Below are 44,477 nucleotides of genomic sequence, written 5' to 3'. Positions count from 1 at the left end.
GTGACACCGACAGTGACACCGACAGTGACACCGACAGTGACACCGACAGTGACACCAACAGTGACACCAACAGTGACACCGACAGTGACACCGACAGTGACACCGACAGTGACACCGACAGTGACACCGACAGTGACACCAACAGTGACACCAACAGTGACGCCGACAGTGACGCCGACAGTGACGCCGACATGGACAGACGACTTTACAGTACCACCGATGTAAATACCACAGCCCCTCCGGGGACTGTACCGGCCTGCAGATATAAGGAGACAACATGTTACCAGCGGCAAGAATGGGTGATTTAGCCTGCCATTGCGGATGTGTGGAAGTGGGATCGTGCAACGTTTTTACTAACTGTATCCCGCAGACTTTTTTGGGGGCACCGGTATGTTGCTCTATCCATGTTAAAAGTTGTATATGCAGCGCATCCTGCACTGTTTTTGTCAATAATATCCCGGCTGCGCGTGCCGGTGATTGTGGCGGATGCGGTACAGTGGTATCAACCGGATCATGTAATGTGTTTATCGGCCACTGACCATGTTACTGCACTTTAACTGGCCGACCCGTAAAGGGTCGGTCAAACTGACAGAACAAAATAGCATTGATAATCCGGTTGCTGTTAATGCGTTTACTGCGGATGTGATATCTCATTCCGGTGCAGCGCGGGATACTGATGTTCTGTTTTATTACACCAATACCGGTCCTGTTTTACAGAACAGCTGCCGGGAATTGGTCTGTGTTGTTAATAAACAACAGGTTGCGTTTGGTTCGAAAGTCCGGCTGATATACGGTTCTGCTATTCAGATTGGTCATTTTTCACTGTCATTTGTCGCAGCTGAGAATAATCAGTCAGCCTCTGTTATTGAAGCGTTAACGGAGCTGGCACCGGCAAAAGTGGATTTCACGAACCTTGAAATTAATGAAATATTACCGCAGGGTGCGGGTTTTATTTCGATGGAATATGCAGCAGAAGAGAGCCGGAAAAACGGTGATGAATTAAAAAAACTGGAAGTTGAATATAAAAAATTTCTGTTATGGGGCGAAATTGATTCCCCTCAGGTGGAAAATTACGCGGTTGCTGAAGAGGCAAAATTATCTGCCGCAGACGACGACGGCAGTTTTGATTCACTCTGTGAGCAGATAAAAGATCTGAACCTGACAGAGTGTATTTTTGAAACGTCGGCATTTATGGATCGTGTCTGGCGTGAGTTGTCCACGATGGAAGAAGTTGATTTAACACAGGATGAGCATGAGAACTATGACATTCTGAGAATGCTGGCACCGGACGGAATTATTCCGTATGCGAAGGACTCTGTTTCCTCACTTGTTTCGAAGGAACTCTATAAATTAGGCTTAGACAGCCGTTTATAATCAATTAAGGATTTTGAAATGGCCACAACACAAAAACTCTCCGATATTCTTGCCAACTCATCGCTGGATGAATTTTTTGATGAGACTCTTAATAAGGTAAAACAAAAACCGAATGACTTAGTTATTCGTGAGACTTTATTTAAATTGTGTTGCCTGAAAGGTTACTGGGAAAAAGCGATGGTTCAGCTGGAAACCTGGTCATTAATTGATGGCCATGATGATGACCGGCAGCTTGAACTGTATAAAAACCTGGTATTCAGTGAAATTCTGCGCGAAGAAATCCTGAAAGGGAAACGCGAACCGATGACATTACAGCAGGAATTACCGGAGTGGATGAAATCGGTCTGGGAAGCCAATAAATTACTGCTTGAAAATAAGCCGGATAAATCAGAAGCACTGCGTTTACAGGCATTTGAAAATGCACCGGCCGCCGGCGGCAGTGGTGAGAAAATCGGTGATTTCACCTGGATGGCTGATAATGACAGCCGGCTGGGGCCTATCTGTGAATTTATTGTCGCCGGTGGTTACCGCTGGGTGCCGTTTGCGGATATTGAAACCATTAATATTGTTAAGCCGCGCGATTTACTGGATCTGATCTGGATCCACGCTCAGGTTAAAGTAAAAAATGATATTTTCTATGGTTATATTCCGGCCCGTTATCCAGTCCGTGATACCGACAGCGATAAAATTAAGCTGGGTTTTGAAACGCAGTGGGAACAGGTATCAGAGTATTTCCTGACAGGGAAAGGCGGAAAAATGGTCATTACTGACCAGGGAGAGTATCCGTTATCTGAACTGAATAAAGTTACCATGACAATGGCCGGTGCTGAAACTGAACATGCAGGATAATAAAAAGCAATATATGCCTGCATTGCTTGACCGGCTGATTGATGATCATCCGAAAGAGCGGCGTGAGCCCGTTGATAAATTTTACTTCGATTCACGTAAAATGCGTGAGGTGATATTGCGTGATCTCCTGACGATTTTCAGTACTGAAAATACGGAAGGCGAATTGCACCGTTACAGTAAATCACCGGTTGTTGACTCCGTGATTAATTATGGTATCGCGCCGTTAACCGGCGCGTATGCCAGGCAACTGGGCTGGGAACAGGTCGAGGAAAAATTACGCCGGGCTATTCTGCGTTTTGAAAGCCGGATTATTCCGGATTCTCTGGTTATTACGCCGCTGGCGGGAAAAGATCAGTATGCGCAATATGGCATTATTGTTTTTGAAATAAGAACACTGATTTACTGGGATCCTTATCCGCTGGATCTGCGTATCAAAGGTTCTTATGATATGGAAACCCAGCAGGTCAGTCTGAGTTACCGCTGAAATAAAAAGGAAGCTGATGCTTCCTTTTTATTCTTTAATGCATATCAGAAGCTTAAAAAATCCATACCAAACTGTGATGTCTCACGTTTTACAATATAACCGTTTGGCGTCATCACCAGTTTTCCGCCTTCATTGCTTTTATGCTGAGCAACAAAGAAATTATCTATCTGAAGCAACTCATATCCCATTTCATCCTGTAATAAAGAAAAAAGTTGTTTATTTTTCTCTATGGTGGATTTCATATAGTCGCCCCATGTGGTGAAAATAATATAAGGGTAACCGGATGCCTGTATCCATTTTCTGCCGCCTTTCAGAACTTCCAGTTCCATACCCTGAACATCTATTTTCAGCAGGCTGGCATGCGGCATATTCAGTGTGTCCAGCATATTGATTGTCCCTTTTTCTGAGGGAAATTCTGAGCCGCAGCGTTGCTCCAGAAAGATGGCTTTATCCAGGGAGACGGCCCCCAGATTATTATCGGTATACGGATCCGGCACCGGAACATCAGTTTCACCATCATAATCGCCGATGGCGCTGTTAAAGGTATAACAGTTTTTCAGTTTATTCAGATAAATATTGCCGCAGAGTTGATTATAGACCTGACGCTGCGGCTCAAAAGAATAAACAATACCATTACGGTGCTGAAAATAATTTCCCACCGGGATTGTCCAGGAGCCAAGGTTAGCACCAATATCATAAATAACCGGTGCTGCCACAAATTCCAGCAGCCGCTGACTGATATTGATTGAGGTGGCATTCCAGAGCTCTCCGCCGCGTAATACACCACTGATGTAATCAGGACCGGAAGTCAGCAAAAAGCGGTGATCACCACGGGTTATACAGATATCAAATTCAGGTAATGCTTTATTTTCCATAATGTTATCGCCCGGATATTCAGAGGGTAATGGGATTTATGTTCAGAAATTTATTATTCAGAATGCTATCACTATATCAGAGAGAATAAAAATCTCTTCCGGAAGGTAGCCGGATTATAAGATAAGTCCGGATGGTATTATTTTTTTCAAAGTACAAACTGTTTTTTATCAGTGGTATTATGTTCCGGAAATATCTGTTAATGGTATAAAGTATCACTCTCTATGCTTGTGAATGTTATTTTTTATTGACGGTGAAAATATTATTTTCATTGATGATAATGTTTGTTTTTATATTTAAGAATAATCGGAATGTTCAAAGGGTAAAACATTATTCAATTCACGTTATATTACCTGTAATATTAACGTTATTATTCCAGTGAACCGTCGTCAGGTATCCGGTATTTATATCATTCTGTGTTCATTTTTTATTTGCGGATGATGATGCAGGGTAATTTCTGAATCAGGGATTAAGCAGAATTTATTGTTCTGAAATAGATTCGGTGAGCACCTGCTTCATTTTATATACAGGAGTTATGTAATATGCCTATCGTTATCGGTGTTGTTGATAAAGCAACGCGCGTGACAAAAAAAGCCTCAACCTCAGTCAAGGATGGGGTTAATGTGCTGAAAGCCGTTCCGGGAGTGGATTATGTGCTGGTCGATAAACAAACCGGTGCTGCACCTCAGAAAGTGATCATGATCCGCGACGGTAATAACCTGAAATTATTCCTGATGGGGGAAGAAGATCCGTCTGTGGTGATTGAGGATTATTATCTGGTTCCCGGTCAGATTATTGGTGAATCCGCAGATAAACAGGTGCATGACTATACACCGCAATCTGCGGTGGAGCATGACAATATCGGCAGTATGGCGGATAAACAGGCTGCGGTTCAGCAGCCAGGTGAAAAACTGCTGGCACCGATTACCTGGGAATCATCCGGCCCGGGCTGGGAGTTGCTGACTTTTCTGGGGCTGGCCGTGGCCGGAGGGACTGCTGCGGTGATCGCCAAAAATAATAATTCAGATGATGATCATAAAAACAATGATTCATCCGCTGATAATAAAGATAACGGCAATACCAATGCCGGTGAGAAAGATAACGGAAATACCGCTGCTGATGATACCGGCAACGGCAATGCCGGTACGGATGATAAAGGTAACAGTAACGCCGGAACTGAAAACAGCGGTAACGGCAACACGGGTACAGACGATAAAGGTAACGGTAATACCGGAACAGAAAACACCGGGACAGAGACCGGCGGTAACAGTCACACCGGCGCGGATGATCAGGGCAACAACAATACCGGTACGAATGATAATGATAACGGTAACACCGCTCCGGATGATCAGGAGAATACGGATGTTCCGGCTGATATTACCGCGATTGCTGCTATTGATGATGTTGCGGATTCTGCTGAATTTGATCCTGAAAACCTGTCAGCGATGACACCGGTATTAAGCGGGCATCCTGACCATGCGCTGCCGGGGTCTGAAGATGCGGCGGCACTGGCTGCCACCGGGCTGCTCTCCGGTCATGAAGGTTCCGTGAATCTGGATAAACTGCTGAGTCAGTTACCGGAGCAGGATACCCCGGCGGAAAATTATAATGCAGCGGTCAGCACACCGGATTATCTGCAACCGTCTGCGGAATTTACCGCGCATGAGATGGTGCATCCGGAGCTGGCATCATTAACGGAAACTCAGACCTCACTGTTCTGATTTACTTAACCGTCTGAAACGGGCTGCCGGTCATAATGACCCGCGGCCCGTTTTATTTTTACGACCCGCAAAAACACGGTGATACACGCTATCAATGTGATAACCGGGATTATTAAATTGAGAAGGCAATCGATTGTCACGCCATGAGTCCTGAAAAATTACATTTCACAGGGGTAATAAAAATGCGGCGGGTATCTCGTTTTCAACGGCAAAATGCGTCAAAAAACCGGAATTTGGTCACGAAACGCAGCATTTATTCTGACAGAAAATCGCACTGGTCTGAATTTTGCTCAATCGTTTAAATGATGAACAGATACCCGGGGCGGGTTCGTCATCATAGTGAGACACCCTGACGCCAGGGGTCATTTTCCGAGATCTTCGAATCGAAGCCGGGGAGTCCCGGTTGTAAGGGAGTCTGTTTCATGAGCAATCATAGTGTGGATCAAGCACAGGAACCGGTTAAGCCCGTTATTGACGAAGTTGAAGAAATATTACCTGCGGGAAAACTGATGATGCTGGGATTACAGCATGTGCTGGTGATGTATGCCGGAGCAGTGGCGGTACCGCTGGTTATCGGTGACCGGCTGGGGCTGAGCAAGGAAGTGGTGACGCTGCTTATCAGTTCGGATCTGTTTTGCTGTGGTATCGTGACACTGTTGCAGTGTATCGGTATCGGGAAATTTGCCGGTATCCGTCTGCCGGTGATTATGTCTGTGACATTCGCGGCAGTGACGCCGATGCTGGCGATCGGTGCCAACCCGGATATCGGCCTGATGGGGATTTTCGGTGCCACTATTGCGGCGGGGGTACTGACAACACTGATTGTCCCGCTGATGGGAAAACTGATGCCGCTTTTCCCCAATATGGTCACCGGTATTGTGATCACCTCTATCGGACTGAGTATCATGCAGGTGGGGATTGACTGGGCAGCCGGCGGTAAAGGCAACCCGGAATATGGTCATCCGCTCTACCTTGGTATCTCATTTGCCGTTCTGCTGTCTATCCTGTTTATCACCAAATTCTGTAAGGGGTTTCTCTGTAATATCTCGGTATTACTGGGGATTATCTTTGGTTTTGTACTATCGCTGATGTGCAATGAGGTCAGTTTTGACGGTTATGCGGATGCGCCCTGGTTTAAACTGGTTACTCCGATGGCGCTGGGAACACCAACGTTTGAGCCGATCTCTATTATCACCCTCAGTGTGGTGCTGCTGATTGTCTTTATTGAATCGATGGGGATGTTCCTGGCGCTCGGGGAAATCGTCGGCCGCCCGGTCGGAAAAGATGACATTGTGCGCGGGCTGCGGGTGGACGGGATCGGGACGATTATCGGCGGTCTGTTCAACAGTTTCCCGCATACCTCATTTTCCCAGAACGTCGGGCTGGTGGGGGTGACAAAAGTCCACAGCCGCTGGGTATGTGTGGTCTCCGGATTTATCCTGATCATCTTTGGTCTGCTGCCGAAAATGGCGGTGGTGATTGCCTCTATTCCGCAGTTTGTGCTCGGCGGCGCGGGGCTGGTGATGTTCGGCATGGTGCTGGCGACGGGGATCCGCATTTTGTCCCGTGTTGATTACAGCGGCAATAATTACAATCTCTATATTGTGGCGATAAGCCTGGGGGTCGGGCTGACACCGACACTCTCCGGTAATTTCTTTGCCAAACTGCCGATGTTCTTACAGCCGCTGCTGCACAGCGGGATCCTGCTGGCGACGGTCAGCGCGGTGATCCTGAACCTGTTTTTTAACGGTTATCATCCGAAAAAGGAAAGTCCGGCAACGTGATATGAATCACTAAGCATAACCCGAAGTGATGATTGACACCGATGCAGAAAAGCATCGGTGTTTTTTTATGGACAGGCGTATACTGAATTATTAGCAAAGGCAACTATTGTAATCTAAATCATATCAGTAAGGCCGTACTATGAGTGGAATCATCACGGAGCATGAACCTTTCGGCACATTACTGGGCTATGCGCCCGGCGGTGTGGCTATCTATTCCTCTGACTACGATACCATCACGGAAGCAGAGAAAGAGGATGATATTTCCTTCCGCAGTTATATCGGAAATGAATATATGGGATACAAATGGCAGTGTGTGGAATTTGCCCGCCGCTTCCTGTATCTCAATTACGGTGTGGTGTTTACCGATGTCGGTATGGCGTATGAGATTTTTTCCCTGCGTTTTCTGCGTCATGTGGTGGATGACAGCATTCTGCCGCTGCGGGCGTTTAAAAACGGCTGCCAGCAGGCACCGGTAGCGGGGGCATTGCTTATCTGGCAGGAAGGGGGCGAGTTTAAGCGCACCGGACATGTGGCGGTGATAACCCAGGTGTGTGCGGATAAAGTCCGGATTGTGGAGCAGAACGTCATCCACCATAAACTGCCGCGCGGTCAGCAATGGACCCGTGAGCTGCCGATGCATGTCAAAGACGGTTATTACACATTGTCGGATACATTTCCGGACACACAGATCCTCGGCTGGATGATCCAGACAATTGATGATGAATATGCGTGGACAGAACCGGCGGTGGATCCTGCGCTGATGACACTTCATGCCGCCCGTCTGGATGAGAAAGCCGACTTCACCGGAAAATGGCTGGATGAGTCGGATCCGATGGAAAAAGCCTACGTTAAAGCTAATCACGGCCACAATCTGAATGCGGATCCGCATGAGTATTTCACCATTTCGGAAACCGCCGAAAATGCCCTGATGCAGGCGACCAACGAAGTCCATCTGATGTATCTGCACGCCACCGAAAAAGTGCTGAAAGATGACAATTTGCTGAAATTATTCAATATCCCTGAAATCCTCTGGCCGAGACTGCGGCTTTCCTGGCAGAACCGGCGCCATGATATGGTGACCGGCAGACTGGATTTCTGCATGGATGAGCGCGGGCTGAAAGTGTATGAATACAATGCTGATTCTGCTTCCTGCCATGCGGAAACCGGGCGGATTATTGAAAAATGGGCGAAACAGGGCGGGCTGACAGAAGGCTGGGATCCGGGGGAACGCCTGTCAGAAATGCTGGCGGATATCTGGAAACACACCTCGGCCAAGCCGTTTATCCACATTATGCAGGATAAAGACAGCGAAGAGGATTACCACGCCCTCAATATGGCTCAGGCCATTACGGCGGCAGGGTACGGATACCGGATCATTCACGGGCTGGATGAACTGAGCTGGAACGAAAGCGGACAGGTTATCGACGGCGAAGGGCGTGTGCTCAAATGTGTCTGGAAAACCTGGGCGTGGGAAACGGCGCTGGAACAGCTGCGTCAGGAAAGTGAAAGTGACCGGACATACTCCGCGCTGCCTATCCGTACCGGTCATCCGCGCCATGAAAATGATGTGCGGCTGATTGATGTGCTGCTGCGCCCGGAAATCCGGGTATTTGAGCCACTGTGGACGGTGATCCCGGGCAACAAAGCGATTCTGCCGATCCTGTGGTCGCTGTTCCCGCATCATCCTTATCTGCTGGATACGGAATTTGAACTCAGCGACGAACTGCGCCGGACCGGTTATGCGGTTAAACCGATCGCCGGACGCTGCGGCAGCAATATCGGGCTGGTGGATCACCGCGATGAAGTGCTGGATGAAACCTGCGGCCGTTTCGGTGAGCAGGAAAACGTCTATCAGCAGCTCTGGTGTTTACCGAAAGTGGCAGGCCGCTATATCCAGATGTGCACCTTTACCGTCGGCGGCCACTACGGTGGTGTCTGTCTGCGTTCGGATCCGTCTCTGGTTATCAAAAAAGAGAGTGATATTGAGCCGCTGCGGGTACTGGAGGATAAGGACTTTCTGGCAGAAGGCTGATTTCTGACCGTTGTGTTTATCCCGGGCAGCCACCGGATTCACCGGTGGCTGCCCGTTTTTATATCCTTTTGATCTGATTTATATTTCCTTTCTTTTCGCGAACGAACTCCTTTCCCGTATAAAAATCAGGGTTAAAAAACAGTGGTCAACCGCAATAAAAATCATTATTGTTATATTATAACATAACAAAATGAGGCGACCATGAAACCCGATATTCATCCGGATTACCGGACAGTCATCTTCCACGACACCGCAGCAGACGTGTATTTCAAAGTCGGATCCACTATCAGAACGGAAAGAACCATTGAGTTTGAAGGGCAGACTTATCCTTATGTCACTCTGGATGTCTCGTCCCACTCTCACCCGTTCTATACCGGCAAACAGAAAACACACTCTCAGGAAGGGAATGTGGCCCGTTTTACCAAGCGCTTCGGGCGTTTTGTCCATTAAAAGAAGAGGAAAAACCGATGCAGGTATTAAGTTCACTGAAAAGTGCGAAACAGCGTCATCCGGACTGTAAAATTGTCCGCCGTCGCGGCCGTATTTATGTGATTTGTAAGTCCAATCCGCGTTTTAAAGCCGTACAGGGGTGATTATGACAGCTAAATCAGTTCTCCCGTTACTGTTATTGGCGGGATTATTCAGCGGTGCGGCAGCGGCACACGGACACCATCACGATAAACCGCAGACAGAAGCACAGCGCAAGGCCGCAGAAGGGATTTTTGCGGATAAGGATGTCAAAGACCGGCAGCTGAGTGACTGGGACGGGGTCTGGCAGTCGGTTGAGCCTTATCTGGCCAGCGGCGAGCTGGATCCGGTGATGCAGGCGAAGGCCGCGAAGAATGGCGATAAAACTGCAGAAGAGTATCGTGCTTATTATACAAAGGGATATAAAACCGATGTGGATATGATTGGTATTGAAAATAATATCATCGAATTCCATCGCGGGGATAAGGTGGATCAGTGTGAGTATCAGTATGCCGGTTACCGGATCCTGAATTACACCTCCGGCAAGAAAGGGGCACGTTATCTGTTTGAGTGCAAAGATAAAAACAGTCATGCACCGAAATATATCCAGTTCAGCGACCATATCATTGCGCCGGAAAAAGCAGGTCATTTCCACCTGTATATGGGCAATGAGTCCCAGGAGGCACTCCTGACTCAGCTGGATAACTGGCCGACCTATTATCCTTATACGATGAGCGGAAAAGATATCGTTCACGAAATGCTGCACCACTGACAGTAAAGCTGCACAGCAATATAAAACCGGCAGCCCGGAAATAATCTCTGTTTCCGGGCTGTTTTGTTATTTCATTAACAAATGAATATAAAACTTGATTAATCGTGTCAGTTCAAAATAAAATAAGAATAAGCGATTCAGCAAGTCAGTTTAAACAGATTTACCGTAATAAATATCGGGTCTTTTCTGTTTTCATTCCGTGCTTGTTTATTTGATATCAGTCACATTATCTATGTAACGATAAAATGCACATTTCAGTATTATCATTCTAAGATCATGAAAACAAACAGATGTTTGCTTATATAACAACCAGCACATAACAGATTGATAGATATGAAAATTATTTTTAATTAAATCCTGTTTTTTTGAAGGTTATTATTTTGTGTTTTTTATTTTATTTTTGAAGATATAAAAAATATGATCTCTCTCCTGTTTTTCTGCTGAAAATCCACTTATCTCATTTTACGATCATCCCTTAAATTCCGGCGAAATCTTTATTTCAGCGCTTTACTTTGTAGCGGACAAAAAATAAAACAAGCACATGTTTAATAACCAACAAGTGTCCGCTTATGACCAGTCGAGAAAAACAAATCCTTCAGATCCTCCGGCGTGACCCGCTCATTCCGCAGCAGGAACTGGCCGGCGTATTAGGTATCAGCCGCTCTGCGGTGGCCGGACATATCATGAATCTGATGAATAAAGGCTATATCAAGGGTAAGGGATACATTCTCTCCGAGCACCGCTATGTGGTGACTGTCGGTTCAGCCAATATGGATGTTTGTGGTTATTCTGACCTGAATCTGGTGTATGAAGATTCTAATCCCGGTCACATTAAATGTTCACCCGGCGGGGTCGGGCGCAATATCGCCCAGAATATTGCCCTGCTGGGCTGTGAGTCTCATTTTATCTCCGTTATCGGTGATGATTTCTACGGTAATACTCTGTATGAGCAGGCAAAACTGGCTGGTGTGAATGTCAGTAATCTGCACCGTCTGCACGGGGAAACCACCTCCACCTATCTGTCACTGCTGGATCCGCAGGGTGAAATGATCACCGCGATCAATGACATGCGTATCCTGGAAAAACTGACCCCGGCGCTGCTGGCGACCTCCCGCGACCTGATCCGGCATGCCGGTGTGCTGGTGGCGGACTGTAATCTGTCAGAAGGCGCGCTGGAGTGGCTGTTTACCAATGCAGGCAATGTACCGGTCTTTGTCGATACCGTTTCCGCGTTCAAAGCAAACAAAATCAAGCCGTGGCTCAGCCATATCCACACCCTGAAACCGAACCGCTTTGAGGCGGAAATTCTCACCGGTATCAAAGTAGAAAATAAACAGGATGTGGTGCGTGCCGCCAATGCTCTGCATGAGCAGGGGGTGCAGCGCATTGCTCTGAGTATGGGCGGCGAAGGCGTTTATTACAGCGAGGCAGGCGGCGAAAACGGCTGGTCGAAGCCGTTCAGTGTCCACATTGTCAATGTGACCGGTGCCGGTGATGCCATGATGGCAGGCCTTGCCCGCTGCTGGCTCGAAGGCGAGCCGCTGTCACAGAGTATCCGTTTTTCCCAGGGCTGCTCCGCCCTGACGCTCGCCAGCGAGCTGACAAATAATCCCGGTCTGTCAAAAGACAGTGTTCACAAACTAATGGAATCACAAGCATGAAAACTCAACAACTGAACGCAGAATATCTGGATATTTCCCCTGAGGTTGCACAGGCGCTCGCGGAGAAAAAGCCGGTTGTGGCACTGGAATCCACCATTATTTCTCACGGCATGCCGTATCCGGACAACGTGAAAATGGCACTGGAAGTTGAACAGCGTATCCGCGACAACGGCGCGATCCCGGCAACGATTGCTGTCATTAACGGCCGCATGAAAGCGGGTCTGTCTCATGATGAGATTGAGATGCTCGGCAAAGAAGGCCACAAGGTGATGAAAGTGAGCCGCCGCGACCTGCCGTTTGTGATCGCTCAGGGCATTCACGGTGCGACGACCGTTGCCTCCACCATGATTATCGCGGAAATGGCCGGGATTGCTGTTTTTGCCACCGGCGGGATCGGCGGTGTGCATCGCGGCGCGGAACACACCTTTGATATCTCAGCAGATTTACAGGAACTGGCACAAACCAATGTCGCGGTTGTCTGCGCGGGAGCCAAATCTATCCTGGATCTGGGGCTGACCACAGAATATCTGGAAACCTATGGCGTACCGGTCGTCGGCTATCAGACGGATAAATTACCGGCATTCTTCTGCCGTGAAAGTGAATTCCCGGTCACCATCCGCATGGAAACCCCGGAAAACGTGGCAAAAGCACTGCACGCCAAGTGGGCGACCGGTCTGAACGGCGGCATGGTCATTGCCAACCCGATTCCGCATGAGTTCGCCATGCCGGAAGAAACCATCAACAGCGCGATCGCACAGGCGGTGCGCGAAGCGGATGAGCAGGGCATTAACGGCAAAGCAAGCACACCGTTCCTGCTGGCCCGTGTGGCAGAGCTGACCGGCGGTAACAGTGTGAACTCCAACATTGAACTGGTGTTCAATAACGCGAAACTGGCTGCCCGTATCGCCTCCGCTTATCAGCAACTGTAAGCGGCTGACCGGTAACCGGTCATAACAATGAATGAAATACCTGACCCGGTAAGGTGCTGATCTCACAATCAGCCTTTACCGGGCATTGCAGCATACAACTGATGAGTATAATAACCACGGGGCCGGATTATGGATTTATTACGGAGTTTGGCGGGGATCGGCGTCTTATTACTGATAGCATTTCTCTTTTCGGTGAATAAGCGGAAAATCAGTCTGCGCACTGTCGGCGCGGCACTGCTGTTACAGGTGGCACTCGGTGCCATCATGCTGTATATCCCGGCGGGGAAATGGTTTATTCAGACCATCGCGTCGGGCGTGAACAACGTTATTGCCTACAGTGACGCGGGCAGTTCCTTTATTTTCGGCAGCCTGGTCGGCCCGAAAATGGATGTGTTATTTGACGGCGCCGGGTTTATCTTTGCATTCCGCGTCTTACCGGCCATTATCTTTATTACTTCTCTGATCGCGATTTTGTATTACCTCGGCATTATGCGCTGGGTGATCAACGTTCTGGCGTATGTCTTCCAGAAGACCATGAAAATCAGCAAGATAGAATCTTTTGCGGCAGTAACCACTATTTTCCTCGGTCAGAATGAGTTACCGGCGGTACTGAAACCCTTTGTCAGCCGGATGAATAACAATGAATTATTCACCGTGATTTGCAGCGGCATGGCTTCTATCGCCGGGTCAATGCTGGTGGGTTACGCCGGACTGGGTGTACCGATTGAATATCTGCTGGCGGCATCTCTGATGGCGATTCCGGGCGGGATTCTGTTTGCGCGGATGTTAAGCCCGGCGACACAGGAATCCACCGTGGAATTCACCGAAATCTCCTTCAGTGAAAAACGCCCGGCCAGCATTATTGAGGCGGCGGCAGGCGGTGCGATGCTCGGGCTGAAAATTGCTGTCGGCGTGGCAACGGTGGTGCTGGCGTTTGTGGCACTGATTGCCCTGATTAACGGACTGATTGGTGGCCTCGGCGGCGTTATGGGTTTTGAGGGGGTCAGCCTGCAAAGCCTGTTCGGCTATATTTTCTCACCACTGGCGTATCTGATGGGGGTGAGCAGTGAGCACATTGCGCTGGCGGGCAGCTTGATCGGCGAAAAACTGGCGATCAACGAGTTTGTGGCCTATGTGGATTTCTCCCCGCATTTACACGACGGCACGCTGGATGCCAAAACGATTGCGGTGATCTCTTTTGCCTTATGCGGTTTTGCCAACTTCGGTTCGATTGCGGTGGTGGTCGGGGCGTTTAGTGCGGTTGCACCGGAGCGGGCATCGGATATCGCCCGTGTGGGCGTCCGCGCGCTGCTGGCAGCGACCTTATCCAACCTGATGAGCGCCACTATTGCCGGATTGTTTATCGGCCTGGCTGTGGCACCGGGTGTCTGACCGGTTCAGATGAATGTCCGGTATATACAGCCGCTTCCTTATACAGGAAGCGGCTGTTACCAGCTGATACGATTCAATTTTTTTTATTCCGCTTAAGACCGCGTCAGGTCAAAAAAACAAATCCCGCTCCCCGTTAAAGTAAAAAAAATCCGGTAGCCCTGTTGCGCGTGTGTTATTGCCTTCCTGCATCCGCAGAATTTGACCCGCCCCGCAAAATGACCATAAAACCGACAAAGAAGGGCCGAATGAGCCCGGTTATTGCATGGTTACCAATACCGAAAACCCGGAAAGCGATAGGTGAACATGAACAAATGTATAGTTGCGGACAGCCAGAAATGCATCGGGTGTCACGCCTGCGAAATTGCCTGCGTTGTCGCGCATAATGATCACCACTGGCCACATGACAGCCGTGATTACGCCCCCCGTATCCGTGTCATGTTCAAAGAGAGTGACAGCCTCGCTGTCACCTGCCGCCAGTGCGAAGATGCCCCCTGTGCCGCTGCCTGCCCGGTGGATGCCCTGTATGTGGCGGACAATATAGTCAAACTGGATCAGGAAAAATGTATCGGCTGTAAAAGCTGTGTGCTGGTCTGCCCGTTCGGGGCGATGGAAATGGTGATGACGTTCGATCACTCGCACGAACTGGCGCAGAAATGCGACTTATGTGATACCACCGGCGGGTCACCCGCGTGCGTGGCTAACTGCCCGACCAATGCACTCAGCATCCTGGATGAACATAAACTGGTGATCCTGCGCAATGACCGCCTGATGCGGGCAGCCACCGGCGCATACAACCAGGCGCGTCAGTCGGAAATCCGTTTTGAGATCCTCAAACGTCCGCCGCGTGAAGGAACAAAGAAACAGAGTGCGGCTCTGCGTAAAAATCATTTCGGCGAAATTTATATCGGGCTGAATGAACAGTGTGCCGGTTATGAAAGTGAGCGCTGCCTGTACTGCTCACAAAAGGCGATGTGTAACCTGTCATGCCCGCTGCATAACTCTATTCCGGATTTCGTCCGTCTGGTGCGCGAAGGAAAAATTATTGAGGCGGCGGAGCTGAGTAACTCTACCAGCTCGCTGCCGGAAATCTGCGGCCGTGTCTGCCCGCAGGACAGATTGTGCGAAAGCCGTTGTACGCTGCGTAACCACGGCGGCGCGGTCACTGTCGGGAACATCGAACGCTATATCACGGACACGGCCTTTGAGATGGGCTGGCGTCCGTCTGTGGCGGAGGATGTGGTTCCCCGCCCGGAACGTGTCGCGATTATCGGTGCCGGCCCTGCCGGACTGGGCTGTGCGGATGTGCTGACCCGTGCCGGGGTGAAAGCTGAAGTGTTTGAGCGCCATCCTGAAATCGGCGGGCTGCTGACCTTCGGGATCCCGCCGTTCAAGCTGGACAAACAGCTGATGGCACAGCGGCGGCAGATTTTTACGGATATGGGGATCTCCTTCCATCTGAACTGTGAAGTCGGCAAAGATATCCCGTTCAGCCGCCTGATGAGTGAGTATGACGCGGTACTGCTGGGTGTCGGCACCTACGGCATGATGAAAGCCGGGCTGGAGCACGAGGATTCCCCGGGCGTGGTGCAGGCACTGCCGTTCCTGATCGCCAGTACCCGCGAAGTGATGGGGCTGCCGGTGGCGGATGAATACCCGTGGATTGATGTGGAAGGGAAAAAAGTGGTGGTGCTCGGCGGCGGCGATACCGCGATGGACTGTGTCCGTACCGCTGTCCGCCGTGGGGCTGAGAGTGTTATCTGCGCCTACCGCCGTGATGAGGCCAGTATGCCGGGCTCGAAGAAAGAGGTGATCAACGCCCGCGAAGAGGGTGTGGAATTCCTCTATAACGTGCAGCCGCAGTTTATTGACCGCACAGAGCAGGGGGCTGTCAGCGGTATCGGGCTTATCCGCACACAACTCGGTGAACCGGGGCCGGATGGCCGCCGCCGTCCGAAACCGGTGGAAGGGTCTGAATTTATCCTTGATGCGGATGTGCTGATTATGGCATTCGGCTTCCAGTCGCATCCGATGCCGTGGCTCAGCGGTTATAATGTCCAGCTGGATAAATGGGGACAGATTAAAACCGGCGGTAATGGCCGCATGAGTAACCAGACCACCAACCCGAAAATCTTTGCTTCCGGTGATGCGGTGCACGGCGCGGATCTGGTGGTCACCGCTATGGCTGCCGGTCGTCAGGCCGCCCGCGAGATGCTGAGTATGTTCGATGAACAGGCACAGTCACCACAGGCGATGGTCAGTAACGCATAATAGTGAGCAGTAAAAACAAAACCGCGATAATGATTATCGCGGTTTTTTTACGGGCAGAAATCAGAGAGGTCAGATAACGCGTTTGTTCTCCGCATTCATGGCCATATCCGGCAGGTCACGCTCTGCATCCGGGATATCCAGCATGGCTTCCAGCTCGTCTGCCAGCATATCCGGCTCTTCCTCATTGGCCGCGCCGCGTGGTTGTCCGACCGGAATCAGCAGATTCAGGATAATCGCCGTCAGACCGCCGACACAAATCGGGTTCTCGGCAAGGATATATAAAGACGGCGGCAGGATACTGAAGATCTGCGGATCATAAGAAACACCCAGCCCGAGACCCAGGGATGTTGCCACAATCAGGGTTTCGCGGCGGCGCAGACCGTTGGAGATAATAATGCGCAGCCCGGCAATGGCAATCATGGAGAACATCAGTGTCATTGCCCCGCCCAGTACCGGTGCCGGAATGGTGGTAAAGAACCAGCCGATACTCGGGAACAGGCCCAGGAACACCAGAATCACAGCAATAAAGCGCCCGATATAACTGGAGGCCACACCGGTCATCTGGATCACACCGTTGTTCTGGGCAAAGGTGGTCAGCGGCAGCGAGCCGAGAGCTGACGCGATAACGGACACCACACCATCCGCCATCACACCGCCTTTCAGCCGGTTCTGGTACACCTCACCTTTAATCGGCTGATTGGACACCATGGCTGTCGCTGTCAGGTTGCCGACTGCTTCCAGCACGCTGAGAATATAAATAATGGCGACCACCAGGAAGTGGGTAAAATTAAATGAGAAGCCGAATTTAAACGGCACCGGGACCGTAATAAACGCTGTGTTCTGATAGGTGCTGAAATCCACCAGTCCGAGGAACAGCGAAGCAATGTAGCCTGCCACCAGGGCAATGGCGATCCCGCCCATCCGCAGCAGAGGGCTTTTGCAGCAGTTAAAGCCGATCACCACCAGCAGGACCAGTAATCCCACACCGATATTTTCATAGTTGCCGTATGTGCCGGCTGATTTGGCGGAGAAACCGCCGCCGAAGTCGATAATTCCGACCTTGATAAGGCTCAGGCCGATCATCAGCACCACCACGCCGCTGACAGTCGGGGTGATTATCCGGCGCAGATAAGGCAGCACAAAAGAGGAACCGACAACCAGGAAAGCACCGGCGAAAGAGACACCGAGCAGAGAGGACAAAATCAGTTCTTCATGGATCCCGTCACTGCGCATAGCGGTGCCGATGGCAATCATGGCAGTCACGAATGAGAAGTTGACGGACTGAATGGATAACAGGCCGGAGCCCATCGGCCCATAGCGGTTAACCTGTATCCAGGTGCCGATGCCGGAGGCAATCATGACCATAGAAACCAGATAAGCTGTGGTATCGGCGGATAAATCCAGGGCTTTGCCCACAATCAGGGCAGGCATCACCATCGGAACAAACAGGGCCAATAAATGGGTTACCGCACCAAGAAGGGCCTGGAAAAACGGGGGCTTGTCGTCCAGCTGATAGATTAGATCAGAGGTTGGATGATTGAGATCTGACATCCTTCTCTCCTTTATAATAAATGGAATGAGAGGTCATACGTCGGCCTCAGCGGATCGTTTGGTACAGGGAATAAAGCAATAACTGAACCAGCGGCGCGGCAAAGAAATAAAAATGTGAGAGATCTCTTAAATCATCTGCGATTTGTGAAACGTGTCACCGGGGATTTGCGAAGGGCTTTCCGTACCGGTCAGCCGGGCGGGAGAAAAGCAGAGTGAACAGGGTTTGTACAGTATGAGAATGATATCATCTCATTTTGATAATGAAACGGCAGTGATAATGGTATGCCTCCGGAAGCTTACGCCGGAAGGGGATGCCGGTGCTCTGCGGAGTGACTATCGCGGTAATTAAATTTTATTTAAATAAGGTATTTCCATTTTTTGTTAATGGAATTATATTAGAAAATGGTTTATTAAATAATAAATGCTAATTAAGAATGTACAATTATCTTAAATAAATTGGCAAAGGTAAAAGTGGATTACGTTATTTTACTGATATTCATTATATAAATTAACATTTTCATGTTGTTTTTTTGTTATATCATCAGCATGTTATTGTTCAGTGCAAATAATCACGGCTCAGCTAATTTATTAATATAGTATTTATAATCAATATATTATGTGTATTTTGATGGGGTCACGGGTTATGCATGAGATGAGTATTATCCTAAAAATACATCAGTGTCATATAAAATGATCTGGCCTTAAATTTTATCAAAATAATCATATGACATGCTCGTCCGGATTTTTTATCTGTTTGCATCAATAATGTGGTGTTTTATTGTGTATTTATATAACTCATCGCTTTTTTATGTCATAAACAAAAGAAGAAGAAATACTAATAAAAGGAGTGAAGATGAAAAGTTAAGCTATTTACGCATAAAGCTAATCCATTTCTTATTGACGATATATTTTATGATGATAATCTTTAATCTTAATAAGGGACTGAGTTATGTTTGTTTTCTTCCGGGTAAATACGTTCCTTTTTTTAAAATGAGCATTTTCTTATTGGCCTTTGTGTTTTTTAAATGTAAATTAAAATTGTGTTCACGTCATTATTCTCAGTTTTAATTAAGTGTAGTGATGTTGTTTTATCATTCACGCCGGGCGTGAACTGTAAATTAATCTTCAGATATACCACTGAAAATATTAAAAAATGCAGTTATTACAGATGTTTCTTATAACCGGAGTGTTATAAGTTAATATACCCGCAAGGATGCGAATATAACCTGACTGAGTCGTTATTATCTTAAAAAATAAAGGAATTATTTTTTAATGATTTAGCGGGATAACGGATATATCCCACAGGGACATAAACGGATGTTACCGGACAAGGTTGCCCGGTGTAAACGGACTTACCACACGGATGTATTATCAGGGAGCCTGTGTTTTATCATCACAGGTAATAAAAGGATTTACCCCGGGAAGGGGACGGTAAAAGGAATTTACCGTTACACGGAAGTAAGAGCTGACAGGTGTCATGCCCCGATGCTCTGATGAAAACGGACTTTCACTGCAGTGCGCATGACAAATCAGAGCAGTTAAGTGTTGTCAGTACAAGGTAAAACATCGGTAATTATGGCGACCCTGTTGACGGAATACAGCAAGGTCGCCAATTTTTTTCTGTTACCGGGCGTTTTTCAGACGGTTTACCGCTTCTGCCAGCAGTGCGCGCGGCGTACCGAAGTTAATCCGCAGATACTGTTCGCCATCCGCCACATAATGACTGCCGTCCTCAACCACCACGCCGGTCTGCCGGGCATAATCCAGTGTCAGTTCCGTCGCTGTGCGTCCGGTGGCGCTGATATTAACCCAGGCGAGGTAAGAGGATTCCGGCTGCATCATCTGCCAGTCCGGGAAATGCTCTGCAACGGCCTGTGCCAGATAATCCGCATTGCCTCTCAGGTAGCGGTTCAGCTCATCCAGCCAGTCCGTGCTGTTGTTGTAAGCCTCAATAATACCCCATACCCCGAACAGATTAGGTGAGGTAATGGAGTTTTTCTCCAGCTGACGGCGGAATTGTGCCCGCAGTGCCGGGTCGGGGATGATGCTGTAAGAGGTTTTCAGCCCGCCGAGGTTAAAGGCTTTGTTCGGTGAGGTCAGGAGGATCAGATTCTCCGGCGCTGCACATCCCGGGCGCAGACAGCCGGTGAAACTGCCGTACAGCACATGCTCCGCATGCACTTCATCAATCACCAGCAGCACATCGTATTGCAGACACAAATCCGAGACCTGTTTTATCTCTGCCGCTGTCCAGATACGGCCGGACGGATTGTGCGGCGAGCAGAACAGCCAGACTTTCGGCCGGTGTTCGCGCATCTGCGCCTCAATATGGTCAAAATCAAGGTGATAGCGGTTATCCCGCGCCACCAGCGGATTGGTCAGCACGGTAACATTCTGCCGGGTCACCGCATGAGCAAACGGATCATACACCGGTGTATTCATCATCACACAGTCGCCGGGCTGACAGAATGCCTGTACCAGATAGTGCAGGGTGGAAACCGTGCCGTAACTGAGTGTCACCCACTCCCGCTGAACCGTGACCTGATGGCGCTCTGCCTGGAAGCGGACCACTGCATCGTAAAATTCATCAAAGCACCAGGTGTAGCCGAAGGTACCGTGCTGCGCCACCTGAGTGAACCGCTCAATCACCGCGGGCGGGGACTTGAAATCCATATCCGCTATCCACAGCGGAATGAAATCCTGCGGGACATCCCCGAAGCGGGAACAGACATACTGATGATCCCATTTCCGGCAGCGGTCACTTTTGCGCTCAATTATTTCATCAAAATCGTACATGCTCAGTTCCTGTTAAATTAAAGCTTCAATGCCGGATTTCACACTCTGCACCTGCGGGCCGATAATCACCTGCACACTGTGGGCATCCAGTACCACCACAGAGAGGGCACCGGCTTCCTTCAGGGTTTTCTGATCTACCTTGTCCATATCTTTCACCACCAGACGCAGACGGGTGATACAGTTATCCAGCGAATCAATATTCTCTTTACCGCCGAGTGCGGTGAGGATCAGGTTGTGATCGTATTTGGCTTTGCCGCGTGCTTTTGTATTGGCTTTCACTGCCTGTTCAGCACCGTCAGCGGCATCTTCACGGCCCGGTGTTTTGACATCATGCTTCAGAATGTACCAGCGGAAGACAAAGAAGTAGATAGCGAACCAGATAATCCCGACCGGGAACACCAGATACCATTTGGTGGCCGTTCCCTGCATGATGCCGAAGATCAGCAGATCGAGAATCCCGCCGTCGGTGTTACCGATAGTCACGCCGAGCAGTGCCATCACCAGCAGGGCAAGACCGGACATAATAATGTGGAAGATATAGAGCACCGGCGCGATAAACAGGAACAGGAACTCAATCGGCTCGGAAATCCCGGTCACGACGGAAACCAGTACCCCGGACAGCAATAATCCTTTGATCACCGGACGGTTCTCCGGTTTTGCTGTGCGGTAGATAGCGTAGGCGACAGCCGGCAGACCAAAGATAAAGGTCGGCATAAAGCCCTGGGACAGGAAAGCGGTGACATGCGGGCTGAACGGCAGACCGGCTTTCAGTTCGGCGTAGAAAATATTCAGTGCCCCGGCGATTTCATAACCGTCAACAAATTCCGTGCCGCCGGCCGGGGTAAAGCGCACCATCGCCAGCAGAATATGATGCAGCCCGAACGGCTTGAGCAGCAACACACCAACGCCGTACAGGAACGGGCCGAAAACATCTGTGCTCTGGATAATATGGCCGATCCCGGCAATGCCCATGGCGACATATTTCCACAGGAACGGGATCGCAAGGCCGACCAGTGACAGCGTCAGCGCGGTGATAATCGGCACAAAACGGATGCCGCCGAAAAACGCGAAAGCATCATGCAGAACCGTATCCTGGAAACGCTGATGCAGAAAATAGGTGATAACGCCGACCACAATACCGCCCAGCACGCCCATTTCGAGAGTCTGAATACCGAGCACCACGGATTGCCCGACCTGCTTCATCATCGCCGGGTCGGCAAGCTGGTGGGTGACGGTCAGGTAATAATTGATGCTCATGTTCATCAGCATATAGCCGACAAACCCGGCAAAGGCACCGACCGCTTTGTTACGGTTTGCCAGCCCGAACGGAATGGCCATGGCAAACATCACCGGCAGATAGGTAAAAGCAAAGCCGCCGACCATCGCCATAAAACCAAAGGTCAGCTGGACAAATTCATTGCCGAGAAACGGAAAACTGCTGATAGCGGAAGGACTGGTGACCGAACTGCCTATCCCGAGTAATAACCCCATGAATGCCAGTAATGAGACGGGAAACATAAAGGTTTTCCCGAGACTTTGAAAAAATTCCCAGAGTTTGGATTTAAACGACTTTTCCTGCGACATCGTAGAGTACTCCAATGAAAAAGGCGGCACTGCGGGGGAACACAGTGCCGCCTGACGGGTTACAGAAGCTGACCTTCCGCACCACAGACCCTGATTTTATCGCGGACAACCGCTTTCATGGCATCCATACCGACCCGCATGTAATAGCGCGGATCGTTACCTTCCGGATTTTCCGCAAACCAGGCGCGGACTGCCCCGGCAAACGCGATTTTCAGCTCGGTGGCGACATTGACTTTGCACACCCCCAGCTCAATGGTACGGCGGACATCCGCATCCGGCACATCACTCGCGCCGTGCAGCACCAGCGGGATATCCGTAATACTGCGGATTTTTTCCAGCCGGGCGAAATCGATTTTCGGACGGCTGGTATACAGGCCGTGAGCGGTACCGATGGCCACCGCCAGGCTGTCGATGCCGGTCAGTTGTGCAAAGCGGCGCGCTTCATCCGGAGAGGTCAGAAAGGCACTTTCCGCATCCACATCCATATCATCCTCGACGCCGCCGAGACGGCCGAGTTCCGCTTCCACGCTGCAATCCTGACTGTGGCAGAAATCCACCACGGATTTGACCAGCGCGACATTCTCCTCAAACGGGAAATGGCTGCCGTCGATCATGGCACTGCGCACACCCTGGCCGACTTTGGTGCGGATATCGTCAAGGGTTTCGTGATGATCCAGATGCAGCGCAACCGGCATGGAAAACGAGCGGGAATAGGCATCACACAGTGCATAGATTTCCGGGAAACTGATGTGCTTAAAGGTGCCCGGCGTGCCCGCCAGAATCACCGGTGCGCGCAGTTCCGCACAGGCTTCCAGAATGGCCTGGATAGTTTCGGCGTTATGAATATTAAACGCCGGAACCGCATAGCCGTTGGCCTGTGCGTGTGTGAGCAGATATTTGGTTGAGATGATCCCCATGATTACGCTCCTGTGTTCTGGTTATTGAAGGGGTGAATAATCACGCCCTGAACAACGCGGTTAACGGTTCCGCTGGCAGACGGGGTATCCGGTGTGATGCCGGTTCTGACAGACTGACTGAGAGCAAATAACTGTGCATACGGCAGGAAACAGAACAGCAGTTCTGTATCGCTGAGAGCGCCACCGGCAGGCAGATAGCAGTGTGTTCCGGCGCTGATGGCGTCATCCGGCCGATCGGCTATTGCGACAACCTGTTTGGCGATCCGGTCGCGGCGCAGTTCGGCCAGCAGATCCAAATCATACTGACGGGTGTAAGGCTGGTTTGAGATGTACACAACCACCAGGGTGTCACCATCGACCAGCGATTTCGGGCCGTGGCGGAAGCCGGTCGGCGTGTCATAAAAGGCGGCGATTTTCCCGGCGGTCAGTTCCAGCAGTTTGAGGGCGGATTCGCGGGCCAGTCCCTGGAAGCTGCCGCTGCCGAGGTAAACCACGCGTTTAAAAGAATCATTGCCCGGCAGAATCTGTCCGCTGCTGCCATGCGCGGCGAGAATATCCCGTGCCCGCTGTGCCACAACGGCAAAGCGTTCCGTGCTGAACGTCTGCGGGGCGAGGGCGGCGAGGCAACTGCACATCATTGATGTGATGCTGCTGGTCATGGCAAAGGCCTTGTCATTGGTCTGCGGCGGCATCAGCAGGGCAAAACCGTTATCACTGCCCTGTACACGCTGATACAGATGTCCCTCTTTATTACAGGTGATCACCAGATGCGAACAGCGGGCAACACACTGATTAACAAGGTCAAACGTGGCAACACTTTCCGGGCTGTTACCGGAACGGGCAAAGGAAACCAGCAGTACCGGTTGCTGCTCAGGCAGATAATCCGCCGGATTGGTGACGATGTCGGTTGTCGGGATTGCCGTGACGCTTTTGCCGGTCAGGCGGCGCAGTACGGGCGAAATCATCTCGCCGATAAAGGCGGAGGTTCCGGCTCCGGTCAGAATGATGCGCAGGTTGTCCTGTGCCAGCAGCGGTGCCAGAAAGGCATCCAGCTGTGCGCGTTGTGAGTCGATTGAGTGTAATGCACTCATCCAGCAATCAGGTTGCTGGCGGATCTCCGTTTCCGTCCAGGTGGAATAGCGGGGTGTGGCGGCAGAAAGAGGGTCGTGCATAGCTTCATCCTTTACATGACGTTCAGCCGAAAGTGAAATGAATCAAAAGATCACCCGATCCGTCATTGCCTTTCGGTTGGTTTCGTTTTGAGGTTTCATTTCAATTTACAGGAAGGAAAACGAAGGATCAATGCAGTAATGAAAAGAAAACGAAAAGTGTGATTTGCACCACAAGTGAAATGATTAAGCTATTATTTATTAGTTAGTTATATAAAAATACCTGACAGGTAAACATAAGGAAAAGAAAGGTGCGGAGAGAGCCGCACCTCAGAATGAAAGAAAATCAGCGTACCGGCCGCCCGTGGATCCAGGTTTGTGTTACCCGCCAGTCACTGTTCAGGTCATTGAAATGTGCCCGTTTTCCTGCAGAGATACTGCCGTGTGTCGCGGTGATCCCCAGCAGTTGTGCCGGTTGCAGAGAGGCCATGCGGATGGCGGTTTCCGGCAGTGTGCCGGTATCACTAATCATCCGGCTGACCGCGTCATCCAGTGCCAGGGTACTACCCGCAAGGCCGCCGGAGGCGGTCCGGACAATGCCTGCTTTCATCGTGACATCATGGCCGCAGATATCATAAATGCCGTCCGGCTGCCCGGCAGCCCGCATGGCATCGGTGATCAGTACCGTGCGGTGTGCGGCACACTGACAGACAATCCGCATCACTGCCGGGTGGACATGGTGCCCGTCAGCGATAAGCTCCAGCCAGGCGCGCGGGTCGGATAATCCTGCTCCCGCCATGCCCGGCTCGCGATGATGCAGGCCGGTCATGCCGTTGAAACAGTGAACCAGCCCGTCAGCCCCGGCATCAAGTGCCGCCAGAGTCTGCTCATACGTGGCGGCACTGTGGCCGAGCATCACATTCAGCCCGCGTTGTTTCAGGTGGCGGATGGCAATCAGCGCCTCTGGTTTTTCCGGTGCCAGCGCAACTACTTTCAGTGTGCCCTGTGCATCGGCAATCAGGGTGTCCAGCTCGCTGATCTGTAATTCACGGAACAGCTCCGGCGGGTGCGCACCTTTGTTCTGCGGGGTGAAATACGGCCCTTCCAGATAACTGCCGAGCACTTCCGCCACCGGCTCTGTGATGGTCTGCTGCTGACAGTAACGGGCGATCCGCCCGAGAGTACTGCGCAGATCCGGCAGCGGGGCGGTCACCGTGGTGGCGAGCCACGCAGCGACCCCCTGTTGTGCCTTGAAAGCGGCAATGGTTTTCAGCGCCTGCGGGTTATCATCCATCACATCCATACCCTGTCCGCCGTGGACATGGGTATCGATGTAGGCGGGGCAGAGCTGCTCCGCATCAAACTGTGTTTCTTTTGCTGCCAGCGGCGTGACAGACGTAATGACACCGTCTGACACCGCCACCGCCTGATTTTCCCGCCAGCCGTATTCTGTCAGCACACGGCGGGCGCGGATTTGCTGAATCATATGCCTTCATCCTCCGTTTCACAGCAGCGTTCGCGCTGTAACTCGTCTGTCAGGCTGGTTAATCCGCGGTGTCCGCAGGCCAGTGCTTCACGGCGGAACTCAGCCGGAGAGAGAGAATCCCGCTCCAGTGCCATCTCCAGCAGCAGCTGCAGATTGGTGCCGGTGATCACTTCGCGGTCTTCCCGGCCCTGTGACAGGGTGGCCGCCACGCGGAACGGGGTACCGCCGAGAATATCGGTCAGGAAAATCACACTGTCGCAGTGTGACATCAGCGCCAGTGCGGCTTCCAGTTCCTGTGTCAGGCGGGCTGTGGTGGATTCCGCCGGAAAATCAACTGCCGCGAAATCCTCCTGTTCCCCGATAATCTGTAACATGGCTTTTTCCAGTCCGGAGGCAAAGCCCCCGTGACCACATAAAATAATTCCCGGCATCAGTTGCTCCTCTTATCACAGGAAATGGGCGAATTTACCGATAATACCCAGCGCCACGGTCAGTACAATCAGGCGCAGCGGGCTCCAGCCACGGCGCACCAGCCAGAACATTGACAGGGTGTAGACCAGCGGCAGAAAAGCAGGCATCAGCTTATCAATCACATCACTCTGTAATTTCACCACTGCATCACCGGCGGTAATCTCCAGCGTGGTTGAGAGCCGTACATACGTTGCCACCAGCGCGCCGATCACGGTCATCCCGACAATCGAGGCCGCATGGCCGACTTTTTTGGTATTGGCTTTGATAAGCGGAATGGCGGCAACCCCCATCCGGTAAGCATAGTGCGCCAGGCCGAAACGCAGCCCGAAATGGACAACGTTAAACATCACCAGGAACACCACAGCACCGAGAATCGAGCCCTGCAAGGCGAGGCTGGCACCGATACCGCCGCAGATAGGCAGCAGGGTCAGCCAGAACATGGCATCGCCGATCCCGCCCAGTGGTGCACCTACAGCAATTTTTGTGCTCTGGATACTGTTTACATCCTGTTTGGAACGTTCCATGGCCAGGATAATGCCGATAACAAAGGTCACCAGGAAAGGGTGGGTATTGAAGAATCCCATATGGCCTTTCATGGAGCGCGCCAGATCACGCGGATTGGTGTGGATTTTTTTCAGTGCGGGCAGTAAACCGTACAGCCAGCCCGCCGCCTGCATCCGCTCATAGTTAAAGGAGGCCTGTAACAGCAGGGAGCGCCATGCGACCCGGTTGATATCTTTGCGGGTCAGTTCCGCACCGGTGCTCTGATCTTCATACACGTTCTGGTTACAGTCTGCCGGCAGTAAGGTTTCCGCTTCTGCGGCAGATGAATGATTTTTTTCAGATGCCATCTTCAAATTCCTCGTGTGACGGTTGTGCCGGTTCGCTTTCTGCCGGTTTGCGGACAAAATCGATCATTGCCATCGCCAGTGCGGCGGCGGCGATTGCCAGAACCGGCAACTGAAGCCAGGCGGCGCCGACAAATCCCAGAATGAAATAAGGAATGTAGGCATTTTTCATCATGATTTTCAGCAGAACGGCAAACCCGATGGCAGGCATAATGCCGCCCGCGACACCCAGGCCGTCAATTAAGCGTGCAGGGAGTACATCAATCAGGGTTTTGGCGTGATCCGCCCCGAAATAGATCGGCAGGAAGGCACAGAGAAAATAGAATGTACCGAGCGCCAGCAGTGCGAGGTAGTTTATGCGCTCAATCCCCCGGGTATCGGCATTGGCAGCCATTTTGTCACAGCGGGACATCACACCGGACATGACCGAGAACAGGAAGGTGATCCCCATCTGCACCGCCACGGCAAACGGCACCGCAACACCAACCGCCACTTCCGGTTTGACCCCGGTGGAGATAGCAAACGCCGTACCGACAATGGTACCGATAATCACGTTCGGCGGCTGGGCACCGGCCAGCGGCGCGAGTCCCATCCAGACCAGTTCCAGCGTCCCGCCGGTCAGTATCCCGGTGTTGAGATCGCCGAGGATCAGACCGACCACCGGCCCCAGCACCACCGGACGGTGAATGTGTGTGAGCCCGTTAAACAGATCCAATCCGGCAATAAAGGCTACCAGCCCGAGAGCGATAGCTTGTAACAGACTGATTTCCATACATGTATCCTCAGAGCAGTTTGAACAGATCCTGCGCCGGTTCTGTCGGTACACCCTGGATATAACAGGCGACACCGGCCTCGTTAAGCCCGCGGAATGCGGCGATATCCGCCTCATCCACAGACACTGTTTTGGCAATCTGACGCTTGCCTTCGGTATAGTGAATATTGCCGACGTTAATACGTTCCACCGGAACGCCGCCTTTCACCAGGGTCAGAAAATCTGCCGGGGTTTTGCAGACCAGCAGAATTTTCTGGCGGTCAGCGGCTTTATGAATATTGTCGATCACTTTCTGCAGCGGCCAGAAACGCACGGCAATCCCTTCCGTCAGCACCATTTCCATCAGGTTTTGCTGTAACGGATCTTCCGCCACCTCATCATTGGCGACCAGTACCAGGTTGGCACCGGCAAATCCCACCCACTGGACACCAACCTGTCCGTGGATTAACCGTTCATCAATACGACTTAACACAATATTTGGCATGGCTGTTTCTCGCTCTTATCGGCAGGCATTGTGATAGTGACGCAGCACAGTCTGAATGTGTGCGATGATTAATTCTTCCGGCGCGGCGGAGATTGTTCCGGCACGTACCAGCGGATACTGTAACGGCAGATACTGGCTGATCAGCGGCAGCGGGATCGCCGTTTCTGTCAGGTTTTCCAGCAGACGGGTTACCGCCGCGCTGATGGTCTCATCCGGCCAGTAATAGCGGATGCGATCGGAATAGCTGTAGCTGCGGGCAAGGCGGCGGGTCTGCTCATCACCGGTGTAATAACTCTGCCAGTAACCCGGTTGTTTCAGCATGACATCTTCCAGCACCTGACGCAGCCCGGAACGTACCGCCGGGGCAACCAGCTCATCTTCAAGACCGGCGAGGGCATACAGCGCTTCACGCAGGGCAAAGGTCAGGCCGGGGCCGACTTTCAGGATCGCAAAGTGGTCATCCACAAGCTGACTGAGTGCCTGCGGTGTCTGGTAATCGGTGGAGTGCGCCTCATACACCAGATGGTCATGATGCGTGACCATCTCACTCAGGTCGCGGGCTTTCTCCGGCTGATAATCAATGACATTGTTGTGATCAAACTCCACGCCCGGCTGTACCACCAGCCCGGTAATGCGCGGCCAGATATCCGTAAGCTGATGTTGTGCAAAGGCCTGCTGATGAGCGGCGATAGTGGCGGATGCGGCCTGCGGCGTGGTAACCGCCAGCTCATTCAGCTCTTCGTGAGCCCCGCCCGGCACCGGTACTTCCGTACCAATCACATACACCAGGTCGCGGACGCCGAAATGCTTCTCACAGGTTTCCTCGGCAATCACCGCCAGGCGGGCGGCGCGCTGTGCGACGATTTCATCCGTCAGCGGTACCGGATCACCGGCACAGGACATACTGCAGTCGAGGTGAATCTTTTTGAACCCGGCGGCAACATAAGTGCGGATCAGCTCATCGGCTTTTTTCATGGCTTCTTCAGCCGGTTCATTCTGCCAGCGGTTCGGTCCGAGGTGGTCGCCGCCGAGGATCAGGTTTTCGCGGGGAAAGTGATGTTCATCGGCCAGCTTCCACATAAAATCACGGAAGTCCGCTGGTGTCATGCCGGTATAACCGCCGAACTGATCGACCTGATTGGAGGTTGCTTCAACCAGTAACGGCGTTTGTTGTTCACGGGCAAAACATACCGCTGCTTTCAGAACATACGGATGGGCGGAACAGACAGCATAAATCCCTGTTTTCTCCCCCTGTTTGTGACGGGCAACGATATCAGTTAAAAGTTTCACTTTCCTCTCCTTACAGCCGGATGTGGTTTGTTTTTGTTTCGATGTCTGAATAACATACTGCTATATAGAAAAAAGAAAACAAAATGAAAGGTTGTGAAATCCGGATCTTCATCACAAAAGAAATACAATGAAAGGGTTAATTCCTGAGTCATCCGGTGTTCACCCTTTTTATGGGCTTGCATTCCGGACAAAGAAAAGCGTTAATATGCCAAACGAAATGAAACGAAAGATTTTTCAAATGAATGCTAAGGATAAAATCATGAACAGTCCGGATGCCGGGACGGATAACCGGGTGATGGGAACGAGCGGGCGGCGTGAGCATATCATCCAGCTTTTGCGCACCCACGGCAGTGTTCAGGTGAATGAGCTGTCGCAGCAGTTTCACGTTTCCACAGTGACTATCCGTAATGACCTCGCTTTCCTCGAGAAACAGGGGATCGCGGTGCGCGCTTATGGCGGCGCACTGATTTGTGAGGGGGTTTCACCGGTCAGCGAGCCGTCGCTGGAAGATAAAAGTACCCGTCACACCACTATCAAACGCAATATTGCGGCAGTGGCCGCCGACCTTATCCGGCCGGGGCTGCGTGTGATTCTGGACTCCGGTACCACGACGTATGAGATTGCCCGTCAGCTGCGCCACCATCAGGATACGATTGTGATGACCAACGGCATGAATGTGGCGAATGCCCTTCTGGAAGCACCGGGCGTGGAGTTGCTGATGACCGGTGGTCAGCTGCGTCGTCAGTCGCTCTCTTTTTACGGCGATCAGGCGGAGCAGTCATTGCAGAATTATCACTTTGATATGCTGTTTCTCGGGGTGGATGCGATTGATCTTGAGCGCGGCATCAGCACGCATAATGAAGATGAGGCACGGCTCAACCGGCGGATGTGTGAAGTGGCCGGACAAATTGTGGTGGTGACGGATTCCAGTAAATTTAACAGTTCCAGTCTGCATAAAATAATCGATACCCAGCGTATTGATACCATTATTACTGATGACGGTATTCCGGAAGCGAGCCTGACCGGGCTGCGCCGGATCGGCACAGAAGTGATTCTGGTGAAGGGATAACAAAAAAAAAGAGTGTAAAACAGTACGGATACTGCAGAAATAAAAGAGATAATAAGCTATAAGTTTATTATGTTTATTTCCCGGTATCCGTGTGAATGGTAAAAGTACTATTATCTGTCCTGTTATTGTTTTATCCGTTAATTTCATCGGCAGTATCAGATGAATGTCAGAATATTGCCCGTCATGCCGAAAGTCAGGGTGTTGAGAGTGAACGCCATATCTACCGGGTATCGTCTCCCGGCCGCGCCTATTTTTATTCCGCGCCGGACAGCCGTTGTAAAAGTAAAAACAGTTTTCTGATTAAAGGTGATTCCGTTATCGGTTATCAGACCACCGGAGATTATCTGTTTGGCGGTTATATTAACACCGGGGGTGAGCTGATTGACGGCTGGCTGGAATTATCCCAGCTGACGGAAACTAACCTCAGAATATCCCCGCTTGAGGAAGAGGTGGATTACGTAAACCGCAAGCCGAAAAAGAAAACGGATAATCCGTTGTCAGATGAGGATTATCATCTGATGACCGATAAGATGATAATCCGTCCCGGAGAGCCGTTAAGTCAGCTCCGCAGTGATATCCTGAAATATTATTCTCAGGAGCCTGAAACCGTATTTATCGGTTATAGTAAAAACGGACGGACACTCGGTGTGGACTACCCGGACACGGCGGTTTCTGTTTATATATCAGACGGTGTAAATGATAAGATTGATGAAGAGGTTATCAGCCAGATAGATATTTTATCAGCTAAGTATAAAACACATCGCGGAATTAAAATCGGTGACCCGGTATTTCTGATGTTTGAGCGTTACGGTATTCACGACAGCTTCAGTGCCACTGAGACTAACGAATCGTTTATTTATCAGCGGGAAAATATAAGTCTTACTTTTGAAACGGATAAAGCAAAAAAAATAACCCGCATCACGTATCTTCTGACTTCCCCGGAAACAGCATCCTGCCTGGTTAACCCGTCAACATGGTCAGCGGCACCCTTTACATTACCGGCCACGAAAGAAATTATAGCCGGTGGCCGTACGTGGTTTTATTCCCAGCCGGACGAACAATGTAAAACGGATCGCTTTATTATCCGTGGTGACCATGTTTTGCAGTATCGCAAACAGGGTGATTTTGCCTATGTGAATTACATTAACAGCAAAAACAGAGTGGTTGAGGGCTGGATAAAACTGTCACTGCTGGAAAAATCGGATGAACAAAATAACGACCTCAATTATCAGGATTTCATCTGGTCATCGGATGACGGCGAGGCGGATTTACTGGGAAAACCACTGAGTGATAATACGGTTTCCCGCTGGCTGGAACAGCAGAAGGAAAAAGTTTCTGTAGCGCCGCTGCATGACTTTTTCCGCGAGTTTGAATTATGGCGTTATGATACCGGTGATACGATAATTACCGTCGCCGGTACCAATGTGATTATTGAGAAACGGACCGGGGGACGGGATAAGTATATTTCTGAAATAACCTTCAAAAACAACCGTTATAAAACCAGGCGGGGAATTGCGGCAGGGGATTCATATCAGGATATGATTAAAGCCTACGGAAACCACTATCAGATATCTCCGGACGATAATTGCTACTATTACTCCTGGTTCGATCGCCGGCTCGGTTTTTGTTTTGACGGAGACCGGGAAATTAAAGAAGTTACGTACAAAAACTATCCGGAATCTGATATCCGCTGATATATCCTGAATACCGGCAACGCATTATATGAGAAGAACGGGTTTTAATATCCGGATGCCGCCGGGGCTGCATCCGGATCACCGGAGAGTTAAAACGAGTACAGTGTTGCCACGGATTCACCGAGTTTTTTTGCCAGATCGGATGCGGCATAGCGCTCTGTAATGATCTCAATATACGCGGCGCGGTCACCGGTTTCCGCTTCCCGGATTGCCTCATCCAGCTCCGTGCTGGTGGTAACGCGGCGGCAATACCAGTTATCGCATCCCAGCGCCTGCGGCAGTTGTGCGTAACGCCACTGCGGCAGATCGTTATAAACGGCTTCCGGGTCTTTGCACAGCAGGCGCTCAATGAGATAGCCGTCATTATTCAGCACGAAAATAAGCGGTTTCAGACCAAAACGGCCAAACTGGCTGATTTCCTGGGCGGTCAGCTGATGTGAGCCTTCCCCGGTGATCAGGATCAGTCTGCGATCAGGTGCGGCGATGGCTGCACCAACGGCCGCCGGTGTTGCCCAGCCGATAGACCCCCATAATGTCTGGTTATGGAACTGCGCCCCTTCCGGCAGCAGCGCAAACCCTAATCCCATCGAAACCGTACCGGTTTCGGCGATGATAATATCGTCTTTTCTGAACAATTGCTCAAAACGGGGATACAAATACTGCGGGGTAATATTACCGGAAGCATCAGCCACCGGTTTGCCCAGCCCTGTGGCTGCCGGAATATGACATTCCCGGTGCGGAAGTACGGCGGTCAGGGCAGGCAGCAGATCCCGCATATACACATTCTGCCAGGTTGCTGCGCCGACCCGGACATGATCCGCCATAATGCTGATCAGCTTTTCCGGTGCGATATCAGCGGTAAAACTGCCGGTGTTAAAGTCTGTCATCACTGCGCCGATACCCAGCACACAGTCACTGTTTTCAACAAATTTCCTGACCTGCGGATTCATCAGCTGACCATTATACATCCCGGCGTAATGCGGGTCGGATTCACTGATGATGGCTTTATCCATAAACATGGTGGCGTAAGGCAGCCCGGTCCGGCGGATAAGTGCCTGTACGTCATCAATCAGTCCGGAACGTGCGGCCAGTATGCCCGGCAGGATACAGGCAGACGGGCTGTCCGCGAGTTTTGCCCTGATCGCGGCAACCGCTTCAGTGAGCGCGGTTTTGTCACTGACCGGTTGTGCCGGTGCGGTAAGGTGTTCCGGCATCTGAACCGGCTGTGTCGCGTAATCAAACGGGAAGCCCATATAGACCGGACGGCGCTCACGCAGCGCGGCAGCAATCAGGCGTTCTGTCTCCGCCACACAGTTCTCCGGGGTCATGACGGCATGAGCACAGGAAAGGCGCTGTCCCAGCTCACAGAACAGGCTGAAATTACCGTCGCCCAGTGTGTGATGCACCAGACGGCCACTCTTCTGCACACCGCTGGCGGGCATGCCGACCAGATGAAAAACCGGCAGATTTTCCGCATACGACCCGGCAATACCGTTGATGGCACTCAGCTCCCCGACACCGAATGTGGTGGAAAGCGCCGCAGCGCCTTTGATCCGCGCATAGCCATCTGCGGCATACGCGGCGTTCAGTTCGTTACAGTTACCCATCCATTGCATAGTCCGGCTTTCACAGACGGCGTCCTCAATCGGGAAAGCAAAATCTCCCGCCACCCCAAAGACATGGCGGATACCTAAATCCTGCAGGCGGCTCAGCACATGTTCAACGACTGTTTTTGTCATGATGATCTCCGGTAATACAGTGGCTGATTTATCAGCCTTAAATGATTAGTAATATGAATGAGTTTTAGCGGTAATTACCGGGAATAGGAAATGGTTTATACTCATCAGGGCTATAACAAAAGGTAATAGGTGACGGTCATGGATATACGGACATTGCGCTATTTTACGGAAGTGGTGCAGCTTAACGGGTTCAGCCGGGCGGCAGATGCCCTGTTTGTGACACAACCGGCTATCAGCCGCAGTATTCTCCGGCTGGAAGAGGAGCTGGGATTTACCCTGCTGACACGGGAACCGGATGGTGTCAGACTGACAGACGAGGGCGCGGTTCTGTTTGATCACGCAACCCGTATTCTGGCGCAGTTTAACAGTATGAACAAAGCGTTACAGGATAAATCGGGGCCGCTGACCGGCACTCTGAATGTCGGATTACCGCCGGTTATCGCATCGACCTATTTTGCCGGCATCATTATGGCGTTCAGTACCCGCCATCCGCAGGCAGAACTGAAAATTCTTGAACTCGGTACAGAACAGATGGCGGAGGCGATGGCAGAAGGCAGTGTGGAAACCGCCGCCGTTATGTTGCCGTTTGATGATACCCGTTTTGATTTACAGCGCTTTGCAACCGATCGCCTGATGCTGCTGGTCAATACCCGGCATCCGCTGGCCACCCGGGAGCAGGTGAGTTTCCGCGAATTAACGGATGATAAGTTTGTCCTGTTTTCCGAAGATTTCCGTATCAATGAGCTTATCCGTAACGCCTGTGGTATTTACCATTACAAGCCGGTGGTGGCAGGGCGGAGCAATCATCTGGATCTGATTATGGCGATGGTCAGTGCCGGGGTCGGCGTCACGCTGCTGCCGGAGAGTATGTGGCGTATACACCGGACGGACGGGCTGGCGGCGGTCAGTGTGGCAGACCCGGTACTCTCTTATGATCTTGCGCTGGCAAATATGAAAGGGTATCAGAGCCGCAGTTGTCTGGCCTGGAATGCGCTGGCGCGGGAAATGCTGGGGATCACGCCCGGCGTTCCGTCATGACTGAAAAAAGAAAATATACAGAATAAAAACAATGATAATCACAGCGATGATATACGACGGTATGTGTTGTTTTCGTGTCAGAGCAGCGAGAAACCCGGTGATCAGCGGGCGGGAAACCGGCTCCGCAGATTCGCGGGGTTGTCCGGAGATGTGGTTTTCCGGTTGCGGCGGGGGCTGTTTGTCAGGCAGCGGAACAGGCTTCTGCGGCGGAGTTACCGGTGGTGGTGTCTGTGCTGCCTGCTGCTGAGCCCTGAGTTCTGCCTGCTGCCGTTCAAATGCCCGCAGCGCCTGCTGCTCCCGCTCTCTCTGCCGTTTTCGTTGCTGTTGTTGCTCCGCCACTTTCTGAAACTCCCGCAGCCGCTGTTCTTCCTGCTGTTTCAGTTGTGTCATTTCGCGGTGCCGCTCTTCCGGGGTCAGCGGGCGGGGCGGTGCTTTTCTGCGGGGAGAGGGTGGCGGGGGAGACGGCTCTGCGGAATAGATATCAGACAGTTCAAGGTGGTATTTTTTCATAAATACCCGCGCTTTTGAAAAGGCGTTCGCGGCTTCATTCTCATTACCGGCACTTTCGGCAAGAGACATCAGCTTTCTGACTTTTTCAACCGCCTTTTCTCTGTCATCCATTATTTCACATCGCACATTTATTATCCGGCAGATAAGCCTATCATACGGTGAATTAATCAGAGGGGAAGGATGAATGCGGCGTTGCGGGATATTCAGCGGTTTATGCCGCTTTCCGGGCATGACTTTTTTGAATGGTGCATAAAACGGCCTGAACAGGGGAAATGACGGATAAAAAAACGCCGCCTTCATAAGAAGACGGCGGAAATATGTTTATTTGCGGGCATCCAGTAACTGCTGTGCGTTTTCTTTGGTGACCTGAGTCCACGGAATCGCGTAACGTTTGTCTTTACCGTCATTCCATTTCAGCTGGTCAGCATACTGAACCCAGATTTTGGATTGCGGTTCGTATTTGTCACCTTTGACCGCTTTCATCGCCAGGTCGATAGAGCCCTGCATCTGTGCGTTAGCGTCCTGGAGGATGGAAACCATTTCGCCTTCCTGAACTGAGCGGATAGCATCAGACACGCCGTCAACACCGGCAATGGAGAAATCATTGACATTCAGACCGGCAGATTTGATTGCTTCAATCGCACCCAGTGCCATTTCGTCGTTCTGAGCGATTACACCACCGATTTTACCACGGTGTTTCTGTAACCAGTTTTCCATCAGCGGCATTGCTTCCGCGCGTGACCAGTTAGCCGTTTTGCGCTCCAGCACTTTCACTTTACCCGGACCACATTCCGCAATCGCTTTGTCATTACCTTCGCCGCGCTGAATTTCACCGCTGCCGCCTTTCGGCCCTTCGATAATAACCACGTTACCTTCGCAGTTCATTTTTTCCAGAACCGCTTTGGCTTCCATATAACCGCCGAGGACATCATCAGATACCACTTCTGCGGTCATTTTGTCGGTGTTCAGACGGGCGTTGGTGACGATAACCGGGATTTTGGCGTCATTTGCCATGGTGACCACGTCAATATTCGCTTCATAGTCCATCGGGTTGATGATGATAGCGTCGGCTTTGGTCTGGATTGCGGTTTCCGCCTGGTTGTTCTGAACCATCGGATCATAACGGCCATCATAAACTGTGATGATCGCTTCACCGTTTTTCACAGCCGGATGCTCTTTTGCGGATTTTTCCATTAACTGGACAAATTCAGCTTTCATGCCGTACATCAGAACGGCAATTTTCACCGGATTGTCCTGTGCCGCAAATGCCTGTCCGCCCATCATCAGGGCTGTCAGTGCAGCGATTTTGGTCAGTTTTTTCATGGTCATTCCTTCATTGTGTAGGGTATTGTTTTTTTGCTGTTGTAATAGTCTTCTGCACTTCATCTTTCAGTCTGTGGCAGGCTGAAAGAATCTGCGCGGTACTGCCATCAGTCACGGCGTTGCTTACGTGACGGATCCAAAAGTACGGCGATAACAATTAATGCGCCTTTGATAATCTGCTGGTAATACGACTGCACGCCCAGCAGGTCGAGACCGTTATTCATCACACCGATAATTAACACACCGAACAGGGTACCGACTAATGTCCCCACGCCACCGGCCATGCTGGTGCCGCCGATAACCACCGCGGCGATTGCATCCAGCTCGTAGGCGCTGCCGGCACTGGTCTGTGCTGACCCGGTACGGGCAGTCAGAATCAGCCCGGCAATACCGGCTAACGCGCCGCACAGGGTGTAAACCAGCACTTTAATTTTAATCACGCTGATACCGGAGGTTCTGGCGCTTTTCGGGTTGCCGCCGACGGCATACACATAGCGGCCGAAGGTGGTTTTATTGAGTAAAATCCACGCGAGAATAAAGATGACCGCCAGGATCACCACCGGTACCGGGATATCCAGGATATAGCCGTTACCCAGCCAGCGGAAATCGCTGTTGAGCTGGGAAACCGGGTTACCGTCAGTGGTCAGCAGGGTCAGACCGCGTGCCGCAGACAGCATCCCCATGGTGACGATAAACGGCTGAAGATTGAATTTCGCCAGGATAGTCCCGTTAAGCAGACCACAAATGATACCGATGCCGAGTGCGATAATCATCGGGATCATCACGGCATTCGCGGTATCACCGATAGCCAGACCGGTATTGCTGGTGGCAAACCGCGCCGCCACAATCCCGCTCAGTGCCAGCACCGAACCGACAGAGAGGTCAACACCGGCGGTGATGATGACGAAGGTCATCCCGATGGCGAGAATACCGTTGATGGAAATCTGACGCAGGATAATCAGCATGTTGTCCTGGCTCAGAAAATAGTTGTTGGTCCATTCGCCGCGGGCGACCTGAACTTCACCGACAACCGCCACAATCAGACACAGCACAAAGAACGCCAGAATGATGCCGTATTTGTGCATGTTTTTCTTGTTACGGGCGATAAATGAGCCCCCTGGTGCGGGTGCAGTATTTGTTGTAGTCATGGTCACTTCTCTTTATTCATGCATACGTTGGCGGGTAAAATCACACCGCAAGTTTCATTAAATCAGTCTGGGTGGCGGTGGCGGCGGTCAGCTCTCCGGCGATCCGTCCGTCACGGAAAACAATAATCCTGTCACTCATCCCGATAATCTCCGACAGCTCAGAAGAGACCATCACAATGCCTTTGCCCTGTAAGGCGAACTCAGACATAAACTTATAAATTTCTTTCTTGGCACCGACATCCACGCCGCGTGTCGGCTCATCGAGCAGCATCACATCCGGCTCGATCAGCGCCCAGCGCCCCAGAACCACTTTCTGCTGGTTACCGCCGCTGAGGTTCCCGACCAGCTGATCCGCATCCGGGGTTTTGACATTGAACAGTGTGATCATGTCGTCCGCGCGGGCGCGCTCTTTGCGGTCATGAATAAAGCCGCCGGTGCTGATGGCACCAAACGAGGCGATATTGATGTTTTCATTGATGGAGCGGCCCAGCATCAGCCCGGTATCTTTGCGGTCTTCGGTGACATAGGCTATCCCGGCATTAATGGAATCTTTCGGGCTGTGTTTGTCGAGGAAGCGGTCACCAATCTGAATGGTGCCTTTATCGGCGTGTTCGATGCCGAAAATCAGGTCGAGGAACTCAGAACGGCCGGAACCGACCAGCCCGTAAATCCCCAGAATTTCACCTTTTTTCAGCGTCAGGCTGATGTCCTGCACCTGGTCATCACGGGACAGATCCCGGACTTCCATAATGGTTTCATCTGTCGGCTCATTAAATTTGGCAAATTCATCTTTGATTTCACGGCCGATAATCAGCTCAATCAGCTTTTCCCGGGTGATGCCTGTCAGCGGGCCGTCAGTGATAAAGGTGCCGTCACGGAAAATGGTGAAGGTATCGGCTATCTGAAAAATTTCGGACAGGCGGTGTGAGACATAAATAATGCCTTTACCTTTTTCCGTCAGGCGGTTGATCACATCAAAAATCTTCTGCGCATCTTCCTCACCGATAGCGGAGGTCGGCTCATCCATAATGATGATATCCGCATCCGCGTGGGAGAGGGCTTTGGCGATTTCGACCAGCTGTTGTTCCGCCACACTCAGGTTGCGCATTTTTTCTGACGGGGAGATATCAAAATGCAGATCGGTCAGCAGTTCAGCGGTCTGGCGGTTGAGCTGTTTAAAATCGACAAACCCGAAACGGCGCGGCTCACGTCCCAGCCAGATATTTTCCGCCACAGTCAGGTCAGGAATGGAGCTCAGTTCCTGCTGAACGATGGCGATACCGGCGTGCAGGGCTTCGATCGGCTGATGAAACTCACAGCGTTTGCCTTTGACATAGATTTCCCCGGCATCCGGACGGATAAAGCCCATCAGGATGCTCAGGAACGTGGATTTACCGGCACCATTCCCGCCGCACAGGGCGTGAATGGAACCTCTCTTCAGTGAAAACTGCGCGTTCTTCAGTGCAACAACCTGACCAAAGGCTTTGCGCACCCCTTCAACCCGCAGTAATTCCTCAGTGTCAGCGACAGTGGCTGTCATACGGTGACCTCCGGGTATTCTGATGTCAGTAATGCAAGGTAGTTCTGATACAGGGACTCATACACCGCCACATTCGCCGGATCCGGCTGTGTGCGGCTGCTGTCATCCAGTTGCACGAAGCGGTCGCAGAGAGCGGCCAGCTGTGCTTCCGGTGCACTGTCTGCGCTGAGGGTGTCACACCAGATAGCCTGAACCGCCGCACCCAGTGCTGCCGCTTCCTGGTTGGTGACGCACACCACCGGAGCTGCCATGATATCCGCGACAATCTGCCGCCATTTCACGCTGCGGGCACCGCCGCCGGTCAGACGGATCTCACGGGTGGAAATGCCCTGCTGACGGAACAGATCGATACCGAAGCGCAGCCCGTAAGTGGCACTTTCCACCACGGCCAGGCTCAGGTTCTGCGGAGTCAGGTTGCTGCCGTCCATATTGTGAAGGCTGGCGCGGGCTTCGGGTAACTGAGGTACGCGCTCACCATTAAAGAACGGCAGCATAATAAGACCGCCCGCACCGGGTTTACTGCTGTTAAGCGCTTCATTAAAGCGCTGAATATCCATGCCTAATAATGATTGAACCGTGGTGGTGGCGGAGGTGACGTTCATGGTGCAAATCAATGGCAGCCAGCCGTTGCTGGAGGAGCAAAACCCGGCGATCATCGCGGAATCCGCCACAACCGGTTGTTCCGCAAAGGTAAACAATGTGCCGGAGGTGCCGAGACTCATGGTGGTGATGCCCGGACGGATATTACCGGTACCGATGGCGGCCATCATGTTATCGCCGCCGCCGGATGCCACGCGGGTGTCCGGGGAAATGCCGAGCTTCTCCGCGATCTCCGGACGAACAGTGCCGATGATTTGCTCTGCGCGCACCAGCGGCGGCAGCGCCTGCCATAAGCGGCCTTCCGGATCGATAAGATCGGCGGCAGCCTGATCCCACTCACGGGTACGGATATTGAGCAGCCCGGTCCCGGAGGCATCGCCGTATTCGGCACAGGTCTGTCCGGTGAGCCAGAAATTCAGGTAATCGTGCGGCAGCAGCACATAACGCAGCTGTTTCCACAGTTCCGGGTGCTGCTGTTTAAAGCGGATAATTTTTGACACGGTATAGCCGGTCTGCGGTAACACACCCAGACGGTCAAGTGCGGCCTGTTCTCCGCCCAGCGCATCAATAAACCACTGATTTTCCGCACTGGTCGAGGTATCACACCACAGTTTGGCAGGCGCAAGTACCGTACCGTCATGACTGACCGGCACGAAACCGTGCTGCTGGCCGGAAACGGCGAGGGCGCGGATATCCCGCCCGTCAATTCCGGCGTTTTTAATCGCCTGAGCAAACGCGGTTTCCAGCGCATCAGTCCACCAGACGGCTTCCTGTTCACGGCTCCCGTCTGATTCGCTGATCATCGGGTGAGGGGCTGAGCCCTCACCCAGAATACGCGCGGTCCGGTTATCGGCAATAATGACCTTGGTGCTTTGGGTTCCGCAGTCAATACCGGCATAGAGCGTCATGGTTTACTCCATTTCCAGCACAATTTTCACGTCAGTCGCACGGCCTTCGGCTGCACGCTCATAGGCTTCGACACTGTCTTTGAACTTGTAGGTTGCGGACAGCAGCGGAGCCACATTCAGTTTGCCGGAGCTCAGCAGACGAATGGTGCGCGGATACATATTGGCGTAGCGGAAAATGGTTTTGAAGGTGACTTCTTTCGCCTGTGCCGCCACGATATCCAGCGGTGCCGGGTCGATTGGCATGCCGACGAGAACCGCAGTACCGCCCGGGGCGATATGATCAGAGATGGAGGCGATAACCGGTTTCGCACCGCTGCACTCAAACAGGACGTTCACACCTTCGCCGCCGGTCAGTTCACTGACTTTATCCGCCAGTGCCTGCTGGTCTTTGCTGTTGACCGCATGCAGACCCTGATATTTCTCAGCCACTTTCAGTTTTTCATCAAACACATCACAGATGATGACATCGGAACAGCCGCCGGCCAGTGCGCACAGCGCGGTAATGATACCGATAGTCCCGGCACCGATAACCAGACCGATATCGCCCGGCTTGATCCCGGCTTTGGTCGCGGACTGCATACCGATTGCCAGCGGCTCAACCATCGCGCCCTGGGCAAAGGAAACGTTATCAGGCAGTTTAAAGGTGAAGGCGGCAGGGTGGATCACGCTTTCACGCAGGCAGCCGTCGATTGGCGGGGTTGCCCAGAAACGGACAGCAGGATCAAGGTTATAGATACCGGCACGGGATTGCGGGGATTGCAGATCCGGAATACCCGGTTCCATGCACACGCGATCGCCGACTTTCAGGTGTTTCACATTTTTACCGGCTGCAGTGATCACACCGGACGCTTCGTGACCCAGCACCATCGGCGCTTCAACCACGAACGGCCCGATACGGCCATGCTGATAATAGTGAACGTCGCTGCCGCAGATACCGACGGTGTGGATTTTAATCTCAACATCGTCGTCGCCCAGCACTTCATTACTCTGCCAATCCTGAATGGCGATTTTCCCTGCTTTCTCTAATACTAATGCCTTCATGATCATTTCCTTTCATTAAAATGATATCGATATCATTACTATGATGCGGATAATAGAGCAATGTTTATTATAATTATGTGATGATGGTTAAACTTTTATTAAATAAAGTCCGAACTACTCATGTAGTATTCAGTAAAGAGCCTTTCAGGTCACATTTTTGCTGCCCGGGACAAGGCTATAATGATAACGATATCATTCAGGAGAGAGGCAGATGAATAAACAGCCGTATATCGCGGAATCACTGGCGGTTCTGGAACAGGCACATATCGTTCTGACAGAAGCGGAAAAGCAGCATATTGAAATTGCTCACTTTAATCTGCCGGATTATCCCCGCTCGGGTCTGCAGTTGCTCACTTACTGCAACAGCCCGCTGTACTGCGCTAAAGAGCTGGTTCTCTTTGCTGATCAGACCTGTCCGGAGCACCGCCATCCGCCATACAAAGACCGGCCGGGCAAGCAGGAAACCTTCCGCTGCCGCTGGGGCGAGGTTTATCTGTTTGTCGATGACCCGGCGCTGACACTGAATCAGGATGCACAAGGGAACCCAATCTGCCGCCCGCCGCAGGGGGATGAAGAATGGTACACCTGTGATCGCTTTATTCTGCTGCGCCCGGGAGAGCAGTACACCATCATGCCGGATACCCGCCACTGGTTTAAAGCCGGGCCGCAGGGCGCGGTGGTGTCGGAGTTCTCCACAGAAAACACCGATGAATACGACATTTTTACCGATCCGCGGATAAAAAGACTCGAGTGTTAAAAAGTTGTTAGTGTCGGTTTAAGTAATAAAAAGCGTGTTTTTCACGTGACTGAATCGATTTAGATGATATTATAATGGTATAAAATGATACGTTGCTGCTAAGGAGAGAAAATTGGCGGAACCCCGGACACAGAAAGTCACACTGGAAAATGTGGCCGCTATTGCGAATGTCAGTAAGATCACCGCATCCCGCGCATTTTCGCAGCCGGATAAGGTTCACCCGGAAACTCTCAGGCGCATTCTCGATGCCGCAGATAAAATCGGTTATGTGGTGAATGCGGCGGCACGCAGCCTGCGCGCGAAATCCTCCCGTACCATCGGTATTGTCAGTCCGGACATGAGCAACCCGTTTTTCGGCGGACTGGCCAAACGCATCACGCTGGAAGCGTATAACGCCGGGTATGACACGCTGATGTTTGACTCCTATGAATCACGTGAAAATGAAGCGCGTATCATTGATAAGCTGATTGGCTACAACGTGGATGCCATCATTCTGTCTGTTGTCTCCGCCGAACGGGTGTATCGCCCGGCGTATATGAAACAGCTGGAACTGCTCAATATTCCGGTGATCCTGGTTGACCGTGAGCTGGATGCCAAGGCATGCAGCGGCGTTTACATCGATAACCTCGACTGCGGATTGCAGGCAGGGCGCTATCTGCTGTCACAAAAAGCGGATAACGTGGTGATTGTCTCCGGCCCGGAAGATTCCAACGTGGCCCAGGATCGCGTAACCGGCATGGTGGCCGGTCTGCACGGCCAGGTCAGCAGCGTCAATGTGCTGCATGCGGACTTCCTGATGGATGAAGCCTTTAAAGTCACCGATCATTACCTGAAATACCATCCCGCGCCGGATTATTTTGTCGGCTGCAATAACCAGATCTCACTGGGGATTATCAAAGCCTGTATCCGCCACAACCTGATCCCGCAAAAAGATGTCTCGCTGTTCAGCATCGATGAAGTCTCTCATGCCGATATCTACGGATTCAACTTTCCGTGCATTTCCCATGATCTGCAGGAAATTGCCTGGCAGGCCATCAATATGGCAGTGCGGCGGGCGACGGATCGCAGCGCCCCGGCGAGCAAGGTGGTTGTGCGCGGTCTCCTCAAATCCTGAATCCGCGTCATCCTTCCGCCTGTGGCTGTGTTGGTTTCGTTCGTCCACCCCGGTCACATACTGGTGTATGCTCCCGGGGAT

At 51.5% G+C, this 44,477-nt stretch carries 38 protein-coding genes; 19 read left to right on the top strand and 19 right to left on the bottom strand.

Annotated elements, in window-relative coordinates; all coding sequences use genetic code 11:
* From AB7038_RS11090 to AB7038_RS11075, 4 genes are all read left to right on the top strand, one after another.
* Positions 1-225: hypothetical protein (locus AB7038_RS11090; protein WP_369453313.1), on the top strand; the 225-nt coding region annotated here is incomplete at its 5' end.
* A 315-nt stretch (positions 226-540) separates the two neighbouring features.
* Positions 541-1,374, top strand: coding sequence for a TagK domain-containing protein (locus AB7038_RS11085; RefSeq protein ID WP_368889132.1), 834 nt, complete (start codon positions 541-543; stop codon positions 1,372-1,374).
* Positions 1,375-1,392: 18 nt separating this feature from the next.
* Positions 1,393-2,223 (top strand): type VI secretion system accessory protein TagJ, encoded by an 831-nt coding sequence (locus AB7038_RS11080; protein WP_368889131.1) that lies wholly within the window; start codon positions 1,393-1,395, stop codon positions 2,221-2,223.
* A complete protein-coding gene (locus AB7038_RS11075; RefSeq protein ID WP_072869760.1) occupies positions 2,213-2,707 on the top strand; it encodes a type VI secretion system baseplate subunit TssE in 495 nt (164 codons plus the stop codon). The genes AB7038_RS11080 and AB7038_RS11075 overlap by 11 nt, the downstream gene beginning before the upstream one ends.
* A 44-nt stretch (positions 2,708-2,751) precedes the next feature.
* Here the strand turns inward: AB7038_RS11075 and AB7038_RS11070 are convergent, their stop codons facing one another.
* Positions 2,752-3,582, bottom strand: a complete 831-nt coding sequence (locus tag AB7038_RS11070) for an FkbM family methyltransferase (RefSeq protein ID WP_072869763.1) — start codon at positions 3,580-3,582, stop codon at positions 2,752-2,754.
* Between the two features lie 540 nt (positions 3,583-4,122).
* On the opposite strand from AB7038_RS11070, the gene AB7038_RS11065 reads away from it, so the two are divergent.
* The 10 genes from AB7038_RS11065 to AB7038_RS11020 all read left to right on the top strand — a co-directional run bounded on the left by AB7038_RS11065 (position 4,123) and on the right by AB7038_RS11020 (position 16,607).
* Complete coding sequence (locus AB7038_RS11065; RefSeq protein ID WP_369453312.1) at positions 4,123-5,301, top strand: pentapeptide repeat-containing protein; 1,179 nt, start codon at positions 4,123-4,125, stop codon at positions 5,299-5,301.
* A 422-nt stretch (positions 5,302-5,723) separates the two neighbouring features.
* Complete coding sequence (locus tag AB7038_RS11060) at positions 5,724-7,085, top strand: nucleobase:cation symporter-2 family protein (protein ID WP_072869769.1); 1,362 nt, start codon at positions 5,724-5,726, stop codon at positions 7,083-7,085.
* A 139-nt stretch (positions 7,086-7,224) separates the two neighbouring features.
* Positions 7,225-9,117: a bifunctional glutathionylspermidine amidase/synthase gene (gss, locus tag AB7038_RS11055; RefSeq protein ID WP_368889127.1), complete on the top strand. Its 1,893-nt coding sequence runs from the start codon at positions 7,225-7,227 to the stop codon at positions 9,115-9,117.
* 201 nt (positions 9,118-9,318) lie between these two features.
* Entirely contained in the window at positions 9,319-9,567 is a 249-nt protein-coding gene (locus AB7038_RS11050; RefSeq protein WP_024474782.1) for a type B 50S ribosomal protein L31, read from the top strand.
* A gap of 17 nt (positions 9,568-9,584) precedes the next feature.
* On the top strand, positions 9,585-9,710 hold the full coding sequence (gene ykgO / locus AB7038_RS11045; protein ID WP_004237696.1) for a type B 50S ribosomal protein L36: 126 nt from the start codon (positions 9,585-9,587) through the stop codon (positions 9,708-9,710).
* A gap of 2 nt (positions 9,711-9,712) precedes the next feature.
* Complete coding sequence (gene zinT / locus AB7038_RS11040) at positions 9,713-10,357, top strand: metal-binding protein ZinT (protein WP_004237697.1); 645 nt, start codon at positions 9,713-9,715, stop codon at positions 10,355-10,357.
* Between the two features lie 569 nt (positions 10,358-10,926).
* Positions 10,927-12,018 (top strand): PfkB family carbohydrate kinase, encoded by a 1,092-nt coding sequence (locus AB7038_RS11035; protein WP_004237698.1) that lies wholly within the window; start codon positions 10,927-10,929, stop codon positions 12,016-12,018.
* On the top strand, positions 12,015-12,947 hold the full coding sequence (locus tag AB7038_RS11030; RefSeq protein ID WP_025152683.1) for a pseudouridine-5'-phosphate glycosidase: 933 nt from the start codon (positions 12,015-12,017) through the stop codon (positions 12,945-12,947). Before AB7038_RS11035 ends, AB7038_RS11030 begins: the two co-directional genes overlap by 4 nt.
* Positions 12,948-13,076: 129 nt before the next feature.
* Positions 13,077-14,339 (top strand): NupC/NupG family nucleoside CNT transporter, encoded by a 1,263-nt coding sequence (locus tag AB7038_RS11025; protein WP_072869777.1) that lies wholly within the window; start codon positions 13,077-13,079, stop codon positions 14,337-14,339.
* 303 nt (positions 14,340-14,642) lie between these two features.
* Positions 14,643-16,607 (top strand): FAD-dependent oxidoreductase, encoded by a 1,965-nt coding sequence (locus AB7038_RS11020; RefSeq protein ID WP_369453311.1) that lies wholly within the window; start codon positions 14,643-14,645, stop codon positions 16,605-16,607.
* 69 nt (positions 16,608-16,676) lie between these two features.
* Here AB7038_RS11020 and AB7038_RS11015 read toward each other — a convergent pair whose 3' ends face one another.
* The 11 genes from AB7038_RS11015 to kbaZ all read right to left on the bottom strand — a co-directional run bounded on the left by AB7038_RS11015 (position 16,677) and on the right by kbaZ (position 29,915).
* Complete coding sequence (locus tag AB7038_RS11015; RefSeq protein WP_368889124.1) at positions 16,677-18,158, bottom strand: nucleobase:cation symporter-2 family protein; 1,482 nt, start codon at positions 18,156-18,158, stop codon at positions 16,677-16,679.
* Between the two features lie 1,623 nt (positions 18,159-19,781).
* Positions 19,782-20,954 carry a MalY/PatB family protein gene (locus AB7038_RS11010; protein ID WP_368889123.1) on the bottom strand — a complete coding sequence of 391 codons (1,173 nt, stop codon included), beginning with the start codon at positions 20,952-20,954 and terminating at the stop codon, positions 19,782-19,784.
* 12 nt (positions 20,955-20,966) lie between these two features.
* Positions 20,967-22,538 (bottom strand): maltose/glucose-specific PTS transporter subunit IIBC, encoded by a 1,572-nt coding sequence (gene malX / locus AB7038_RS11005; RefSeq protein WP_369453310.1) that lies wholly within the window; start codon positions 22,536-22,538, stop codon positions 20,967-20,969.
* A 59-nt stretch (positions 22,539-22,597) separates the two neighbouring features.
* Positions 22,598-23,455 carry a tagatose-bisphosphate aldolase subunit KbaY gene (kbaY, locus tag AB7038_RS11000; RefSeq protein WP_072869786.1) on the bottom strand — a complete coding sequence of 286 codons (858 nt, stop codon included), beginning with the start codon at positions 23,453-23,455 and terminating at the stop codon, positions 22,598-22,600.
* Positions 23,456-23,457: 2 nt separating this feature from the next.
* On the bottom strand, positions 23,458-24,627 hold the full coding sequence (locus tag AB7038_RS10995; RefSeq protein ID WP_369453309.1) for an SIS domain-containing protein: 1,170 nt from the start codon (positions 24,625-24,627) through the stop codon (positions 23,458-23,460).
* A gap of 283 nt (positions 24,628-24,910) precedes the next feature.
* Positions 24,911-26,050 carry an N-acetylglucosamine-6-phosphate deacetylase gene (nagA, locus tag AB7038_RS10990; RefSeq protein ID WP_369453308.1) on the bottom strand — a complete coding sequence of 380 codons (1,140 nt, stop codon included), beginning with the start codon at positions 26,048-26,050 and terminating at the stop codon, positions 24,911-24,913.
* Positions 26,047-26,481: a PTS galactosamine/N-acetylgalactosamine transporter subunit IIA gene (gene agaF, locus AB7038_RS10985; RefSeq protein ID WP_004240974.1), complete on the bottom strand. Its 435-nt coding sequence runs from the start codon at positions 26,479-26,481 to the stop codon at positions 26,047-26,049. Before agaF ends, nagA begins: the two co-directional genes overlap by 4 nt.
* A gap of 15 nt (positions 26,482-26,496) precedes the next feature.
* Positions 26,497-27,372, bottom strand: a complete 876-nt coding sequence (gene agaE, locus AB7038_RS10980; protein WP_004237712.1) for a PTS N-acetylgalactosamine transporter subunit IID — start codon at positions 27,370-27,372, stop codon at positions 26,497-26,499.
* Complete coding sequence (agaW, locus tag AB7038_RS10975; protein ID WP_004237713.1) at positions 27,362-28,141, bottom strand: PTS N-acetylgalactosamine transporter subunit IIC; 780 nt, start codon at positions 28,139-28,141, stop codon at positions 27,362-27,364. The genes agaE and agaW overlap by 11 nt, the downstream gene beginning before the upstream one ends.
* 10 nt (positions 28,142-28,151) lie before the next feature.
* Positions 28,152-28,625: a PTS N-acetylgalactosamine transporter subunit IIB gene (agaV, locus tag AB7038_RS10970; protein WP_004237714.1), complete on the bottom strand. Its 474-nt coding sequence runs from the start codon at positions 28,623-28,625 to the stop codon at positions 28,152-28,154.
* A 15-nt stretch (positions 28,626-28,640) separates the two neighbouring features.
* On the bottom strand, positions 28,641-29,915 hold the full coding sequence (kbaZ, locus tag AB7038_RS10965; RefSeq protein ID WP_368889118.1) for a tagatose-bisphosphate aldolase subunit KbaZ: 1,275 nt from the start codon (positions 29,913-29,915) through the stop codon (positions 28,641-28,643).
* A 259-nt stretch (positions 29,916-30,174) separates the two neighbouring features.
* On the opposite strand from kbaZ, the gene AB7038_RS10960 reads away from it, so the two are divergent.
* Together AB7038_RS10960 and AB7038_RS10955 are read left to right on the top strand one after the other, a co-directional pair.
* Positions 30,175-30,984: a DeoR family transcriptional regulator gene (locus tag AB7038_RS10960; protein WP_214213985.1), complete on the top strand. Its 810-nt coding sequence runs from the start codon at positions 30,175-30,177 to the stop codon at positions 30,982-30,984.
* Positions 30,985-31,079: 95 nt separating this feature from the next.
* The gene (locus AB7038_RS10955) at positions 31,080-32,678 is read left to right on the top strand and encodes a hypothetical protein (RefSeq protein WP_369453307.1); all 1,599 of its coding nucleotides are present in this window, start codon (positions 31,080-31,082) and stop codon (positions 32,676-32,678) included.
* 89 nt (positions 32,679-32,767) lie between these two features.
* Here the strand turns inward: AB7038_RS10955 and AB7038_RS10950 are convergent, their stop codons facing one another.
* Positions 32,768-34,417, bottom strand: coding sequence for an alpha-keto acid decarboxylase family protein (locus AB7038_RS10950; protein ID WP_369453305.1), 1,650 nt, complete (start codon positions 34,415-34,417; stop codon positions 32,768-32,770).
* 138 nt (positions 34,418-34,555) lie between these two features.
* Here AB7038_RS10950 and AB7038_RS10945 point away from each other — a divergent pair, with 138 nt between their 5' ends.
* Entirely contained in the window at positions 34,556-35,455 is a 900-nt protein-coding gene (locus tag AB7038_RS10945; protein ID WP_368889115.1) for a LysR family transcriptional regulator, read from the top strand.
* Here the strand turns inward: AB7038_RS10945 and AB7038_RS10940 are convergent.
* From AB7038_RS10940 to AB7038_RS10915, 6 genes are all read right to left on the bottom strand, one after another.
* Positions 35,450-36,076, bottom strand: coding sequence for a DUF2786 domain-containing protein (locus tag AB7038_RS10940; RefSeq protein ID WP_072869810.1), 627 nt, complete (start codon positions 36,074-36,076; stop codon positions 35,450-35,452). The genes AB7038_RS10945 and AB7038_RS10940 overlap by 6 nt on opposite strands.
* A gap of 210 nt (positions 36,077-36,286) precedes the next feature.
* Positions 36,287-37,249, bottom strand: a complete 963-nt coding sequence (locus AB7038_RS10935) for a substrate-binding domain-containing protein (RefSeq protein ID WP_223302461.1) — start codon at positions 37,247-37,249, stop codon at positions 36,287-36,289.
* Positions 37,250-37,395: 146 nt separating this feature from the next.
* Positions 37,396-38,436, bottom strand: a complete 1,041-nt coding sequence (locus AB7038_RS10930) for an ABC transporter permease (RefSeq protein WP_214234207.1) — start codon at positions 38,434-38,436, stop codon at positions 37,396-37,398.
* Between the two features lie 40 nt (positions 38,437-38,476).
* Complete coding sequence (locus tag AB7038_RS10925) at positions 38,477-39,976, bottom strand: sugar ABC transporter ATP-binding protein (protein WP_072869815.1); 1,500 nt, start codon at positions 39,974-39,976, stop codon at positions 38,477-38,479.
* A complete protein-coding gene (gene xylB, locus AB7038_RS10920) occupies positions 39,973-41,484 on the bottom strand; it encodes a xylulokinase (RefSeq protein WP_369453304.1) in 1,512 nt (503 codons plus the stop codon). The genes AB7038_RS10925 and xylB overlap by 4 nt, the downstream gene beginning before the upstream one ends.
* 3 nt (positions 41,485-41,487) lie before the next feature.
* On the bottom strand, positions 41,488-42,525 hold the full coding sequence (locus AB7038_RS10915) for an NAD(P)-dependent alcohol dehydrogenase (RefSeq protein ID WP_337152788.1): 1,038 nt from the start codon (positions 42,523-42,525) through the stop codon (positions 41,488-41,490).
* 211 nt (positions 42,526-42,736) lie between these two features.
* On the opposite strand from AB7038_RS10915, the gene AB7038_RS10910 reads away from it, so the two are divergent.
* Positions 42,737-43,282, top strand: coding sequence for a D-lyxose/D-mannose family sugar isomerase (locus AB7038_RS10910; RefSeq protein ID WP_072869822.1), 546 nt, complete (start codon positions 42,737-42,739; stop codon positions 43,280-43,282).
* A gap of 112 nt (positions 43,283-43,394) precedes the next feature.
* Positions 43,395-44,396: a LacI family DNA-binding transcriptional regulator gene (locus AB7038_RS10905; RefSeq protein WP_004237729.1), complete on the top strand. Its 1,002-nt coding sequence runs from the start codon at positions 43,395-43,397 to the stop codon at positions 44,394-44,396.
* Positions 44,397-44,477: the final 81 nt, after the last annotated feature.

Source organism: Morganella morganii, from assembly GCF_041099235.1.
In the GTDB taxonomy this organism is placed as follows: domain Bacteria; phylum Pseudomonadota; class Gammaproteobacteria; order Enterobacterales; family Enterobacteriaceae; genus Morganella; species Morganella morganii_E.
The sequence above is the reverse complement of the archived record's forward strand: the minus strand, read 5'-3'. Positions and strand labels throughout refer to the sequence as shown.

Bases quoted from the DNA above. Each gene is read 5' to 3' on its own strand.
- AB7038_RS11085 (WP_368889132.1), top strand. From the start codon at position 541: ATGTTACTGCACTTTAACTGGCCGACCCGTAAAGGGTCGGTCAAACTG.
- AB7038_RS11080 (WP_368889131.1), top strand. From the start codon at position 1,393: ATGGCCACAACACAAAAACTCTCCGATATTCTTGCCAACTCATCGCTG.
- AB7038_RS11075 (WP_072869760.1), top strand. From the start codon at position 2,213: ATGCAGGATAATAAAAAGCAATATATGCCTGCATTGCTTGACCGGCTG.
- AB7038_RS11070 (WP_072869763.1), bottom strand. From the start codon at position 3,582: ATGGAAAATAAAGCATTACCTGAATTTGATATCTGTATAACCCGTGGT.
- AB7038_RS11065 (WP_369453312.1), top strand. From the start codon at position 4,123: ATGCCTATCGTTATCGGTGTTGTTGATAAAGCAACGCGCGTGACAAAA.
- AB7038_RS11060 (WP_072869769.1), top strand. From the start codon at position 5,724: ATGAGCAATCATAGTGTGGATCAAGCACAGGAACCGGTTAAGCCCGTT.
- gss (WP_368889127.1), top strand. From the start codon at position 7,225: ATGAGTGGAATCATCACGGAGCATGAACCTTTCGGCACATTACTGGGC.
- AB7038_RS11050 (WP_024474782.1), top strand. From the start codon at position 9,319: ATGAAACCCGATATTCATCCGGATTACCGGACAGTCATCTTCCACGAC.
- ykgO (WP_004237696.1), top strand. From the start codon at position 9,585: ATGCAGGTATTAAGTTCACTGAAAAGTGCGAAACAGCGTCATCCGGAC.
- zinT (WP_004237697.1), top strand. From the start codon at position 9,713: ATGACAGCTAAATCAGTTCTCCCGTTACTGTTATTGGCGGGATTATTC.
- AB7038_RS11035 (WP_004237698.1), top strand. From the start codon at position 10,927: ATGACCAGTCGAGAAAAACAAATCCTTCAGATCCTCCGGCGTGACCCG.
- AB7038_RS11030 (WP_025152683.1), top strand. From the start codon at position 12,015: ATGAAAACTCAACAACTGAACGCAGAATATCTGGATATTTCCCCTGAG.
- AB7038_RS11025 (WP_072869777.1), top strand. From the start codon at position 13,077: ATGGATTTATTACGGAGTTTGGCGGGGATCGGCGTCTTATTACTGATA.
- AB7038_RS11020 (WP_369453311.1), top strand. From the start codon at position 14,643: ATGAACAAATGTATAGTTGCGGACAGCCAGAAATGCATCGGGTGTCAC.
- AB7038_RS11015 (WP_368889124.1), bottom strand. From the start codon at position 18,158: ATGTCAGATCTCAATCATCCAACCTCTGATCTAATCTATCAGCTGGAC.
- AB7038_RS11010 (WP_368889123.1), bottom strand. From the start codon at position 20,954: ATGTACGATTTTGATGAAATAATTGAGCGCAAAAGTGACCGCTGCCGG.
- malX (WP_369453310.1), bottom strand. From the start codon at position 22,538: ATGTCGCAGGAAAAGTCGTTTAAATCCAAACTCTGGGAATTTTTTCAA.
- kbaY (WP_072869786.1), bottom strand. From the start codon at position 23,455: ATGGGGATCATCTCAACCAAATATCTGCTCACACACGCACAGGCCAAC.
- AB7038_RS10995 (WP_369453309.1), bottom strand. From the start codon at position 24,627: ATGCACGACCCTCTTTCTGCCGCCACACCCCGCTATTCCACCTGGACG.
- nagA (WP_369453308.1), bottom strand. From the start codon at position 26,050: ATGATTCAGCAAATCCGCGCCCGCCGTGTGCTGACAGAATACGGCTGG.
- agaF (WP_004240974.1), bottom strand. From the start codon at position 26,481: ATGCCGGGAATTATTTTATGTGGTCACGGGGGCTTTGCCTCCGGACTG.
- agaE (WP_004237712.1), bottom strand. From the start codon at position 27,372: ATGGCATCTGAAAAAAATCATTCATCTGCCGCAGAAGCGGAAACCTTA.
- agaW (WP_004237713.1), bottom strand. From the start codon at position 28,141: ATGGAAATCAGTCTGTTACAAGCTATCGCTCTCGGGCTGGTAGCCTTT.
- agaV (WP_004237714.1), bottom strand. From the start codon at position 28,625: ATGCCAAATATTGTGTTAAGTCGTATTGATGAACGGTTAATCCACGGA.
- AB7038_RS10960 (WP_214213985.1), top strand. From the start codon at position 30,175: ATGAACAGTCCGGATGCCGGGACGGATAACCGGGTGATGGGAACGAGC.
- AB7038_RS10955 (WP_369453307.1), top strand. From the start codon at position 31,080: ATGGTAAAAGTACTATTATCTGTCCTGTTATTGTTTTATCCGTTAATT.
- AB7038_RS10950 (WP_369453305.1), bottom strand. From the start codon at position 34,417: ATGACAAAAACAGTCGTTGAACATGTGCTGAGCCGCCTGCAGGATTTA.
- AB7038_RS10945 (WP_368889115.1), top strand. From the start codon at position 34,556: ATGGATATACGGACATTGCGCTATTTTACGGAAGTGGTGCAGCTTAAC.
- AB7038_RS10940 (WP_072869810.1), bottom strand. From the start codon at position 36,076: ATGGATGACAGAGAAAAGGCGGTTGAAAAAGTCAGAAAGCTGATGTCT.
- AB7038_RS10935 (WP_223302461.1), bottom strand. From the start codon at position 37,249: ATGATGGGCGGACAGGCATTTGCGGCACAGGACAATCCGGTGAAAATT.
- AB7038_RS10930 (WP_214234207.1), bottom strand. From the start codon at position 38,436: ATGACTACAACAAATACTGCACCCGCACCAGGGGGCTCATTTATCGCC.
- AB7038_RS10925 (WP_072869815.1), bottom strand. From the start codon at position 39,976: ATGACAGCCACTGTCGCTGACACTGAGGAATTACTGCGGGTTGAAGGG.
- xylB (WP_369453304.1), bottom strand. From the start codon at position 41,484: ATGACGCTCTATGCCGGTATTGACTGCGGAACCCAAAGCACCAAGGTC.
- AB7038_RS10915 (WP_337152788.1), bottom strand. From the start codon at position 42,525: ATGAAGGCATTAGTATTAGAGAAAGCAGGGAAAATCGCCATTCAGGAT.
- AB7038_RS10910 (WP_072869822.1), top strand. From the start codon at position 42,737: ATGAATAAACAGCCGTATATCGCGGAATCACTGGCGGTTCTGGAACAG.